Consider the following 56,937-nt stretch of genomic DNA (forward strand, 5'->3'; position numbering starts at 1 on the left):
ACACACGACGCTAACCCCGCATTGCATATAGGGCATACGCTGTTGCCCATGACGCAAGAAAGTGGAGAGCTGGACGGCCTCGTACGCAAACGCATCCGCGCTCTGCGGGTGGCGCAGGGCTGGTCCCTGGAGGAACTGGCCACCCGCGCCCGCCTCAGCCAGTCCTCACTGAGCCGCATCGAGAACGGCCAGCGCCGCCTCGCACTGGATCAGCTGGTCACTCTCGCCCGCGCCCTGGACACCACGTTGGATCAGCTCGTGGAGACCGCCGCTGACGACGTAGTCACCAGCCCGATGATCGACGGCACCCACGGCTTGATGCGCTGGCCCGTAAAGGGTGACCCCGGCATGAGCGTGGTGCGCCAGCGCATGACCGAACCACCGCCCGAGAACCCGGCGCGCATGCGTGCCCACCCGGGGCGCGAATGGCTCGTCGTCCTGTCCGGCACCGCGATCCTCATGCTCGGCCACCGCCGCTTCCGCATCGAGACCAACCAGGCCGCCGAGTTCCCCACGATGATGCCGCACGCGATCGGCGCCGAGGGCGGGCCCTGCGAGATCCTGGGCATCTTCGACCGCGACGCCCGCCGCGGCCACCAGCGCGAGGGCAGCGACTGTGACGCTCAGGGCACTTGCGAATGACGGTGCGGGCCGCGCGACGGCCTCCGCAGCGGTGAGATCTTGCGCGTCGGGCAGTACACCCGACCATCGTCTTGCGTAAACGGAAGGCCCCGTGCCACAGACGCATAACCGTCCTGGCGTGAAGGCATGACCCAAGGGCACCCTGCGCTTGCCGAAAAACCCATCCGTCCTGGTGGGAGGCAATGAGCAGGGATGTTCCGACTTCGATGGCAATCGCTTGAGCCCACGCTCTCGCGCGGCTGTCGATCGTCGCGGGATGGTGGTCGGCCGTGCTGTTGCGACTGGGCTGCCTGGCTGTGGCCCACGTGTTCGCCATGCTTGGCCCGTTGCCGATGGGCGACCGCGACGAGGACGCGGAGATCCTGGCGCTGCGCCACCAGCTGATGGTGCTGGAGCGGCAACTCGGCAAGGAGAGGGTGCGTTGCGCTCCTGACGACCGGGCGTTCCTGGCGGCGCTGCTGCACCGGCTGCCACGGGACGTGCTGCGCACGATACGACTGGTGATCCGACCCGACACGGTATTGCGCTGGCACCGCAGCCTGGTCGCACATCGCCACGCGGCCGCCTCCCGGCCCAAGCACCCGGGAAGGCCGCGCACAGTGCGCTCCATCCGGGCCCTGGTGCTGCGCTTGGCAAGAGAAAACCCCGGTTGGGGCTACCGGAGGGTGCACGGTGAACTTCTCGTCCTGGGGGTGAAGGTCGCCGCGTCCACCGTCTGGCAGATCTTGAGAGAGGCCGGAATCGACCCGGCACCCGAGCGGGCCTGCAGCACCTGGGCCGACTTCCTGCGTTCCCAGGCCGATGCCCTGCCAGCCTGCGACTTCCTGGAAACAGTCACCTTGTCCGGGGCCCGGCTGTATGCCGAGAATGAACTCGGTCATGGAGCGGTGGGTGCAGATCTGCCGGTGCGAACTGCTGGACCGGACCTTGATCTGGAACCACCGGCACCTGCTCTATGCGCTGCGCAAGTTCGAGCGGTTTTACAACGCTCATCGGCCACATCAGGGCCTCGCGAACGCCCGGCCGCTGCACCCGTTACCCGTGCCGATCACCGATCCGGACCAGATCGCCAGCCTCGGCATACGAAGACGCGATCGCCTCGGCGGTATCCTCCACGCATACCGACATGCCGCAAGACCTGCCCGGATGAGATTTCCGGCAAGCGCAGTGTCGGCTCCTCGGCCAGCAGCCACACCTCGGGCAGTACACCGTCCCACTGGCCGTCTTCGGCGTCCGCGGCCTTCTGGGCCAGCCGACGGGAGCGCACCCCGGCCGGCCGCGCCCGCACCGCCCGGAAGCAGGAGGTCATCGGCTCGCGGGAGCCCTGGCGCCAGGTCACCTCGCCGAATGCCTTGGGCCCGGCGCCACGGCCGGCTCCGCCACCGGCACCGGCGCCGTCCGGTAGCGGCGGCGTCCGGCACCGGCGACGTCCGGTAGCGGGGCCGGGGCTCACGGCCGTTGCCGGACCAGACCGGGACCGTGGGCTGTGCGTCGTGCGGCTGGACGCTCACGCTCAGGTCACCACGGATGCCAACCACCCAGGTGATGTCCCGCTCGGCCAGTTCGTCAAGGGCATCCAGCGCAAGCCGCCACTTCTCCCGGTACCCTGCCTCCTGCGGCACCCCGGTCACACGGCGCAAGCTGATCCTGACCTACCCCAACGACGACGCCGTGCTGTTCGGCTACCAGCAGATCGTCGGCAAGGACGGGTGGAACTACCTGGCCCAGCTGGTCAAGCAGAGCCCCGAGCTGATCCGCGGGGTGCCCGGGTCCGCCGCCAGAGTGGCCAGCGTCGACCACCTCGCCTCCGTCGGCGGCGACGCCCGCCCGAACGGCACCCGGGTCTTCTCCAGCACCGAGCGCTTCGACTCCTGGGCCCAGGGCGGCGCCATCTTCAAGAAGGCCCCGCGCAAGGCCCGCGCCAAGCTCTTCCTGAGCCGGCGACTCCCAGACCACGCGGAAGAACGCCATCGCCACCTCGACCTGGTCCGACCGCAAGGACGTCGCCCCGCCCGCCAGCCTCGAGCCCCTGGCCTCGTCCCGGCGGACCCGCTCCGGCGGCCTGTCCACTCCGTACCCGAAGGCGCGCGGGCGAAGCTCATCCACGGCGTGGATGACCCGGATACGGGATTCGGATCGCGCGGAGGATGGCGGCAGGGCCCCCCGACCGCTCATAGTCGTCCCTACCCGCACGCTGCTGTCCGGAGCAGCCGCCGACGTGCGGCCGTCCTCAGCATGCCGTGCGCCGTAGGCGCCCTCGAAAGGCATGCCCGCTCCCTTACGCCGCCCCCTGGAGTCGCCATGCCCGGTTCCGTGTCCCCGTCCCCCGCGGCGGTGGGTGACGCCGCTGCGTCACCCGTCGCCGAATCGGGCCCGACCCATCTGCTGCGTGTGATCCTGCTGATGGCAGGCAGCTGTCTGCCGATCCTGGGGGCGGTGCTGATCGCCCCCGTGCTGCCGAAGATGCAGGACTACTTCGCGTCGACACCGGGGGCCAAGGCGCTGGTTCCCCTCGCGCTGACCGTTCCGGCGCTGTCGCTGGCGCTGCTGGCCCCGTTCGCCGGGGTGATCGTCGACCGCCTTGGCCGCAAGCGCCTGCTGATCGTGGCGACCGTCCTGTATGCCCTGTTCGGCACGGCGCCGCTCTGGCTGAACTCCCTGGGCGCGATCATCGCCAGTCGCGCCCTGGTCGGCGTCGCCGAGGCCGCGATCATGACCTGCTGCACGACGCTGATCGGCGACTACTACTCCGGTCACCGGCGGGTGAAGTACCTCGCTCTGCAGACCATGTGCGCCTCCGCGTCGGCCACCGTCTTCTTCCTGGTCGGAGGCGCCGTCGGCACGTCGGGCTGGCGGGTGCCCTTCTGGATCTATGCCGTGAGTCTGGTGCTCGCCCCGCTGATGGCCACCGCTCTGTCCAACCCGGCGGCCCGCGCGGCCGCCGACGACGGCCTGGCCGAGACGGAAACGGCCGAGGCTGCGGCCCGCCGTCCGTTCCCCTGGCGGCAGTTGACGGGTATCTGTGCCCTCACCTTCTTCGGGGCGATGGTCTTCTACACGGTCCCGGTGGAGATGGCGTACCTGCTCGACGATCTCGGGGTGGAGAACTCCGGTGTGATCGGCATGGCCACCGCGATCGCCAGTGCCGCCACCGTGACCGGAGCGGTCACCTTCGCCCGGCTGAAGCGCTCCCCCGACCCGATACTGCCGACCGTTCTCGCGCTCTGTTCGGCCGGTTTCGGAGTGATGTTCCTCGCGGGCAACGCCCCGCTGCTGGTCGTGGGAGCGGTGATCAACTGTCTGGGTACGGGCATGCTGCTGCCCGCCCTCCTCACCAGTGCCATGTCCCGGCTGGCGTTCGAGGATCGCGGCCGGGGCACGGGGTTGTGGATGGCGGCCTTCTTCGGCGGTGAGTTCGTGTGCCCGCTGGTGCTGCTCGCCCTGGAGTCGGCGGTCGGCAGTCTCGCGGGGGCGGTGGGCGTGCTGGGGCTGGCTGCCGCAGTCGTCGCGGCAGGGCTGTGGGGCGCCCGGCGCAGCGCGGGCACCACGGATCCCCGGTCGCTGCCGGAGCAGTTGTCCTGAGGCCGCGGAAGCCGACGGGGCCGGGTACCGAAGGCGGTGCCCCGGCCCCGTCGCGCGTGTCGGCCTTGCCGTCGTACCGGACGACGATGAGGCCGACACGTGCCGAACCCACCCTGCCGTGAGATGGGGTTTTACCGGCCACCGACCACCGACCACCGGCTGCCGCCGGGCCCGGCTCAGAGCAGGCCCGGCGCCAGCTCCGTGCCCTGTACGGCGGGTACGGCCTCGGGGGCGCCGCGGCCTGTCAGTGTCGCACCCACCTCCGCGGCTTTCTGCCGCAGCCAGATGTGGGCCGCGTCCTGGGCGTGCACCGGGTGCCACCACATCGCCTCCTGTACCGGTACGGCATCGAAGGGACAGGGCAGGACGCGCACCGCGGCGGAGCGGGCCGCTTTGCGTGCCAGGCGCTCCTGGATCATCGCGACCCGGCGGGTGCCCTCGATCATGTGCGGGAGCAGTTGGAAGGTCTGGACGGAGACCTCAACGTGGGGGCTGATGCCGAGCATGCTCAGCTGGCGGGCGGCCGGGGTGTCGTAGGGGCGCTGGTAGACGGCCCAGGGCAGGCGGGCGAGCTGGTCCAGGGTGAGTTCGTGGCCGATCTCGGGGTGGTCGTCGGCGACCAGGCACAGCCATCGGTCCTGATGGAGGTCGACGGCTGGGAAGCCGACGATGACGCCGTGCGGCATCAGCAGTCCGTCCACGGTGCTCAGCAGGGCGGCGGTGTTCTCCTCGACGGAGGGTGCCGGGTGCTGGAAGGTGAGCCGGATGCCGGGTGCCTCGTTGTGCAGGACGCGGGCGAGCGCGGCGCCGAACACGGCCGCCCCGTAGTCGGAAGCGAGCAGGGTGAACTCACGGGTCTCCGCCGCCGGGTCGAAGTCGGCCTGGCTGGAGAAGACACGCTCCAGCAGGTCACACGCGGTCGCGCTGCGGTCCCGCAACGCGACGCCGAGCGGCGTCAGTTCGTAGGAATTTCCGGTGCGGGCGAGCAATTCGTCGTCGAAATGGCGGCGCAGCCGGGACAGCGCCGCGCTCATCGCGGGCTGGCTCAGCCCGACGCGCTCGCCGGCCCGGGTGACGTTGCGCTCCTCCAGCAGCGCGCGCAGGGCGAGGACCAGATTGAGGTCGAGTCGGGAAAGGTTCACCAGGCACCACCTACGCAAGCAAGAACTATCCACGCCGTGGATTCAATGCATCCACAGGATTGATTTCCGTGATTCAGTCGATCGGGGCCAGAGTAGACCGCACCCCAGCAGGAGGAAATCTGATGGCAACGCTCGCGCAACCTGCCGGCCCGTTCGCGCTCGGCACGGTCTCCGCTCCGGACGGGGAGCCGTTCCCCGGCCTCTTGGTCAAGGGTCGGATACTTGACCTGAGCAGAGCCCTGGACTGGGCGCCGTCCGGCGTGCGGGCCGTACTGGAGCGGTGGGAGGAGACCCTCCCCGTCCTGCGCGCCCTCGCGGACGACTACGCCCTCGACTGGCGACCGCTGGAGGGCCTGCGGGTGCACGCCCCGATCGAGCCGCGCCAGATCTTCCAGTCCGGTGCCAACTACCGGCAGCATGTGATCGACCTCGAGGTAGCACACCGCTCCCCAGACGACCCGCGCACCGTCGAGGAGGCACGCGCGGAGATCGCCGCGGTCATGGACCGCCGGGCCACCGAGGACCTGCCGTACGTGTTCATCGGCCTGCCCAGCACCATCGCGGGCCCGTACGACGACGTCGTGCTCCCTTCCTGGGCGAAGAAGCCGGACTGGGAGCTGGAGCTGGCGGCCGTGATCGCCAAGCCCGCCCACCGGGTCTCCGTCGAAGAGGCCCCGCAGTACGTCGCCGGCTACACGATCGCCAACGACCTCACCGATCGCGCCACCGTCTTCCGCCGGGACATGAAGGCCATCGGCACCGACTGGCTGCGCAGCAAGAACGCCCCCGGCTTCACCCCGCTCGGGCCCTGGATCGTCCCTGCCGAGTCCATCGCCGACCCGGGTGACCTGCGGGTCACACTGAAGCTGAACGGCGAGACCATGCAGGACGAGTCCACCAAGGACATGCTCTTCGGCATCGCTCGGCTGGTGTCGTACATCTCCCAGACCTCCCGGCTCCTGCCCGGCGACCTGGTGCTGACCGGCAGCCCGGCCGGCAACGGCATCCACTGGGGGCGGCTGCTGCGCGACGGCGACGTCATGGAGGGTTCGATCTCCGCTCTGGGTGTGCAGCGCACCCGCTGTGTGGAGGAGAAGCCGTGAGCCTGGACCGCCACGACCCGGAAGGCGCGATCGCCGAAGCCGCCACGGTGTACTCCAACTGGGGGCGCTGGGGCGAGGACGACGTGCTCGGCACGCTGAACTTCCTCGACGAGGCCAAGCGGCGCGAAGGCGCGGCGCTCGTGCGCCGGGGGGTCAGCTTCTCGCTCTCCCAGGCCTTCGACATGAACGGCCCGCAGAAGGGCTGGCGCCGGCGGACCAACCCCGTGCACACCATGCTCGACACCGGCACCGACGCCGCCCTCGGCAACCAGGGCTTCCCGCACGGCATCGGCGGCGCGGACGACGTGATCGCGATGCCGTTGCAGTGCTCCACCCAGTGGGACGGCCTCGGGCACATCTTCGACCACGGCAAGGCCTGGAACGGACGCGACGCGGAGAAGGTCGTCACCTCCGACGGCGACCTCGTCACCGGCATCGAGCACATGGCCCGGTACGTGGCCGGGCGCGGGGTGCTGCTCGACGTCGCCCGGGTCATCGGTGACGACGACGGTGAACCGGAACTGCCGGACGGTTTCGCGATCTCCGCGGAGCACCTGACCGGGACCGCGGAGGCCCACGGTGTGAGCGTCGGACGCGGCGACATCGTCCTCGTCCGCACCGGACACCTCACCCGCGCCCGACGCGACGGCTGGGGCGACTACGCGGGCGGGCCGGCTCCCGGCCTGTCGTTCACCAGCGCCGACTGGCTGCACGCTACCGAGATCGCCGCGATCGCCACCGACACCTGGGGGTTCGAGGTGCGGCCGAACGAGTTCGAGAACGCCTTTCAGCCACTGCACCAGATCGTCATTCCCAACATGGGCCTGCTGATCGGCGAGATGTGGGACCTCGACGCCCTCGCCGCGGACTGCGCGGCTGACGGCGTGTACGAGTTCTGGCTGACCGCCGCGCCCCTGCCCATCACCGGAGCCGTCGGCTCGCCGGTCAACCCCATCGCCGTCAAATAGCCTGCGCAGCTGCCGGATGTGCGCTTCCCCGGACGGCAGCGGCGCGTCCGGCCCACACCTCTCCACCCGCTCCACCTGGTGACCGTCACACACCTGGCCCGCACTCGCGGCGGGCGAGCCGCACCCTCGCCGCCCGAAAACGCGCGGCCCAACCCCGGGAGGTATCCCCGACATGGCCGACAGCCTGACCCGTTCCGTCCTCGTCGTCGGCGGAGGCACCTCCGGAAACGCCCTGACCGTCCTGTTGCGCCGGGCCGGGATCGCCGTCGATCTCGTCGAGGCGAGCCCCGACTGGAAGGCTTCCGCCGGCTCCGGCATCACCCTTCAGGGCAACGCCCTGCGCGTGCTGCGCGAGGTCGGAGTCCTCGAAGGCATCGAGAAAGCCGGATACGCCGCCGACGGCGTCGCCATCCTCGCCCCCGACGGCACCGTGCTGCACGCCCATGACGAACTCCGCACCGGGGGCGACGACCTGCCCGCCCACATGGGCATGCAGCGGCCCCAGCTCCAGCAGCTCCTCATCGGCCAGGTGCGGGCCTCGGGCGCCGGCATCCGTCTCGGCACCACGGTCACCGCCCTCCAGCAGGACGGCGAAGGCGTGGAGGTCGCCTTCTCGGACGGCACGAGCCGCCGCTACGACCTGGTGGCCGGCGCCGACGGGCTGGGCTCCGCCACCCGCTCCATGATCGGCATCACCGACAAGCCCGAACCCACCGGCATGGGCATCTGGCGCGCCCCCGCTCCCCGCCCGGCCGGTGTCCGCCGCACCGAGATGATCTACGGCGGCCGCTGTTTCATCGCCGGGTACTGCCCGACCAGCGAGGACACGGTCTACACCTACCTCGTCGAAAAGGCCCGCGACCGGGCCTCGCTGAACCCGGACGCGTACGCCGACGAGATGCGGAGGCTCAGCGAAGGCTACGGCGGCGCGTGGAAGGAGCTGCGCACCGCGTTCACCGACCCGAAGGCCGTCAACTACACCTGGTTCGACCGGCACCTGGTGGAGGGCCCGTGGCACCGCGGCCGGGTCGTGCTCGTCGGGGACGCCGCCCACGCCTGCCCGCCCACCCTCGCCCAGGGCGCCGCGATGGCCCTGGAGGACGTCCAGGTCCTCACCGAGTTGCTGACCGGTCGGGACGACTGGGACGACCGGCTCCTCACCGAGTACCACGCCCGGCGGCTGCCCCGCGTACGCATGGTCGTCGACGCCTCCGTGCGGCTCGGCCAGTGGCTGCTCGACGGCGTGCGCGACGCGGACGTACCCGGGCTGATGGGCCGCACCATGAACGCGCTGAAGGAACTCCCGTGACCGAGCCCCTGTCGACACCGACGATCGACGTCCATGCCCACCTCCTGCTCCCCGAGGTCGAGGAGGCCGTCGCCGGTCACCCCGGACTCGCCGAGGCCCGGAACCTCGACGCCCTCCGCAACGGCCCGGCGGCCCTCGCGGTGAACGGTCCCATGGTCGGCGAGCGGATGCCACGGCTGATGGACGTCGCCGTGCGTCTGGCGGCCATGGCTGCGGCCGGTGTGGACATGCAGGTGGTGAGCCCCTCACCGGGCCACTACCACTACTGGGCCGAGCACCAACTGGCCGAGAGAGTCTGCCGGCTGGCCAACGAGGGCACGGCCGCACACTGCGCCAAGGCCCCCGACCGACTGCACGGCCTCGGCCTGATCCCCCTCCAGCACCCCGACCTCGCGGTCGCTCTGCTCGACCACGCACTCGGCCAGGGACTGAGGGGCGTGGAGATCTCCTCGCATGCGCCGGGGCCGGGCGGCACACGGGAGGTGGAACTCTCCGACCCGCGGCTCGCCGCCTTCTGGGCGCGCGCGGAGGAGACCGGCGCCCTGGTCTTCCTGCACCCGTTCGGCTGCACACTCGACGAGCGCCTGGACCAGTGGTACCTGTCCAACACCGTCGGCCAGCCCACCGAGAACGCCGTCGCCCTCTCCCACCTGATCTTCTCCGGCCTGCTGGACCGCCATCCGGGCCTGAAGCTGATCGCGGCGCACGGCGGCGGCTACCTGCCCACCCACATCGGCCGCTCCGACCACGCCTGGCGCACCCGCCCCGACACCCGGGGCTGCGCCCGGGAACCGAGCAGCTACCTGAAGCAGCTGTACTTCGACTCCCTCGTCCACGACCCGCACGTGCTGCGGGAGCTGGTCCGCACCGTCGGCGCAGACCGGGTGCTGCTGGGCTCCGACTTCCCCTTCGACATGGGCACCGACGACCCGCTGGGCGCGCTGCGCGCCGCGGGCCTGCCCGACACCGACTTTGACGCCGTGCGCGGCGGAAACACCACCGCGCTGCTCAACCTCGCCTGAAAAGGACTCCCCCCATGGCCAACCGCCTGCTCACCCACCTGCGCCACGTCGACCTGGCCGTGCCCGACTACGACAAACAACTCGACTTCTACGCCGGCGTCTGGGGCCTGACCAAGGTCACCGAGGACTCCGGCATCTCCTTCCTCGCCGCCGAGGGCAGCCCCGAGCAGTACGTCGTGCGGCTGCGGAAGGCTGACGAGAAGCGCCTCGACCTGGTCTCCTACGGGGCTGGCAGCCCGGTCGACGTCGACACCCTCGCCGAGCAACTCCTGGCCGCAGGAGTCCAGTTGATCTCCCCGCCGGGCAAGGTGGACACACCCGGTGGCGGCTACGGCTTCCGCTTCTTCGACATCGACGGCCGCACCATCGAGGTCTCCGCCGCCGTCGAGGCCCGCCGCCACCGCCGGATCGAGGAGAAGGAGTCGATCCCGGTCCGCCTGTCACACGTGGTCCTCAACTCCCCGGACCTCAACAGGACCCGTGAGTGGTACGAGACCCACCTCGGCTTCCGCCTCTCCGACACCCTCAGCTCGCCGCACATGGGCGAGGTCATGCACTTCATGCGGATCAGCAACCAGCACCACTCCATGGCCATCGCGCAGGGCCCGCACACCGCCCTGCACCATGTCTCCTTCGAGATGCGCGGCCTGGACGAGTACATGCGCGGTTCCGGCCGCGTGATGCGGGCCGGTTTCCGCAAGATCTGGGGCCCGGGCCGGCACATGGCGGGCGACAACACCTTCACATACTTCCTGGACCCGCACGGCAACACGATCGAGTACACCACCGAGCTGGAGGAGCTGGACGAAGACACCTGGCACCCCCACGTCTACGACTTCTCAAAGCCCGAGGTCACCGACCAGTGGGGCACCGCGAATCCCATGAACGAGCTGATCGCCAAGGAGTCGTTCAACGACGTCGACCGCGGCGTGTTCGTCGCCCCGCCGGTCTGACCGTCCGACCGGCAAGGCCCCCCATCACCCCCGCGGGCGCGGCAGTCCCCTGGTCATGCCCTGACTGCCCGCCGCGTCCCCGGGCCTCCGTGTCCGCCCGCCCCACGCCGACTGGACCCCTCCCATGCGTTTCGCCACGTACGAGTACCGCAACCAACACCATGTGGCCGTCGTCGCCGAGGACGGCACGCTCCGCTCCCTGCCCGGTGTTCACTCTCTGACCGGACTGCTCACCGAGGGCGGCGGCCTGCCGCAACTACTCGACGCGGGCACCGAGATGGTCGACGCCGTGGCCGGTCCCCACGTCTCCGACGTGCGCCTGCTGCCGCCGCTCCAGCCGCCCACCGTGCGAGACTTCGTCACATTCGAGGAACACGTCGAGGGTGTACGGCGGTCCGTGGACGGCGCCGCCGGTGTGCCGGAGCAGTGGTACAAGGCCCCGACCTTCTACTTCACCAACCCCTACGCCATGTACGGGCCACACGACAACATCCCCGTGCCCATGGGGTCGAGCGTGCTCGACTTCGAACTGGAGGTCGCCGCCGTGATCGGCAAGGAGGGCCGCGACCTCACCCCCGAGCAGGCCCGCGACCACATCGTCGGCTACACCGTCTTCAACGACTGGTCGGCCCGCGACCTGCAGTCCGCCGAGATGAAGGTCGGCCTCGGCCCCTGCAAGGGCAAGGACACCGCCACCACGCTGGGCCCGTACCTGGTCACCGCCGACGAACTGGAGAAGTACCGCGACACGGACGGCTTCCTGCGCCTGGCACTGACCGCCGAGATCAACGGCGAGGTCGTCGGCAGGGACCTGCTGTCCAACATGGGCTGGACCTTCGAGGAGATGGTCGCCTACGCCTCGCGCGGCACCGTCGTCCGTCCCGGCGACGTCCTCGGGTCCGGGACCTGCGGCAACGGCGGCTGCCTCGCCGAGCTGTGGGGCGTACGAGGCAGGCAGGACCCAACGCCGCTGAAGCCTGGCGACATGGTCACGCTCACCGTGGAGGGCATCGGCACGGTCTCCAACACCGTGGTCACCGGCGCCGATTCCGTGCCGGTTCCGTCCGCTCGGCGCCGTACCCGGGAGCGGCCGTGACCGACCCGCGCCCCTGGGGGCACCTCCCGGCCGGACGCTGGGGGAGACTCCTCGGCAAGGTGGTGGTCGTCACTGGCGCGGCCGGCGGCCAGGGCGCCGCGGAGGCCGAGGCACTGACCCGTGAGGGCGCCCGGGTGATCGCCACCGACGTGGCGGAGGCACCCGACTGCCGCCGCCTCGACGTCACCAGCGAGAAGGACTGGGCGGAACTCACCACCGAACTGCGCGAGGCATACGGACAGGTGCACGGCTTGGTCAACAACGCGGGCATCACCTGGCGCGCCCGGATCGACGACGTACGCCCCGATGACATGGCCCGCGTCCACGCGGTCAACGTCACCGGGCCGCTCTTGGGCATCCAGCACCTGGTGCCGCTGATGCGCGCGGGGGCGTCGATCGTGAACGTAGGTTCCTCGGCGGCCCTGACCGCCCACTACCCGGTCGCGTACACAGCGAGCAAGTGGGCGCTGCGCGGCCTGTCGAGGACCGCTGCCATGGAACTGGGGCCCCGAGGCATCCGCGTGAACACCATCCATCCCGGTTTCATCGAGACCGCGATGACCGCCTCCGCCGCTCCCGCGTTCCGCGAGGCGAACGTCCGCGAGGCACCGCTCGGCCGCACAGGAACCGTCGACGACCTCACCCCCCTCGTCACCTTCCTCCTCTCCGACGACGCGTCCTTCATCACCGGAGCCGAGATCCCCGTCGACGGCGGCCTCACCGCACACGGCGGCGCCAAGCCGATCTCGGACGCCCTGCGCCCGGACGCCTGAACCAACAACAACGCACGACAGAAGGGCCCTCCCTCCATGGACAAGGTCTGCGCGAGCGCCGCGGAGGCGGTCGCAGACATCCCCGACGGCGCGTCCCTGGCCGTCGGCGGCTTCGGCCTCAGCGGCATCCCCGACGTTCTCATCCAGGCCCTCCACGCCCAGGGTGCGACAGGCCTGAGCGTCGTGTCGAACAACTGCGGAGTGGACGGACGCGGGCTGGGAGTCCTGCTGGCCGATGGCCGGATCACCCGTGTCACGGGCAGTTATGTGGGCGAGAACAAGGAGTTCGCCCGCCAGTACCTGTCGGGCGAACTGGAGGTGGAACTGGTGCCGCAGGGCACGCTGGCCGAACGGCTACGCGCCGGAGGAGCGGGGATCCCCGCCTTCTACACCCCCGCGGGGGTGGGCACCCAGGTCGCCCGCGGCGGACTGCCCTGGCGCTACGCCGCCGACGGCACGGTCGCCGTGGCCTCCCCGCCCAGGGAGACCCGCGACTTCGCCGACCGCACGTACGTCCTCGAGCACGGCATCACCACCGACTTCGCTCTCGTACGGGCCTGGCGCGGCGACCGCCACGGGAACCTGGTCTTCCGCAAATCCGCCGCCAATTTCAACCCGCTGGCCGCGATGGCCGGCCGGATCACCGTCGCCGAGGTGGCGGAACTCATGGAGCCGGGTGAGCTGCGCCCGGACGAGATCCACCTGCCGGGCGTCTTCGTCCAGCGGGTGGTGGAGCTCACCGGTGACCAGGCCGCCGACAAGCAGATCGAGAAGAGGACCGTACGCGCATGAACACCTCCATCGCCACGCAACTGGGCTGGTCCCGGCACCAGATGGCCGCGCGGGCAGCCGCCGAACTCACCGACGGCTCCTACGTCAACCTCGGCATCGGCCTGCCCACCCTCATCCCCGGCCACCTTCCCCCGGACGTCCATGTGGTCCTGCACTCCGAGAACGGCATCCTGGGCACCGGCCCGTACCCGACCGAGGACGAGGTCGACCCCGACCTGATCAACGCGGGCAAGGAAACCGTCACCGTCCTGCCCGGCGCCTCCTTCTTCGACTCCGCGCTCTCCTTCGGCATGATCCGCGGCGCCCACATCGACACCGCCGTCCTCGGTGCCATGCAGGTCTCCGCCGCCGGCGACCTAGCCAACTGGATGATCCCCGGCAAGATGGTCAAGGGCATGGGCGGCGCGATGGACCTGGTCCACGGCGCCCGCCGCGTTGTCGTCCTGATGGAACACACCGCCAAGGACGGCAGCCCCAAGATCGTCCGGGAGTGCACCCTCCCGCTCACCGGCGAACGGTGCGTCCACCGCATCATCACCGACCTCGGCGTCCTCGACGTCACACCCGAGGGCCTCGCTCTCGTGGAATGCGCGCCGGATGTCACCGCCGAGTACATCGCCGACTGCACCGACGCGCCTCTGATCCGGAAGCCATGAACCATAGACGCGTTGGGCGGGCAGGGACCACGGTCCCTGCCCGCCCAACGTTCTGTGGCCTGTTCTCACCGCCCAGACCGCAGTGGGCAAGGCGGTCCGGCTCAGCCGCAGCCGGCTGCGTGCCGCGTAGCGTCGGCGTCTTGCTCCCGGACGTTGCGTTGGACGGTCGCGCCGTAGCCCGCCGGATAGGGGTCAGCGGCCTCGATCCGATACACGTCGCAGTCGATGAGATCGCGGATCTTGCGGGCCATGACCTCGGTGTTGCTGACCTTCAGCGTGGTGCGATCACCGTAGTAGCAGTTCTCGCCGGGCCGCGAAAAGTACGCGAGCAGCGCCCTGCCCCGCGCTGCCCCGCGCTGTGCCGCTCGCCGCCGGGTTCGGCGACGTCTGCCGCCGGTCAGAGTCTTGCTGATCGTCCGCGGCTGCGGGCGGACGCGGGTCAGGCGTCCAGGCGGCGCTTGGCGAGCCAGGTGACGATCTCGGGGTCGTGGTGGTCGAAGAACAGAGAGCTGCCGGTGTCGAGGGTGGCGATCTGGGCCATCTGCTCGTCGGTGAGCTGGAAGCCGAAGACGTCGATGTTCTCCGCCATGCGCTCGGCGCGCACGGACTTGGGGATGGCGATGACGCCGCGCTGGGTGAGCCAGCGCAGCACGACCTGCGCGACCGATTTTCCGTACTCCTTGCCGATCTCGGCCAGCAGCGGGTTGGTGAACAGGTCGTTCTTGCCTTCGGCGAAGCCGCCCCAGGACTGTATCTGCACGCCGTGCTCGCGCATGAGGTCCTGGTAGTCGGCGCGCTGGAAGAAGGGGTGGGTCTCGATCTGGTTGACCGCCGGGGTGATCTCGTTGTTGACGATCAGGTCGATCAGCCGGTCGGGGTAGAAGTTGGCGACGCCGATTGCCTTGGCCGAGCCCTCGCGGTTGAGCGCCTCCATGGCGCGCCACTGACTGTAGACGTCGCCGAAGGGCTGGTGCATCAGGTACAGGTCGAGGTAATCCAGGCCCAGCTTGGTCAGCGACGTCTCGAACGCGCGCTTGGTGTTGTCCTCGGCGGGGGCGTCCTGGACCCACAGCTTGGTGGTGACGAACAGGTCCTCGCGGGCGATGCCGCTGGACTTGATGGCGCGGCCGACGGCTTCTTCATTGCCGTAGGCGGCGGCGGTGTCCAGTAGGCGGTAGCCGGCGGCCAGTGCCTCGGAGACAGCGCGTTCGGTGTCCTCGGCGGGGATCTGGTAGACGCCGAAGCCGAGGAGCGGCATCTCGACGCCGTTGTTGAGGGTGACGATCTGCATGAGCGGAGTGTCCTTCGCTGTGCGGGTGGGAGGGGAGGTCAGGGGCGGATGAGGGCCTTGAGGACCTGGCGGTCGGCCATGGCCCGGTAGGCGTCCGGTGTCCGGTCGAGGGAGAAGTTCTCGTCGAAGACACGACCGGGGGTGATGGTGCCGTCCAGGACCTCGGGCAGCAGCTGCTCGATGTAGGCGCGTGCGGGGCTGGCGCCGCCGGTCAGGGTGATATTGCGCATAAACGCGGCCGGGCCGATCGGACCCTCCTGGTACTGCGGGACGCCCAGACGGCTGATGGTGCCGCCATCCAGGACGGCACCGAGCGCGGTGTCCAGGGCCGGACGGGTGCCCACGGCCTCGATCACCTTGTCCACGCCGCCGGTCAGCTCGCGGATGCGGGCGATACCCTCCTCGCCGCGCTCGGCGACCACGTCAGTAGCACCGAACTCGCGGCCCAGGCCGGTGCGCGCCTCGTGGCGGCCGGCGAGCACGATCCGCTCGGCACCCAGCCGCTTGGCGGCGATCACCGCACACAGGCCGACCGCGCCGTCGCCGACGACGAGCACCGCGTCCCCGCGGCCGACGCCGGCGGTGACCGCGCCGTGGTGGCCGGTGGTCATCACGTCCGACAGCGCCAGCAGAGACGGGAGCAGCGCGGAGTCGGCGGCCACCGGCAACTTGACCAGGGTGCCGGTCGCGTACGGGACGCGGACGGCTTCGCCCTGTCCGCCGTCGACGCCGTCGAAGCCGTACCGGCCGCCGTTGCGGCACGAGATGTGCAGGCCCTTGGCGCAGTAGTCGCAGGTGTTGTCGCTGTAGGTGAACGGGGCGACGACCACGTCCCCCGCCCTCAGGCTGGTCACGTCCTGGCCGGTCTCCTCGACGACACCGAGGAACTCGTGCCCCATGGGGCGGCCGGTGTTGGTGGCGGGCATCGACTGGTAGGGCCACAGGTCGCTGCCGCACACGCACGCGGCCAGCGTGCGCACCACGGCGTCGGTCGGCTGGACGATCTTCGGGTTGGGCCGGTCCTCGACGCGGACGTCACCGGCTCCGTACATCACTGCTGCACGCATGAAAGGTGTTACTCCAAACGAGAGGCGGGGTGGCGCCACAACAAGCGCGGCGTGCCGGGGGCAGGATCAGCGTTCGAGCATCTGCGCCTGGGCCTCGGTGTGGGTGTCGCCGGCGGCGGCCGGCAGGCTGCTGAGCTTGTGAAGCTGCTCGCTGGTCAGCGTGACGGCGTCGGCGGCTGTGTTCTCCTCGACCCGGCTGACGCGCTTGGTGCCGGGGATCGGGGCGATGTCGTCGCCCTGGGCGAGCAGCCAGGCCAGCGCGACCTGTGCGGGCGTGGCGCCGACCTCGGCGGCCAGTGCCTTGACCTCGTCGGCGAGCGCGAGGTTGCGCTGGAAGTTCTCGCCGGTGAAGCGGGGGTTGTCGCGCCGGAAGTCGTCCTCGTCGAACTGGTCGGTGGAGCGGACGGTGCCGGTCAGGAAGCCGCGGCCCAGCGGGGAGAAGGGCACGAGGCCGATGTTCAGCTCCCGCAGGACGGGCAGGACGCGCTCCTCGATGCCGCGGGTCCACAGGGAGTACTCCGACTGCACCGCGGTGACCGGCTGGACGGCGTGGGCGCGGCGGATCGTGTCCGGACCGGCCTCGGAGAGGCCGAAGGCGCGGACCTTGCCCTCGGTGATCAGCTCTTTGACGGCGCCGGCGGTCTCCTCGATCGGCGTGTTCGGGTCCACCCGGTGCTGGTAGTACAGGTCGATGTGGTCGGTGCCCAGCCGCTTCAGGGAGCCCTCGACCGCAGTGCGGATGTTGGCCGGGCTGGAGTCCAGGTTCCACGCGCCGTCGCCGCCGTGCGAGATCAAGCCGAACTTGGTGGCCAGCACCACCTGGTCCCGGCGCCCCTTCAGCGCCCGGCCCAGCAGCTCCTCGTTGGTGTAGGGGCCGTAGATCTCGGCGGTGTCGATGAGCGTGACGCCCAGTTCCAGCGCCCGGTGCACGGTCCTGATCGACTCCGCGTCGTCGGTGCCTGAGCCGGTGTAGCCGTGGGACATGCCCATCGCACCCAGGCCGATCCGGGAAACCTCCAGGTCACGCAGTTTGATATACCGCATCTCGCCCTCTTCCGATCCATGGTGTTGCCCGGTCTCTCGCTCTCGCCCGGCCCGGCAGGTCGTGCCGGTTGGAGCCCGGGCGGCGGCGAGGGACCGGCGTCTTCCTCATTCACCTTCGCCCGGATTGCTCTGGTGTGGCAGGGCGGGCTCTTCGGGGGTAATGACAGGGCCCCCTTCCTGCCTGCGGGGCGGGTGCCCGACGGGTGAGACTGGAGTCATGGCATCCGAGAGCGCGACCAGCGAGGGCGCCGAGCTGGGCCGCTACCTGCGCGCCCGCCGCACCCAGACCAGCCCCGAACACGTCGGCCTCACCGTCGGCGCCGGTATCCGCCGTACCCCCGGGTTGCGCCGCGAGGAACTGGCCACCCTCGCCGGCATCAGCATCGACTACTACGTGCGCCTGGAGCGCGGCAAGGAGACCCGTCCCAGCCCCGCCGTCCTCGACTCGCTCGCCCGTGCCCTGCACATGGACGACCAAGAGCACCAGCATCTGCGTGAGCTCGCCGCCCGCGCCGCCCGCTACGCCCCGGAGCCGCCGCCCGCGCCCAGCCGCACCGTGCGCCCGCATCTCAAGCTGCTGCTGGAGTCACTGCGCCCGAACCCGGCGTACGTCATCAGCCGAAGCATGGACATGCTCGCCTGGAACCCCGGCGGCCTCGCCCTCTACGCGGGCCTGGACGACTGGCCGGCCATCCACCGCAACCTGGCCCGCTACCTCTTCCTGCACCCGGCGGCCCGTGACCTGTTCGCCGACTGGGACCGGCAGATCACGGCGTGCGTCGCCCGCCTGCGGGCCATCGCCGGCACCGCACCCGACGCACCCGACCTCACCAACCTCGTCGGCGAGCTGCTTCTGAAAAGTCCCGAGTTCGCGGGCCTGTGGGAACGCTACGAGGTGACCGGCCGCAAACCCGCCCACAAGACGTTCCAGCACCCCCAGGTCGGCACGGTCACCCTCACCTCGCAGTCACTGCACGTCGAAGGCACCCCCGGCCAACGCATCGGCGTCTATACCGCCGAACTCGGAACCCCTGATCACGATGCCCTACTTCTGCTCAACATGACCGCGCCTGCCTCGCCCGGCGTCAGCTCTACACAGCGAAACGCAGTACGCCGACAGAGCTGAGCACCTCACGCTGACTCCCTCCTGAACCGGCATACCTGGGAGACGCCGGTCGATGCCGGCGCTTGGCGCGTGCGGGAACGATCTGGGGGTGCGGCTTTCGCCTTTCGCCGAATGTTCAGGTCCGGCACGCCCGTGCATGGGACTGGCTGCTGTTCCGGGGCCGCGTTGGTCTCCTTGGGCCGGTGGTTCTGGGTGCGCAGGTAGTCGCGTTCGGCGCGGACGCGCGGGCCCACGCGGTCTCGGGCCCCTTTGGGGCTCGGTTATTCATCGCTGCTGGTCAAACGCCCCACTCGGCGTGCAGAGAGCTGCGACCATGGTGGGATGATCGTGTCGCTTCTGTACCAGGTGACTCGACGCCCTCCCGTTCGCCGTCCCGGCGGTGCTTCTGCGGCGTGACATCTCGAAGGAGGCCGAACTTCTCGTCCTGCGCCATGAAAACGCAGTGCTACGACGCCAACTGCAAGGGCAGTACGGTACGAACCCGCGGACCGCCCACCGTCAGGACCGCCCCGCGGTCCCCCGCGGATGAACGCGCACTGCGAGAGAGTCATCGGGACGCTGCGGCGTGAACTCCTCGATCACGTCGCCCTGCGCGAGTACGAGGCCTTCTACAACGAACCCCGCCCGCACCGGGCGCTGAAAGACGCCGCCCCATGCCGCCCACTCCCCACACCCATCACCCAACAAGCCCAACTCACCCACCTGGAAGTCCACAGACGAGACCGGCTCGGCGGAACGCTCCACCAGTACCAGCACGCTTCCTAATGCTGTTGTCAAGCGGCTGTAGTCACCGGAGGTGTGACTTGGTAGCACCGTCGGTCACGGATGAGGGCCCAGATGACGTTGATGCGTCGGCGGGCGAGGGCGAGCACAGCCTGGACGTGCTTCTTGCCCTCGGCGCGTTTGCGATCGTAGAACTTCCGCGAGTTGGGGTCGCAGCGGACGCTGACCAGCGCGGAGGTGTAGAAGACACGCTGGAGTCTTCGGTGGTAGGTGATCGGCCGGTGGAGGTTGCCGCTGACCTTGCCCGAGTCCCGAGGGGCGGGGGCGACGCCGGCGAAGGCGGCCAGGGCGTCCGGGGAGTCGAACTCGTCCAGGTCGCCGCCGACCGCGGCGAGGAATTCGGCACCGAGGGTCGCCCCAATGCCGGGGACGCTCAGGATGATGTGGGCGAGCTCGTGCTCGCGAAACCGGCCCTCGATGAGCTTGTCCATCTCGACGATCTGCTCGTTGAGGGCCATCACCTCCTCGGCCAGGGTGTGGACCAGCTTCGCGACGGTCTTCTCCCCGGGGACAGCGGTGTGCTGGCGCTCGGCGGCCTCGACGGCCGCTTCGGCCAGGGATCTCGCGTTGCGGACCTTGCGGTTGGCCAGCCATGTGGTCAGCCGGGTGACCCCAATCCGGCGGATCGCGGCTGGGGTCTGGTAACCCGTCAGCAGCTTGAGCGGGCCGGTGTTCGTCACGTCCAGAGCCCGTTCCAGGGCCGGGAACATGCTCAGCAGGGTGCCGCGCAGGCGGTTGACCACGCGGGTGCGGTCCTCGACCAGGTCGGACCGGCGTCCGGTCAGCAGCTTGAGTTCGACGGCGGCCTCGTCGCCGGGGCGGATGGGCCGCAGGTCGCGGCGCATCCTGGCCTGGTCGGCGATGACGTAGGCGTCGCGGGCGTCGGTCTTGCCCTCACCGCGGTAGCCGTCGCAGGCCCGGTTCACCAGGCGGCCGGGCATGTAGAGGACTTCCTGGCCGTGGCTGACCAGCAAGGCCAGCAACAGCGCGGGCTCCCCGCCGGTCATGTCGATGGCCCAGGTGACCTCGCAGCCGTCGGCCAGGTCCAGGACGTCGCCGATCAGCTTCAGCAACTCGGGCTCGTCGTTGGCAACCCGCCGCGACAGCAGCGTCTTGCCGTCGGTGTCCAGGGCGAGCCCGTGATGGTGGCCCTTGCCGCTGTCGATCCCCGCCCATATCCGGCTCATCATGCTCCTGGCGTGCGTGTTCGTTCTGTTCGTACCACGGACGACCTCGCCGGCATTGCTCTACTCAGCGACTTGTTCGCACTTCCTAATCGGCGGCCGAGTCGTCGTGGGGTGCCGGGCGGCGAAGCTTGCTCAGCCACGAGACGGCAGCCGCCTGATAGCCACACCCAGCACCCCTGGGTGACCCAACCCTACGAATGGCTCGATCAACCCGATCAAGAAGGTAGAGCCGCCTGAGCTGCGCAGATGATTTATCGACACCCGCAATGCTCCCGCACGCCGATCCGAGGGTCCCTCCAGGCCCTGGAGCGCTCCGGACTGGTGCAGATCCGTCCCAAACGCGGCGGTGCTCGGCCAGAACGCCGCCCGCGACCACGTGCTCGTCCAGGTCAAGGAGTTCAGCCACCTGATGCGGACGTGGCGGCAGGTGACGGAGCCGACGCACAGCGCCAGGTGAACCGGCCGCCTCGTCATCGTGATGCCGCCGCCGAGCCCGGTCAGTACCGGCACACGGGACCCGAAGATCAGCTGCCGTTCGGGCTCACAGAGCCCACCGTGGACCAGCCGATCAGGGCGCCGCGCAGTGCGGCCACGAGGCGGGTGGCGGCCTCGTCCTCGGTGCGTCCGCTCTTGATGAGGTCGAGGATGTCCCGGGGGTCGAACAGCGCGTTCCACAGGTAGAGGGCTTCGTCGCCGAGGTCTCCGAGGCCGAGTTCGTCGGCGGTCTGGCGCAGTGGCTCGGCGAGCGCTTCGGCCTGCGGGGTGAGGTAGCCGGTTCCTTCGCGCAGCCGCTCCAGGTAGCCGCGGTGCGAGCGCATCTGCGCCATCGCGCCGCCGTGTTCGAGGACGAGAGACACCCAGTACCGCGACACCGCCTCGAGTTTCGCCATGCCCCGGGTGGTCTGTCGGGCGCTGAAGTCCCGCAGCTCGGAGCCGACTTGGCGGCGGAAGGCGTGCAGGACCTCCTCGACCGAGGAGAAGTGGCGGTAGGCCGTCGCGGTGGAGACCTCTGCTTGTTTGGCGATCTCGGCGAGGCTGACGGGCGTCGGCGAGTTCGCGAACAGCCGCGCGGCTGCCTCGATGAGGTGCCTGCGGTTGCGCTCGGTGTCACTGCGCATGGGGCGACTCCTCGTTGGGTATGGGACGGCGTTCATCGCAGCGCCGAGAGGCCGTCGGCCAGTCGACGGACGCCCTCGGTGATGGACTGCGCGCTGGCAGCGTACGACAGTCGCAGGTGCCCCTCGCCCTGGGCGCCGAACTCACTGCCGGGCCGGACGGCGACGCCATGCGCGCGCAGTGCCGCGACGATCTCCACGGAGGGCAGATCGAGGTCGTAGCGCGGGAACTGGTAGAAGGCTCCTTCCGGTGCGCTGAGGGTGAGGCCGGGGATCGTGACCAGTTCCCTGCGCATGATCTCGCCGCGCTGCTCGTACGCGGCGCGCATCCGGGCGACGTCTTCGTCGCAGTTGTTCACCGCGGCGAGCGCGGCGTCCTGGATGAAGGTGTTGACGGAGCCGTTGAAGGTGTTGTGGATGCGCGCGGACGCCTGGATGAGCGGTGCCGGCCCCCAGAGGTAGCCGACGCGCCAGCCGGTCATCGCATAGCTCTTGGAGAAGGTCTGGCAGTAGACGGTCCGCTCGCGCAGGCCGTCGATGGAGATCGCCGAGGTGAAGGGGCGTCCGGTGTAGTCGAGGTCGGCGTATGCCTCGTCGGAGATGACGAGGGTGGGCGTGGCATCGAGCAGGTCGGCGAGCGCGGCGAGTTCCTCGCGACTGTGCACGATGCCGGTCGGGTTGACGGGGTTGCAGAAGACGAAGAGCTTGGCGCCGGTGAGGGCGTCGGCGAGCCGGTCGAGGTCCCAGTGCAGGTCCGGCGCGAGCGGCACGGGGACGACGGTGCCTCCGGCCATGGCGACCAAGTCGCCGTAGAGGGAGTAGGTGGGGTCGGGGACGACCACCTTGTCGCCGGGGTTGACGATGCCGAGGATCGAGGCGGCGAGCCCGGCGGTGCCGCCCTGGGTGATGAGGATGTCGGCGGCGGACACCGGCGCCCCGGCGGTGGCGGCGAGCTTCGCGGCGAGCGCCTCGCGCAGGGTCGGTTCGCCCAGCAGCGGTGAGTAATGGGTACGTCCGGCGCGCAGCGAGGCGTGGGCCGCCTCGGTCACCTGCTGGGGTGTGTCGAAGTCGGGTTCGCCCATCGCGAGGGAGACGAGGTCGCCCCGGGACTGCGGCTGCTGTGTCCGGCGGGAGGCAGCCGTGATGCGGGCGACGGCGTCGGCGGTGTCGTACAGGGGCGGCTGCGTGGTGATGGTGGGTGGCATGCGTTCCTCCTGGTTGCGGGGTGGTCAGGCCTGCGGTGCGGCGCCGGCGGGCGCGCCCGCCCAGCGGCTGATCTCAAGGTCGGCGGAGGTGTCGCGCTGCCGGGTGGGGGCGACGACGATCTCCTGGAGGACGACGCGCTGGGGAAGGGCGACGGCCAGGCGGATGGCCTCGGCGACGTCCTCGGGTTGCACCATGTCGGCGCGCTCCTCCGGCGCCGGGGGCCGGGCGCGGTTGTCGAGGATGGGGGTGTCCGCCTCGCCCGGCAGCACAGTGATGGCCCGCAGCCCCTGGTTGCGGAAGGTGTTGTGCAGGAAGGTCATGAAGTTGCGGACGCCGGCCTTGGCCGCGCCGTACGCGGCGCCGCCGAGCAGGTTGGGGTTGACCGCGGCGAGCGAGGAGACGGTGACGATGGTCCCGGTGCCGCGGTCGAGCATGTCGGGAAGCACGGCCTGGGTGAGCTGGAAGACCGCGGTGAGGTTGACGTCGAGGACTTGGCGCCACTCATCATGTGGGAGCCACTGCGGGTTGAGCACCGATGAGGCGCTGCCCGCGTTGTTGACCAGGACGTCGACCGGGCCGAGTTCGGCTCGCACGCGGTCGAGGACGCGTGTCACGTCGTCCGCGCGGGTGATGTCCGCGGCGAGGGCGAGGGCGGTCCCTCCCTCGGCGCGGATCGTGGCGGCGACGGTGTCGAGCGTCTGCTGTCTGCGGCCGAGCAGTACGACGGCGGCGCCGTCCCGGGCGAGCAGCCGTGCGGTCTCCCGTCCCATCCCGCTGCCGGCTCCTGTGATGAGCGCTGTCGTGCCGGGCGGTGTTGCCACCGTTCCTCCTCCATGACCGATGTGAGATTCACGCACCAAATGAGAATAGATTCTCAATTCATGTGATGCAAGGGTTCCGTGAAGCCCAGAGCGCCGAACGCCTCGGCAGCCGCGTACCCGAGCGCACGGACCTCGGCTTCACGGCGCGCGAAGCGACGGAGCGACGTCTCGCGGTCGATCCAGCGGAACCGGAGCCGGCGACCCGGTCCGGCCTGTCCGAGCAGCGGCAGGGATGCCCGTGAGGCGACACCGACGATGGGATAGCCCGCGGTCAGGCTCCGGTAGCGGCCGAGGACGATCAGCTCGTCGGCGTGCGGGATCTGCAGCGCTCCGATGGGCACGCCGTGGGACACGATCTCGGTGTCCGTGTCCGGGTGCAGCACCGGTCCGTCGAGCCGTAGCCCGACGTGGTTGGAGCGCGGGGTGACGACGTAGGTCGCCTCCTCGATCACCTCGCGGATGCCGGGGATCGCCTGAACGCCGTGAGCGGCGACGGCATCGACGACCCAGGGACCGTCATCGAAACGCGGGACGGGGACGGGCAGCCGGAACAGCGGTGGCTCGAACAGCCGGTGCGGAAACCCCCGGAACTCCGTCTCCAGCAGTACACGAGAACCCGGGGTGACGGCCTGCCCGAATCCCATCCGGGCGTCCGGGGCGGCGCTGCCCAGAAGGGTCGGCATGCTCAGCGTTCCGTTCACGGCCAGATAGGTGCGCGTCCCCTGGTTCATGTCCCCGCGCACCCGGACCTCATGGCCCGCCGGCACGACCAGCGGCGACCACCCGTCGGCGGGGGAACCCGCGACGGTGACCTGGGCGGGTGCGCCGGTCACGGCGAGCAGGACGTCGGCGTCGGGCACGAGGGCCAGCTCACCTCCGAGGTTCTCGATCAGGGCCGCGCCCCGGGGGTTGCCCACGAGGAGATTCGCGACGGCCGCCGAGTGCTGGTCGGCCGCGCCGCCGGTGGGCACCCCGCGCCGTTCCGTATCGCGGCGGCCGAGGTCCTGGAACGTGGTGATCCATCCGGCGCTGGTGATGTCGAGCGCCACGGTCTTCATACGGCCTCCTCCGTCGGCAGCAGGAAGCCGGCGTCCAGCGCCGACGCCTCGTCCCGCGTGACGGGGACGAAGCGCACGATGTCGCCGGTGCCGAACGAGACGGGGTCCGGGCGGGAGATGTCGACGATGGTGTGTGGGGTACGCCCGATCACCCGCCAGCCGGTCGGGCCGGGGAACGGCTGGATGATCGCGTTGGTCTCGGCGATCATGATTGCTCCGGGGGCGACATCCGTCCGTGGTTCGGCACGCCGGCGCACCGGTCTTGGCACCTTGAGCCCGTCCATCATCGGGGCCATGGCCGCACCGAGCAGGGCGATCGTGAAGGTGGACTCCGCGATCGCCCCGACCACCTCGGCGGGGGCCATGCCCAGTTCTTCGGCGACGGACGCCATATCGGGGCCGCTGTCGTCGTCGAAGACGACGGGGATGGCGAACGTCCGCACCGCCCGCCGTCGGGCCGGGCCGTCCGCGGGCGACGGCGCCCACCGCGCCACCAGACGAGCCGCGTACTCCACGTGCTCGAGAGCGGTCTGCACCGGGTCGAACTCGATGAGCAGGGATTCGAGACCGGAGACGACGTCGAGCACGCCGTGCGGGCGGTGCGCCAGGAACCGGTCGCGGAAGGCGACGATCCCGGCCCTTCGGATGGCCTGGTCGGCGTGGGGGATGGTCACCATCACCGCCGAGTCCCCGAAGGGCTCGACGGTGATGGCGCCGTACTGTGCTGTGGTCATCTCCTGGTGCACTCGGTCCTCAGCCGGCGGCGAGCGCGACCTGCGCCTTCTCCGCCAGGACCTCGCGCAGGCCGGCGACGCGGATGTCCGCGGCGTCGAGCGCGGTGCGCAGCGCGGTGCCATTCGCGAGGACGGTCGGGTGGTCGCCGTGCAGGAGCAGGACATCGGCGTCGTGGCCGAGCGGGACCACGTTGCCGTTGACCGAGCGGACGGTGCCCTCCCGTACGACCTGCGCGGAGCGCTCGCCGATCAGCTCGGGGTCGTAGATCAGGCCGCCCTCATGGGATCGCGGGACGGGCATGCCGTCGTCGCCGTAGCCCCGGTCGGCCAGGAACACATAGCCGACCTCCAGACCGCGCTTGCGCGCCTCCTCGGCGAGCAGACCGCGCTGGCAGATCACGATGTAGTCGGTGTTGTACGCGGCGATCGCGTCGGTGATGGCCCGGGCGTGCTTGGCATCGGTCTGCGCGATCGACCCCATGCGGCCGTGCGGGGCGACGTGGCTGATGGTGCCGCCGTGCACCCGCGCGAAGGCGTCGAGCGCGCCGAGCTGGTAGAGGACGTCGGTGCGGATCTCCTCCTCGGTCGCCTCGATGAGCCGGCGGCCGAAGCCGACCAGGTCGGGGTAGCCGGGGTGGGCCCCCAGTTCGATACCGCGCTCGACGCAGTCGGCGACGGTCCGGTCCATGATGCGCGGGTCACCGGCGTGGAAGCCGCAGGCGATGTTCGACGAGGTGACGAGGGTGAGCAGAGCGCCGTCGTCGCCGATCGTGTAGTTGCCGAAGCTCTCGCCGAGGTCGGCGACGACGGCTACGGAGTTGATTCCCATGGTGTCTCTCCCGGTGTGGGGGTGGATGGTTCAGCTGGCTGCGAGGGGTTCGCCCTTGGTCTCGCGCAGGAAGGCGACCGTGACCAGGGTGATCAGGGCGGTGATGATGGAGGCGAAAGCCGGGATGAGGTTGGAACCGGTCGACTTGATCAGCTCGGTCATCACCAGCGGCGCACTGCCGCCGAAGATGACCGTCGAGACGCTGAACCCGATGCTGTAAGCGGAGTAGCGCACACTGGTCGGGAACATCTCGGCGAGCATGGTGTGCACGACGGCGGCGTGCCCGGAGAAGGCGATCGCAAGGACGATGGTGCCGATACAGGCCAGCCCGAACTCCCCGGTCGTGATGAGCTTGAACATCGGGTACGAGACGGCCGCCATGGCGATGGCGGAGCCTGCGAGCACGGGCTTGCGGCCGATCCGGTCCGACAGCCGCGCCATGAGCGGAATGCAGATCGCGATGGCGACCAGGCTGAACGAGGTGACCGTGAGCGCCCTCAGCATCGAGAAGTTGTGCGCGCCGAGCGAGGTCTTCAGATAGGTCGGCATGTAGACGAACAGCAGGTAGTAGCCGGGGCCGTTGAGCGCGGGCAGGAAGATCGTGAGGACGATCGCCTTCAGGTGGCGCCGGGAGGTGAAGGCGTCCCTCAGCGGATTGCGCGCGACGGTCTTCTGCTCGCGCAACGCCTTGAAGTGCGGGGTCTCCTCCAGCTGGCGGCGGATGTAGAAGCCGACGTAGCCCAGCGGGACGGCAAGCAGGAACGGAACCCGCCACGCCCAGGAAGTCATCGAGGCGTCGCCGAGGGTCGTGATGAGGACGGCGGAGAAGGCGCTGCCGAACATCAGGGCGACGAAGGAGCCGACGGCGATGAAGCTCATCATGTAGTTGCGGCGGGCAGCGGGCGCGTATTCACCGACGAAGGACATGGCGCCGGCCACCTCACCGCCCGCGGAGAAGCCCTGCAGCACCCGGAGGAGTACGAGAAGGGCGGGCGCCGCGACACCGATGACGCCATGGGACGGTATGAGGCCGATGGCCGCGGTCGCGGCGGAGATCAGCACCAGAAGGGTGGCGAGAAGACCCTTGCGGCCGAGTTTGTCCCCGAGGTAACCGCAGATCACGCTGCCGAACGGGCGGGCGATGAAGCTGATCAGGAAGCCGACGTTGGTGAGGAAGAGATTTCCGGCGTCGGCCTCGCCCATGATGTTGATCGCGAGATAGGTGACGAGCAGGCCGTAGATCCCGTAGTCGTACCACTCGACGAAGGAACCCACGGCACCCGCGATGGTGGCCTTGCGGACGACCTTGCCGTTGGCGGAGACGACGTCGACCGCTGCCGCGCCGGGCGTCTCCGATGATGCCTCGTGACGGTCTGCCGGAATGTCGAGCCGATCTGACGTTGCCATACGCGTTCACTTTCGGTGTCGCGGACTCCGGGGACGGTGTCCTGAGGATCATGCGCTGAACGTGACCGCTGCCGACGATCGCGCCTGCGCCGAGGTGCACCCATGCGTGGTGGGTCCCAAGGGGCAGGCGGTGATGGCGTCTCAGGGGAGTTGTGCGGCTTTGGTGCTGTGGCCGGGAGGAGACGTCACGGTAGAAGGCCGTAGAACAGCGCCAGAGCCAAGTTGCGACTTGAATCGCGAATGAGAATAGGTTCGCATTCCAGGGTGGTCAAGGACGCACGTTGGCCTCAAGTCAACCTCCGACTCCCTTCACGGTTCCGCCTTGGACTGTGGCCGCGCGGCGGCACACCGGGCGTCGGCGCGACCTCGCCGTCACCTCTTGCGCTGGGCTCCGGATGGATGGACACTGACTCACACCAAAACGCGAAAACTTTCGCACTTTCTGGATGGGAAGGCGCGGGACCACCCGCGTACCCGGCCGCCTCACCCAGGGGCTCCGGCAGTCCACGTGCCGTCGGCCCCAGTCCGCTCCGCCTCTTGCTCCCCACACCCACACCACCCGAAGGAACCCGCGATGACCCAGGACAATGTGCGCGTGAACCCCGCGTGGAAACGCGTCGACGAGCATGTGCTCGCGCGGTTCCGCACCCACTCCGTGGCCAACCTCGGCGACGCCCTCGACCGGCTGAACATCGTCGACGGAGGTATCGCCCCCATCTGGAGCGGGGCCAAGGCTGTCGGCACGGCACTCCCGGTCCTCACCGTCGCGGGCGACAACAAGGCCGTGATCGCGGCGCTCGAACACATCCGCCCCGGCGACCTCCTCGTCATCAACGCCTTCGGCTACAACGGCCGCGCCGTCATCGGCGACAACCTCGCCCAGCGATTCGCCGTACACGGTGCGGTCGGCGCGGTCGTCGACGGATATGTACGCGACGCCGCGATCATCGAACAACTCCGCGTCCCGGTCTTCGCCCGCGGGCTGACTCCCGCCGGACCCTTCAAGAACGGCCCGGGCACCATCGGAGAACCCGTCGCCATCGGCGGCGTCGTGGTGAACCCGGGCGACATCGTCGCCGCCGACGGGGACGGCGTCATCGTCATCCCGCCGCACCGCGCCGACGAAGCGCTGAGGGCCGTGGAGGAGATCGTCGCCCGCGAGGCCGCGCTCGACGCCGAGGTCGAGGCGCTGCGCGCCAAGGCCTCGCGATGACCGGCCGGGACCAGGTGGCGGGCCGCCTGCGCGTGGCCGTCGCCGCACCGCTGTCCGAGGAGAACCGCGCGCACATCCAGAAACTGGAACCGCGCATCGACCTCGTCGTCGACCCCTCCCTCCTCCCTCCGATGCGCTGGCCCGCCGACTTCGCCGGCGACCCGAACTGGCAGCGCACCCCCTACCAGCAGCGCGTCTACGAGGCCGCGATCGACTCGGCCGACGCCCTGTACGGCATCCCCGACGTGAACCCGGCCGCCCTGGCGCGCGCCGTCCGGGCCAACCCCCGCCTGCGCTGGGTGCACACCATGGCCGCGGGCGGAGGCAACCAGGTCAAGGCCGCCGAGCTGAACGCCGAAGAACTCCACCGGGTCCTCTTCACCACCTCGGCCGGAGTGCACGGACGCCCACTCGCCGAGTTCGCCGTCTTCGGCGTGCTCGCGGGAGCCAAGGACCTGCCCCGCCTGAACCGCCAGCAGCGCGAACACGAATGGAGCGGCCGCTGGACGATGGGGCAGGTGAACCAACAGACCGTTCTCGTACTCGGGCTCGGCGGGATCGGCCGCGCCGTCGCCGCGGCCCTCCACGCACTGGGCGCGAAGGTCATCGGCACCAGCAGAAGGGACGTCGCTGTCGCCGGGGTCTCCGCCGTAGTACACCCCTCCCGTATCACCGAGGTAGCCCCCACCGTGGACGCCGTCGTGAACACGCTCCCCGGTACCGAGGCCACGGAACACCTCATCGGCAAACGGTTCTTGAACGCCCTCCGGCCCGGCGCCTGCCTCGTCAACGTCGGCCGCGGCAGCGTCGTCGACGAGACCGCCCTCATCGACGCGCTCGCCTCCGGCCGGGTCGGCTTCGCCGCGCTGGACGTCTTCGAGTCGGAGCCGCTGCCGGCCGACAGCCCGCTGTGGGACCACGACCGCGTGCTGGTGAGCCCGCACACCGCCGCGCTCGACACGGCAGAGGACCGCCTCATCGCCGAACTCTTCGCCGCCAACGCCACCCGGCTCCTCGACGGACACGGCCTGGTCAACCGCGTGAACACCGTCGAGTTCTACTGACCAGGGCGAGGGCCACGCACACACACCCCACATCACCGCCGCCCCGGCCACAGCGTCAGAATGACACCCGGCGCACCCACCGATCGAAAGAGGTCCAGATGAACACCAGCGCAACGGCCAACATCGGCGTCGTCGGGCTGGCCGTGATGGGATCGAACCTGGCGCGCAACCTCGCCTCCCGCGAAGGCAACACGGTCGCCGTCCACAACCGCACCCACGCCCGCACGGAGGAACTCCTCACCGAGCATCCCGAGGCGGGATTCATCGCCGGCGAGTCGATCGACGACTTCGTCGCGTCGCTGGCCAGGCCACGCACCGCGATCATCATGGTGCAGGCCGGGGCGGGCACGGACGCCGTCATCGACCAACTCGTCGAGCGCTTCGAGCCCGGCGACATCATCGTCGACGGCGGCAACGCGAACTTCCACGACACCATCGCCCGCGAGAAGAGGCTCGCCCCCACCGGCATCCACTTCGTCGGTGTCGGCATCTCCGGTGGCGAGGAAGGCGCCCTCAAGGGCCCCTCGATCATGCCGGGCGGCTCGGAAGAGTCCTACCGGACCCTCGGGCCGATTCTCGCGTCCATCGCCGCGGTCGCCGAGGGCGAGCCCTGCGTCACACACGTCGGCACCGACGGCGCCGGCCACTTCGTCAAGATGATCCACAATGGCATCGAGTACGCCGATATGCAGCTGATCGGCGAGGCGTACGACCTGCTGCGAACGGTCGGCGGTCTCCAGCCGCACGCCGTCGCCGACATCTTCGCCGAATGGAACAAGGGGCCGCTCGAGTCCTATCTCATCGAGATCACCGCCGAGGTCCTGCGCCAGGTGGACCCCGGCACCGGCAAGCCGTTCGTGGACATCGTGCTGGACCAGGCGGGTTCCAAGGGCACCGGCGTGTGGACCGTGCAGAACGCCCTCGACCTCGGCGTCCCCGTAGGCGGCATCGCCGAGGCGGTGTTCGCCCGTGCCGTCTCCGCCAAGCCGGCGCAGCGCGCGGCAGTGCGGCAGCTGGTCACCCGCCCGGAGGTACAGAAGGTCGATTCCGCCGCCTTCGCGGAGGACCTCGCCAAGGCCCTCTACGCCTCGAAGGTCGTCGCCTACGCGCAGGGTTTCGACGCCATCATCGCCGGCGCGCAGAAGTACGGCTGGAACGTTCACAAGGACCAGATCGCCAAGATCTGGCGTGGCGGCTGCATCATCCGTGCGCGTTTCCTCAACCGCATCGCCGAGGCGTACACCGAGAACCCGGACATCACCACGCTCCTCGAGGCGCCCTACTTCGCACGGGCCGTTGTCGAGGGGGAGGCCGCCTGGCGTCGTATCGTCGCCACCGCCGCCCTCTCCGGCGTACCGGTTCCGGGCTTCGGCTCCGCGCTCAGCTACTACGATTCGCTGGCCGCCGACCGGCTCCCCGCCGCGCTCATCCAAGGCCAGCGCGACTTCTTCGGCGCCCACACCTACCGACGGATCGACAAGGAGGGCACCTTCCACACGCTCTGGTCCGGCGACCGTACCGAGGTCGAGGTCGAGGGCTCCGCCCACTGATTCCGCCCTGCGCGGACATACGAAGCGTTCGGCCGTGCAGGTCGAAGTGGAGGAGGGGCGGGTCTCGACGGCGGCCCCTCCCCCACCACCGCGTCGAAGTTGGACCTCACCAGCGATCAGATCGAAGCCTCGTCGGCCGGCGAAGGCACGGCGCACGGGCGGAGGACCATGAGCGAGCCTTCCAAGGTGGACCGCACGCTGCTCGCCGTCCTGACCCGACTGATCCCCCAAGCCCTGCCCGAACACCGGATCGTCTCACCGCGCACCCTGCTGCCCTGGCACCAGCGTCTGGTGAAGCAGAAGTGGACACAGCCGCCGTCTACCGGGCGACCGCCCCCACCGGAGGAAATCCGCAACCCGATCATCCGGCTCGGCGCCGAGACCCCCCGATGGGGGTTCCGCCGCGTGCACGGCGAACTGCGCCGCCTCGGGCACAAAGTCAGCCCCGCCACCGTCCGTCGGGTACTGCGTGCCACCGGTCTCGGTCCCGCCCCGCGCCGCCAGCCGGCGCGCGGCGAGTGGGCCGCCTTCCTCAAAGCCCAGGCCAACGGCCTGCCCGCCACCGATCTCTTCCATGTCGACACCATCAGCCTGCAGCGGCTCTACGCGCTGTTCGTCATGGAGGTGCGCACCCGCACCGTCCACATCCTCGGCGTCACCGCCCACCCCACCGCCGCATGGGCCACTCAGCAGGCCCGACAGTTCCCTGTGGCAACTCGGCGATCGGGCCGCGGAATTCACTCACCTCATCCGCCACCGGGACACGAAGTTCACCGCCACCTTCGACACCGTGTTCACCGGCGAGGACAGCACCGTGGCCAAGATCCCTCCACACAGCCCCAACTGCAACCCACACGCAGAACGCTTCATCCACTCAGCACGGGAAGAATGCACCGCCCGAGTCCTGCTCTTCGACCGTGGCCACGCCGAGAAGATCCTCCACGACTACACACACCACTTCAACACTCACCGACCCCACCAAGGCCGTGACCAACTCGCGCCCACCGACAATCCGAACGCCATCCCCCCTGCCCGCAGCCCGGATCAAACACCGACAAGCCATCGCAGGCCTCATCAACGAGTACCACCGAGCCAGCTGACGATAGGAGATTCCCAGCTCACAACCCGTGAAGCCATTCTGAAGCGCTACGGGGGTGAGAAATGCTGGGCGAGCGTCGCCCGGAACCGAGGTGCCCGCCCCTCAGGGACGCCAGCGCGACGACGGGGGCGCCTCAGTTCCGGGCTTATGACGCCGCGATGCCGGACTACGGCCGGCGAACGGCCTCGGCCGCGGAGGTGATGACGTCGGCGACCGTATCGGGACGCGTGATCAGCGACAGGTGACCCGCTTCTACCTCGGTGATGTGCGCGTTCGCGCGCTGGGCCATGGCCCGCTGCTCGTCCGGGACGATGACATGGTCGGTGGTGCCAACGACGGCCCAGGACGGGATGGACTCCCACGCGGGGGCGCCGGATGGCTCCGAACCCGCGCTGACCGCGAAGGGCCGCTGGCACGCCGCGAGAAGCCTCGCCTGCGCGGTGGGTACACCGCTCGCGAAACAGTCCTGGAAGCCCTTGTACGTTCCGTTCGCAGCCCACTTGAGATAGGCGTCGACGTCGCCCGCCGGCCCTCCCGGGTAGGGCACCAGGTTGAGGAACGTCGACGGTTCAGCCGTGACGCAGGAACCGGGCTTGGCCCCGTTGATCTGGAACACGGTCTCGCCCTCGGCGGGGATGTACGCGTCGTCGTAGACGAGCGCCTTCACGTTATCGCTCTTCGCCGCCGCGTTGGTGATGACCATGCCGCCGTAGGAGTGGCCGACCAGGACCACGGGGCCGGGGATGGTCCGCACGAACGATGCGAGGGTCTCGGCGTCCTGGGAGACCCCACGCAGCGGGTTCGGCGGAGCGTAGACGGTGTAACCGGCGCGCTGCAGGCGGCCGATGACCGCGTTCCAGCTCGAAGCGTCGGCCCATGCGCCGTGCACCAGCACGATCGTCGGCTTCTCGCCGCTGTTCTTCTCGGCGGTCGCCGCGGTCGACGGCGCCGCGGTCACCTGGGAGGTCGAGGCGAACACGGCGACGGCAGCCGCCAGGGCACAGGACGCGGCGAGTGCGCGCGCTCTTTTCGTACGGGGTAGAGGAATGGCTCTCATGCGCTTTTCCTTGAATGTGAAGGGGCGTTGAGGAGGTGGTAGCCGGTCAGGCGCCGGTGCTCCGGACGGCTTCGCGGATCAGATCCGCGACCTTCTTGGGGTGCGCGAGCATGACCAGGTGCGAGGAGTCGACCTCGACGGTGGTCATGCCGGCACGCTGGTAGCCGAAGCGCTCGACGTCCGGGTTGATGGTGTGGTCCGAGGACGACACCAGGCCCCACGACGGCTTGGTCTTCCACGCCGCGGCCGGGGCCGCCTCGGCGAAGGCCGCACCGGCCAGCGGACGCTGGGAGATGGCGAGCACCTTGGCCAGGTCGGGGTCCACATCGGCGGCGAAGATGGCGGGGAACTTGTCGATCTCGACCGTCACATCGGTGCCGGGCTCGGTCGAGCCCTCGACCGGGAACGGCGAGAAGACAAGGGCCGAGGCCAGGTCGGAGTCGGGGAACCGGCCCTGCAGCTCGCCCAGGCTCTCCCCCTCTTCCAGGGCGTACCCGGCCAGGTAGACCAGGGCCTGGACATTGTCCTCGACGCCCGCGACGGTGATGACGGCACCGCCATAGGAGTGCCCCACCAGGATGACGGGACCGGGAATCCGACGGACGATCGAGGCGATGTAGGCGGCGTCGCCGAGCAGGCTGCGGTTGGGCACGGCCGGGGCGAGCACGTTCAGCCCGTCGCCCAGCAGTTCGGGGATGACGCGCGCGAAGCTGGACGCGTCGGCGAAGGCACCGTGCACGAGGACGACGGTGGGTGCGGAATCGGTCATGGTGAATCCTCCAGGGAGAAATGCGTGACTGGGATGGGGGGTACGCGGGCGTCCTACTGGCACCGGAGCAGGTACTTGTGCTGTCCCGACAGGACGAGTTCGCCGCGCTGGTTGTGGATGGTGGCTGCCGTGACCACGATGCCGGTGCTGCCCTTGGGCTCCAGTCCGGTGATGGTCAGGGCGGGGTACAGGGTGTCCCCGGAGTGCACCTCCGCCAGGAAGGTGCAGGACAGTTCGAGGAAGCTGATGAACACCTCGCCGATGAAGTGCGGGAACAAGGTGGCCCCGGGAGCGGTGAAGGCCAGCACCTGAAGACCGTGCACCACCGGCGCGGAGTGTCCGTGTTTGCGGGCCCATTCGGCGTCGTAGTGCACCGGATGGTTGTCGGCGGAGACCGTCTGGAACGCCGCGGCATGGGCATCCGTCAGGGTCCGGCTGGGAGCCCGGAAGACCTCACCGATGCGCAGGTCCTCGAATGTCCTGGCAGGGACGACGAGGAACGCGTCAGGGTCAAAGTCGGTCGGCTCTGCCGGGTTCGGCATCTCCATCAGATGGCCTTTCTAGTTGTCGCGCTTGACGTGAGCGGCTTGGAGGTTGGGGTCCGCGTCGGTGAAGTAGGCACCGTTGGCGATGTAGGCCGTGCCGCCCCGTATCGCGAGCGAGGTCGGGTTCTCCAGCCCGTCGGCGGCGGTCATCACGATGGAGTGGCTGCCGTCGGGCTTGACCAGGGCGATCTCGTTGTTCTTGTTGATCGCCGCGAGCAGGGTGTCACCGGCGCCGGTGAAGTCGATGTCGTCGATGTTGACCAGCCCGGTGGCCTGGGTCTCGACGGGCCCGGCGCCGCCGTGGCACGTGATGGGGACGCGCAGCACGGTGCCCTTGTCCAGGTTGGACACCCAGGCGGCACCGTTGTGAATCTTTATGCCGTTGGCTCCCAGGAATCCGGCGGGCGCCAGCTCGGGTGCGGTGGACCACCGGGTGGGCGTGCCACCTGTGGTCGGCACCCGCCAGACCGTGCCCAGGACGGAGTCGGTGATGTACAGCAGGCCGCTCCGCCCGTCGAGGGCCAGGCCGTTGGGCAGGCTGTCGGCCGGGAGCGCGGCGATGCGCTGCGGAGTGCCGCCCGGGCGAAGGCGCCATACGCCGGTGAGATCGCTGGAGCCGGTGGCATACAGGAAGTACAGGGTCCCGTCCTGGGTGCGGACGATGCCACCCAGGAACGGCGCGGTCAGGACGGGGGTGGTGGCCCCGGCCGGGGGCGCCGGAAGGGTGGCCAGGATGTGGACTTGGCCATCGGGGGTGATGCGGGCGACCTGGCGGGAGAAGGCGAAGGTGACGTCCGCGCTGCCGTCGGGCTCCAGGGTGATGTTCTCCGGTCGCTGCCCGTCGGTGATGTTCAGATGGGCCACGAAGCGTACGTCCGACACCGGTCCGGAGGCGGCGATCGCCACGCCGGTGACGGTGACGGTGAGCGTCGCCGCCACGGCCGTGGCCAGCAGGCCGGTCCGTGTTCTTGACTTGATCATGGGCATGATGATGTTCCTTTCCGACGTGAAGGTTCGACGTACGCGCTCAGCCGACGAACCGCTGGCGCAGTTCGCCGATGCCCTCGATGGAGCTGACCAGTTCGTCGCCCGGAGCGAGCCAGCGCTGCGGCGAGCGCCCGAGGCCGACGCCGGCCGGGGTACCGGTGAAGATGACGTCGCCGGGAAGCAGCGGGAGCACCGCGGACAGCTTGGCGATGAGGGCGGGCACGGAGAAGATGAGCTGCCGGGTACGGCCGCGCTGGACCTCCTCGCCGTTGATGGCGCAGGTCAGCTCCAGGTCGTCAGGGTCGTCGAACTCGTCCGGAGTCACCAGCCAGGGACCCATGGGAGCGAAGCCCGGAAAGGACTTGCCGAGACTGAACTGGGGGGCCGGGCCGGCCATTTGGATTACACGCTCGGAGATGTCCTGGCCCACCGTCAGTCCGGCGACATGACTCCAGGCGTCGGCTTCGGACACCCGGTACGCCCTGCGGCCGACGACCACGACAAGTTCCACTTCCCAGTCGGTGTGACCACCCTTGGGCAGGATCACCTGAGTCACCGGTCCGGTGATGCTGGTCGCGTACTTGGTGAAGACCGGCGGCATGCCCTCGGGGGTGGTGAAGCCGGCCTCTGTGACGTGCTCGCGATAGTTCAGACCGATGGCGAACACCTGGCGGGGAGCAGGTGTCGGTGCGCCGAGTGCCACCGGATCGAAGGGGACCGCGCCGGTGAGATCGGCCTGGGCGGCCCAGTCACGGAACTCCGCCCAGCGGTCGTAGACGGCCTGCGGGTCGGAGGAGAACAGACCAGCGCCGGCCTTCTGGACATCAACCGCCCCGTCGGCGGTGATCAGAACCAGTCGGCTGGCGAGATTGGCGATGCGCACGGCACGCTCCTGGTGCGATGGGTGGCGTATGGGGGCCGAACGTCGTCGGGTCAGCGCTCGTACGGCGGGCGGGTGGCGCGTTCCAGGGCCAGCAGCGCCGAGTGGTACGGGCGGCCGGTGACGTGCTCCATGCCGATCTCACAGGTGCGGTTGGCCGACAGATGCGCGTCGAACTCACGCGCGGTGACCTCCGCGGCCTCGTGCCTGGTGGCCGCCTCGGTCAGCTCTTTGTGCAGCAGTCCACGGTCGCCGGCGAAGCCGCAGCACTCCGCGTGGACGGGCACACTGACCTCCTGTGCGACGAACTGCGCGACCGCGCGCAGCTCTTCGACATCCCCCAGGTGTCGCATCGAACAGGTCGGGTGGATCACCACGCTGCCGATCCGGTCGGTCACCTTCAGATGAGGCAGCAGCTCGGTGGCGGCCCACACGACCGAGTCCACGACGGTGAGCGCCTGGTGCCTTCGCCGGTTCTCGGGCTTCAGATACGGTTCGACCTCCCGCCCGATGCCAAGGGCGCAGGACGATGCGTCCACGACGAGCGGCAGCCGTCCGCCGTCGGTCCACTCCCAGGCCCGCTCGACGATACGGTTCGCCATGAGGGTGTTGCCGGCGTCGTACCCCTTGGAGTGCCAGATGGTCGCGCAGCAGGAACCGGCCATGTCCGGCGGGATCCAAACCGGCCGTCCGGCACGGCGGGAGACCTCGACGATCGCCTCGGGCAGCGACGGCCCGTCGCTGCCATGCGGCCCCGCGAAGATCCGGTTGACGCAGGCCACGTAGTAGACGGCGACGGCGGTCCGGCGGTCCGTTTCGGGCATCCGCGTACTCGCGGGGGACGGCATGCCGGGAAGCCATTCGGGCACCAGGTCCGGCGAGACGGCCTTCCGCACTGCCGAGGTGACACTCCCCAGGACCCGGTCGCTGACGTGGTCCGCGACGCCGAGGGCGGTTCGCACCGAGGCTTCCACCAGGGAGAACCGCCGCGCTACACGGGCCGCGTTCCGCTCCTCGCGGGCCGTGTGCCGCTGGTGGCGGAACCGCTTCATCATGGCACCGGTATCGATGCCGACCGGACAGGCGATCTGGCAGGTCGAATCGCCGGCACAGGTGTCGACCGCGTCATAGCCGTAGGACTCCAACAGGCTGTCCATGACGGCCGATCCGAGGGGCTGACGCATCATCTCGCGCCGCAGCACGATTCGCTGACGTGGTGTGGTGGTGAGGTCCCGGCTCGGGCAGACGGGCTCGCAGAAGCCGCACTCGATACAGGAATCCGCGATGGCCTCGATGGTCGGTATGGTCTTCAGCCCTTGCAGATGCGCCTCGGGGTCACGGTTGAGCACCACCCCGGGAGCCAGCACCCCGGCGGGATCGAGCAGCTGCTTGACCTGCCACATCAACTCGGTGGCGCGCCTTCCCCACTCGGCTTCGAGGAACGGCGTCATGTTCCGGCCGGTGGCGTGCTCCGCCTTGAGCGAGCCGTCGAAGCGGTCCACCACCATGGCGCAGAACTCGCTCATGAAGGCCGCGTAGCGCCGGACTTCATCGGGGCGGGCGGCGTCGAAAGCCAGCAGGAAGTGCAGATTGCCATGGGCCGCGTGACCCGCTACGGCGGCCTCGTAACCGTGTCCGCGCTGTAGTTCGGACAGCGCTTGGCATGCCTCGGCGAGCCGCGAGGGCGGCACGGCGAAGTCCTCCGTGATCAGTGTCGACCCGGCCGGCCGGGCCTTGCCCACCGCCGTCATGAAGGCCTCGCGGGCGTGCCAGTACGTTCTGACCGTGGCCGGGTCCTCCACGAAGCGGTTGGTGACGGACGCCACCGGGGCCACCAGTGTCAGCTTCGCCAGGACGTCGGCGGCGGCCTGCCGGTTGGCCTGGTGCGCCGACTCGTCCGCGGCACGGAACTCCACCAGCAGCGCGGCGGTCTGAGGGGGTATCTCGGCCCAGTCGGCGGGAACCCCGTCGACGCTTGCGCAGGCGCGGAGGGTGTTGCCGTCCATCAGCTCGACCGCCCGCGCCCCGGCGGCGTTGAACAGCGGTACCGCGGCCGCCGCGTCCGTGAGACGGGGGAAGAACAGCAACGCGGTGTGGGTGAGACGGTCCAGGGAGACCGTCCGGAACACCGTCTCGGCGATGAAGCCCAGCGTGCCCTGGGAACCGACCATCAGCCCGCGCAGAATCTCCACCGGGGTCGAACCGTCCAGGAAGGCGTCGAGACGGTAGCCGTTGGTGTTCTTCAGCTCGTACTTCGCGCGGATCCGGGCGGTCAGCACGCCGTCGCTCTCGATCTCGGCCTTCAGAGCCAGCAGCCCCTCGCACAGCTCAGGCTCGGCCTTCCGGAGTGCGTCGTCGGCGTCCGGCGCCGCGGTGTCCACCACCGTGCCCGACGGCAGGACGAGCGTCAGAGAGGACAGCAGACGGTAGGAGTTACGGGTGACTCCGGCGGTCATGCCCGAGGCGTTGTTGGCGACGACCCCTCCGACGGTGCACGCACTGGCACTCGCCGGGTCGGGGCCCATCAGCCGGCCGTGCCGGGCGAGCGCGACATTGACGCGCCCCACGGTCGTGCCGGGCCCGATCCTCGCCTCGGCGCCACCGCTGAGCACCTCGACGCCGGTCCAGTGGCGGCGCACGTCGACCAGGATGTCCTTGCCCTGAGCCTGCCCGTTCAGTGAGGTTCCGGCCGCCCGGAAGACGATCTCCCGCCGGTGCTCATGGGCATACCGCAGCACCGCGGCCACGTCCCCCACGCTCTCGGCGATCACCACCACCCTGGGCACGAAGCGATAGGGGCTGGCATCGGAGGCGTACTTCACCAGGTCGGACACCGAGTGCAGCACCTTGCGCTCACCCAGCAGACGGACCAGATCGTTCCGCAGGGCGTCCGGCGTTCCGGACGCCCGGTCGTCCGCCACCCGGTCGGCGGCCGGGCCGTTGGTGGTGAGCGGTCGCAACTTTCCCGGTTCCGGATCGAGCAGTGCCATATGAAAACTCCGTCGCAATTCGGGATGGGCGGCCGGTCGCGCTCCGCGCTCGCCAATGGAGTTTAGGCACAGAGAAGCACCCGGTCGGAGGTCTGTGCACTGCGGGAACATGCATAGTGCGTTCTCAGAAAAGTGCACTCGAAGGAAATCCATACCATTCCCTACGGTGCACCGAATGGCATGTGAATGGAATGTCCACTCCACAAGTGAGAGCCCATGAGCACAGAATTGACCGGCATCACCCACCACACCGCCGAACTCAACGGAATCAAGCAGCACTGGGTGAGCGCCGGGCAGGGGCCGCCGGTCTACCTGCTGCACGGCTTCCCCGAGACCTGGTACGGCTGGCGGAAACAGATACCGGTGCTCGCCGAGCGGTTCACCGTGATCGCCCCGGATCTTCGCGGCTACGGCGACACGGAGAAGCCCGCCTCCGGCTATGACAAGCGGACCATGGCCAACGATGTGATCGCGTTGCTGGACCACCTCGGCCACCAGCGCATCGCCCTGGTCGGCCACGACCGCGGCGCACGCGTCGGCACCCGGTTCGCCAAGGACCACCGAGACCGGATCGACCGGTTCGTGGCCATGGACAACATCCCCACCCGGATCATCGCCGAGACCTACGACGTGCACCTCGCCCGGCAGGGCTACTGGTTCTTCACCTTCCTCGGCGTACCCGACCTTCCCGAAGCGTTGATCGCCGGCCGGGAGGAGATCTGGCTCACCCACTTCTACCGGAGTTGGTCGTACAACCCCGACATGCTGACCCCCGAGGAGATCGCGGTCTATGTGCGTGCCTATCAGCAGCCCGGTGCGGTACGGGGCTCCTGCATGGACTACCGGGCCGCACCCCAGGACATCGACCAGGACAGGGAGGACGCCGATCAGCTCATAGACTGCCCGGTGCTGACCATCTGGGGGGAGGACTTCAGCGCCGTGGGGCAGGCCTACGACGTCCTGGACGTCTGGAAAGGGCTGGCGCGGAACGTCCGTGGCGTGCCCATCCCCCAGTGCGGACACCTCTGTCAGGAGGAACGTCCCGACGTCGTCAACGCGGAAATCCTCGACTTCCTCGCCGACTGGGACGGTTGAGCCGAACGGCCCGCTCGAACGCGAGCGGGCCCGAAGGCGGCCCGACTGCCGACGGTCCACCGCGGGTCCATGCCGAGATCCGCATCAACGTCATACCCGAATTCCGTCCGGCCGGCTGCGGGATGTGCGATATCGGCCCCAGGTCGAATGCCGCCTCGCCGACCGCGTCCTCCAGGGCGGACTCCTCGCGTTCGACTTGAGCACGGCGGTGATGCTCGGTCATTCGCTCCACGATGTGCCGGATACGGGGGGGTGACCGTTGTCTGCGTTCGGCTCATGCGCGTTCGCTCGGCAATCCCCCGTACAGGGCAAAAGCTGGTATCAGCGGTGCGGCACCAAGCTATGCGGGTTTCCCCGTCGCGGATTTACCGGCGGCGCACGGATTCTTTGTCCCTCGGCGTTCAGGACGGCCGTACAGGACGGCCGTACAGTCCGGGCGTACAGTCCGGGCGGCGCGCTGGGTCGGAACGTCAGTAGGTCTCGGAGTCGGGGACCACATGCATCGCGGCCTCCTCCGCCGACGCGCCGGCGCCGTCCAGCCCCCAGTCGGATGCGAACAGGTCGGACTCGGTGTTCTCATGGCTTCCCTCGTCCGGTGCGACAAGGCGTCCGGCGCGCTCGTCGCCGACCTCGTCGTCGATGAGCTCACCGTCCGTGCCCCAGGTGTCACCGATACCGTCACCCTCCGGGACGCCGATGTCCGGCAGTTCCTCGGCGAGACGCTCGTCCAGGCTCTCCCCTCGCTGCTGCTCAGACGCCGTGACGCCGGTGTGCTCCACGGCCCAGGGCCTTTCCGGGGGTGAGTACCCCTCGTCGAGGGCTTCGTTGCCGGCCCGGTAGTCCAGGGTGTCGGAAGCGTCCAGCAAGCCGACGTCGTCCTGCACCTCCGATCCGTCCGGCTGGTAGACCTCGTCACCCATCATCTCGTCGGTCAACTGTTCTCCATGGGAATCCGAGGGATGGAGCCGCCACCCCTCACCGTTCACTTGCGCTCTTGATGACCACTGCCGCAGATCAGCGGTGGCCGCCCGCGTGCACTTCGGCCACGTAACCGCCCGGGAACCGCACCACGGCGTTGGAGCGGCCCTTGGAGGCATACGGCCCCCACAGCACCTCCGCGCCCGCCGCCTCGGCCTTGTGCAGCGTCACCGCGAGGTCCTTCACCGCGTAGCCGGTGGTCTCCCGCCCGAACGGGTAGGGAAGGTGGCCGTCGGTGACGCTGACGACTGTATTGCCGAACGGGGAGCGGAGGGCGATACGGCGATACGCCTCCTCGGGCAGACCGATGTCGGCGCCGTCCGCCGCACGCTGGTCGGAGACGATCCGTCCCCCGGTGAACCGCAGGTAGGAGCTCAGGAATTCATCCGCCGAGTCGCGCGTCAAGTAGACCCGGTTGTCCGGCACGGTTTCCAGGGGCGGGTAGGACGGGGCCTTGGTGTGCCAGTACAACTGGGCGTTGATGCCACCAGGGAACTGGACGATCGCGTCCCGCCCGATGGGGTCGTCGAAGGGCGCGACGACAAGGTGTGCCCCGCTCTCCCGGGCCAGCCGGACGCCCCTGTCGAAGTCACTCATGAGCCAGCCCGTCCGCTCGGCTCCGAACGGGTAGGGCACAGGGGTCTGGAAGTCGAACACGGACAGGGTGCCGACGGGCGAGAAAACCAGCTCCGACTCGGTCTTGCTGGGTGTCGGGGTGACGGTCGTGACGACCTTGGCCGTGTGAGTCCCGCCGAAGGTCGCCTCCCAACTGGCGACGAACGCGTCCACCGCGCCAGGGGTGACATAGACGTGTGTGGTGTCGTACTGCGGACCGACCGCCGTGGTCGAGATCGTCGCGGCGGCTGCCTCGTCCTGAGCCGAGGACGGGGCCCCGAACCCCATCACGCTCAGCGCCACCATTAACGCGGGCAGCATCCATGCCATCGCTTTGCGCTTCATTCCCCTCCCTTTCCGTCGAGGTCGTGTGAACCAAAAGGTGGGCCTCGCACCGCGTGGCTTTCCTCGCTCTTCAGGCTAGGAATGCGCGGCGTTCCGAGTTGCCCGACGATGCAGGGCCTTCGGTCCCTCAGTGCACTGCCGGCAGCCCACGGAGCGCGGTGCGGGGGCCGCGGGGGTCTCAATGGCGGCGCTGCGCCACTGCACCGGCGACATGCCGTACGTCTCGCGGAAGGTCCGGCTGAAGTGGGAGGGGCTGATGAAGCCCCAACGGGCTGCCACCGCGGCGATCGACCTGTGCGCCGCGCCAGGCCCGGCAAGTTCCCGGCGTGCCGCCTCGAGCCGTCGTGTCCGCACCCAGGCGTTGACGGTGGTGCCGTGCAGTTGGAAGAGCCGGTGCAGGTAGCGCACGGAAATCCCGTGCTGATCGGCGATGTCCTGCGGGGCGAGTCCGGGTTCCCCCAGCCGGGCCTGGACGGACGCCGTGATCCGCTCCCACAGCGCCGGCGCGGGGTGCCTGCCGACCTGTTCCAGGGCCACGGTGGCCAGGATCTCCGCGGCGACGCGGGCAAGTTGTTCCCGGCGGGTCGTGGTGGTCCTGGCGACCTCGTCGACGAGCCCGCAGAGCAGAGGCAGCAGCAGGGCAGCCGCTCCCTCCCCGGCTTCGTCCACCACTGTGGCCGTGAGGGCGGACAGCTGTCCTTCCTCCAGGCGCAGCAGCGCCCGGGGCATCATGAGGATCCGGGCCCGCTGCCGCCGCGGCAGCACGATCCGAAACGGGCGCCGCGCATCATGGAACGCCAGGCGACCCGGCAGGAGTTCGGCGGTGCGGCCGTCCTGCAGCAGGAGCGCGGTACCGTCCAGTTGCTGGCGCACCAGGATGTGGGTGCGGTGGTCGGCGGTCACCGACCGGGCACTGCGCAGGATCGTTCCCGGGCCGAACTCCTCCGTGGCGATCTGGAGGGCCCCCAGCCGCTCGGCGGTCAGCTCGCCCGCCCAGGGGCGGTCAGGCTCCACGTCCACCTTGAGGCCCACGAAGACCTGCGAGAGCGTGCGCTCCCAGGCGGCGACTCGGTCGCCGGGGGCGAGGTCCCGGGTGGAGAAGACCACCCCCTGGCCAGGGGTGGTCAGCGATTCTGTCAGCACGGCGCATCTCCCCCCGCATGCCCTGCGCGCTGTCGGTCGACCCAGTCCGTGGGGGACATGCCGAAGGAGCCGCGGAAGGCCTTGCTGAACCGGGTGGAACTGGTGAAACCCCAGTGCCGCGCGACCTGGGCCACGCTGACGGATCCGGGTGCCTGCGCGGCGAGTTCCCTGCGGCATTCGTCCAGACGCAGCTCGCGGATCCACTGGCACAAGGTGCTGTCCTCGGCCTCGAACAACCGGTGCAGATAGCGGACGGAAATGCCGTGGGCACGGGCGATGACCTGCGGGGTGAGGCCGGCGTCCGACAGGTGCCAGCGAACGAAGGTCTTGATCCGGTGCAGCAGGACACGGTCGGCTCCCGGAAGTTCGGCGGGATCCTCGCCCACTTGCTCCGCCGCCGTGGCCGCCACCAGGCCGATGACGTCCTCGGCCAGTCGCTCGGCCACCGGCGTCGCGTATGTTTCGGAGGTGTCGGCCAGCCGCTCCAGCAACGGCGCGAGCAGGGCAGGGAGACCGCCGTTCGGGCGCAGTACCCGTGCGGTGAGCCGCTGCAGGTCGGCCTCCGACCGCTGGAGCAAGCTCCGCGGGATCGCGAAGACCTTCAGTCGGAAGCGTTCCGGGAAGGTGGTGCGGAAGGGGCGAATGGTCTCGCAGAACCCGATGTCGCCGGCCCGCAGCGCAGCGGTGCGGCCATCCTGTTCGATCTGAGCCCGGCCGGCGCTCTGGAGGGCCACGAAGACGTCCCGCCCGTCTCCACGAGCGATGAAGCGCGGCGCCCGGTGGACCCGGCCCGGGTCGCACTCCACCGTGGTGATCTGCAGGTCCCCGAGCTGGTCGATGCGCATGGCCGCGTCATAAGTGCCGCCTTCAGTGGCGATATCCATTCCCACCAGTGTCGCGAGCACGGCGTCGTGCCAAAAGTCCAGGCTCTCGCGCGGTGGAACCGAACGGGTGGTCAGCACCTGGGCTCGCGACCTCGCGGAGAGGGCCTGGTGCCGGCGGCTCTCTTCCAAGGATCCGGTGACGGTCGGCATGCTGTGAGCATGCTGTGACGGCTTCCGAACACGCATCAGTCGGTCGACTGGTCCCCGGCCCGTTCCACACGTCTCAGCCCAAACGGGCACGCAGGAAGGCGCAACCAGTCACGAGAGCTGCCCGAGTGGACGCGCTGTCCTGCAGGGCGTGCAGCACCACGAAATCGTGGATGGTCCCGAGGAACCGCACAGCGGACGCCTCGACACCGGCCGCAGACAGGTTCCGCGCGTATTGCTCTCCCTCATCACGGGCCACGTCGGCCTCGGCCGTGACGATCAGCGTCGGCGGCAGCCCCACCAGATCCTCCGTCCGCGCACACAGCGGTGACGCGGTGGGCTCGGCCCGCTGGGCCGGATCGGCGACGTACCGCGCCCAGTACGAGCGCAGCGCCCGACGGGTGAGCAGGTATCCGGTGGCGAACTGCCGTTGCGAGAGGCTGTCGCAGCGGTAGTCGGTGAGCGGGTAGTAGAGCAGTTGTGCGCTGATCCGCGGCCCCCGTCGGGACTTCGCCAGCATGGTCACGGCGGCGGCCAGGGTGGCCCCGGCGCAGTCGCCCGCCACGGCCAGCCGGTGCGGGTCCAGACCGAGTTCGTCGGCCCGGGAGACCGCCCAGGTCATCAGGGCGTAGCACTCCTCCAGCGGCACCGGATAGCGGGCCTCGGGGGTACGGCTGTACTCCGGGACGAGGGCGCACACGCCTGCGCCGATGACGAGCTCGGTGATGAGGCGGGCATGGGTCTGCGCGTCGCCGAGCGTCCACCGGCCGCCGTGCACGTACAGGAGGGTGGGGAGCGGACCGGACGCACCTGCCGGACGGATGGTCCAGAATCCGAGTAGCCCCGACGGGCCGACGGACGCCACGCGGTAGACCGCGTCCACACCGAAGTCCTCGAACCGGTCCACCTGGGATTCCCGCAGCGCCTGCCGCCCCGCTTCGGGGCCGAGGTCGTCGAGGGACGGTGGCGTGGCAGAGGCGGTGACGAGACTCTGCACCACGGGGTCGAGGAGGACCACGGTGTGGGGGTCACCGCCCGGCCGGTCCCCGAAGGCTCCTGGCATCACGCACTCTCCTCTGGCTGGGCTGCACCGCTCGACGGTAGGTCCGTAAGGGGCCGGTCGGCGCGCGCCTCACGTCTCCTGAAGGAGATCACGCAGTTGTTGGCGGCGGCTGATACCGAGCTTGGGGTAGACGTTGTACAGGTGCGACCCCACGGTACGCGGCGAGAGGAAGAGCCGTTCACCGATCTCACGATTCGAAAGGCCGCGTGCGGCCATCCGGACGATTTGGCGCTGCTGTGCCGTCAACTGCTCCAGCGCGCCCGGGGCGTCGGGGGTGGGTGCCGCCCCGCTGGCGCGCAGCTCGCGGGCGGCGGCTGCGGCGAAGGCCGCTGCGCCGAGGCGTTCGGCGGTTTCCAGCACGGTGGTCAGCTGCTGACGCGCCTCGAGTGTCCGGCGGCAGCGGCGCAGCCAGATGCCGTAGTTGAGGCGAGCGTGGGCGCGTTCCCACGGCCAACGGTCCGCCTCGTGGTTGACCAGGGCGAGGTGGAAGTGCTGCTCGGCGTCGTAGTCCGGGCCGACCAGGGCGGTGGCATGGTGCAGGAGCAGCGTCATCCTGGTGCTCGGGCGCTCCCCCTGCTCCGCCCGGACGCGCTCCAGAATCGGCAGGACCTCGTCCGATCGGCCGGTCCGTTGGGCTGCGACCGCGAGTTCGGCGATGCTCCGGGACGACAGGAAGGGGTGCAGCGGCGATCCGTCGGCCGTGAACAACTCGCGCAGGTGCCGCCAGCCCCCGTCCGCGTCCCCCAGCGCCAGGGAGGCGAGTCCTCTGGCGCGCAGCAGGCGTGCGTGCGTGGCGCGGTTCTCGTCCAGGCTGACCGCGTACCAGATCGAAGGGGTGAGCCAGGGCTCCGTCGGGACGGCTCCGCGCAGCGCCTGCAGGGTGAGGGCCTGCGCTTCCACATCCGCCTGGAGGCGCGGCAGGCGCAGCACCGCGGCCTCGGCCGTGGCCTCCCGGATCAGGGTCTCGGCCTCGGTGAACCGCCCGGTGTTCACGAGGGTGTCCAGGAGAGCGAGGAGCGACCAGGCACGGATACCGAAGGCGCGGGCGGTACGCAGGTGAGTATCGGCTTTGCGGAGCTGTCCCAGGCACACGTCCGCCTCGTCGGCGTGGTAGGCCACCGAGGCGAGCGCCATCCGGCAGGCCAGGGCGTCCGGGGTGTCCGGCAGCGCGGTGTGCGGGCGACCGAGGCTCGGCAGCAGGCGGGCGGCGGCCTGCGGCCGGATCACCACGGTGACGAACGCATCCAGTGCCTGCTGTGCCTCCGGCGTGTCCAGGCGGCCCAGCGGTCCGGTCACGAGAGCCCGGCGCTGCTCGGCGCGGTCGGCGGCTCGGGCCCGGTCGATCAGCGTGGACAGGGCCGCCTTGTGCTCGGGCAGACCGGACTGGACAGCGATGCCCGCGGCCAGGCTCGCCAATGCGAGCGCGACAGGCCGGCCGACTGCCGAGAAGTGCTCCGAGACGTTCGCCAGGACGTCGAAGGCCTCCTGCTGGAAGGACTCCTGGGACAGGGCCGAGGCCAGGGCAGCGGCCGCGAGGCAGGCGAGTTCCGGATCCGTGGAGTCCTGGACGAACCGGCCGTGCAGGTCACGCACCCAGCCGGGGTCTCCCACCATATGCGCTGCCACCAGGGCCTCGGTCAGACGGCGAGCGCGTTCCCGCCGCTGCGGGCTGAGTCGGGCCGCCTGCTCCAGGGCGCGCGCCGCGCCAACGGCGTCCCCGCGCCTCCAGGCGCAGTCCTCGACCACGGCGGCCACGGATTCGCTGGTTCCCACGGTGGCGGCGGCCAGGTGACGGGCCCTGACCTCCGGCTGCGTGGCGGCCCCGGCGAGGTCCAGATGCGCCTGGTGCCGCTCGCCCGCCGGATGCCGCAGGAACGCGGCCGACCGCGCCAGGGGATGCCTGAAGACGAGGCGGTCCTCGACCAGCGAGACCAGACCGGACGCCTCCGCCGGTGCCCACACCGCCAGGTCGTCGGTGTCCAGGGCGGTCATGAGGGCGGCGACGGACGCGCCGGGCCCGGCGGCCGCTGCGTAGAGCAGAGCCCGTCCTGTCTCCGGGGGAAGCATTGCGAGTCGGGTCCCGAAGACCTGCGCCGTGGGCAGGCGCCGCGCCATTGCGACGCCGGGAAGTCCCACCGGGGCGGGTGCGGGCGCACCGCGGCTCAGTTCCACCAGAGCCAGGGGATTTCCCTCGGCTTCCTCCAGGATCTCCAGCCTGCGCCCGCCCGTGGGCGCTGCGGGCTGTCGGTCCAGCAGCGCCGCGGCCGCCGGGGCGCTCAGTGGGCCCAGATGCAGGCTTTCCATGCCGGGCGGCGGGCTGGGCAGGGGTGCGTCACCACGTGCGGCGAGCAGGATCGTCACCGGGCGGCCGGTCAGGAGCCTGGTCCCTGCCCAGAGCGCGTCGAGGAACGCCCGGTCGCAGGTGTGGGTGTCGTCCACGGACACCAGTACCGGACGGGACGTGGCGAGTCGGTCCAGGAACGCCAGCACGGCGGCCTGGACCTCGGCGTCGTCCGGCCCGCTGTCTTTGAGGGCGGGGTTCAGGGCGGCGCTCAGCACCCGGCCATGGGGGGCGGGCAGCGCGGGCAACTCGTTCAGGACCGGCGCCAGCAGTTGCTGGAGGCAGGCACGAACATACCGCCGATCCGCAGCCCAGCCCTGCGCCGACAGCACGAGCATGCCGTTGCCGGTGGCCAGTTCCCGGGCGTGGCGGAGCAACGTCGTACGCCCGATCCCCTCCTCCCCGAGGAACAGCAGCGCTGGGGGGCTGCCGGGCTGCCGCGTCAAGCACTGCAGGATCCGCTCGATCTCGCTGTCCCGGCCGAGGGGGCGCTGTGTCGCCGTACGGCGGGGTCGGCATCCGGCGGCTTCCTCGGCGACCGCGGACCGAGGTGGATGGACCGTCATGCAATACCCCTGACCTGCTCGGCTGCCCATGCCTGTAGGCGTTTCCCTGGCCACGGCCATAATCAGAGGAGACGACGTCGCGACGCTTCTGTCATATGACCAGTCGTGCGGTCGGGTGGCACTATTCCCAGCGTCATGATCACCGGCTGGAGGAGTACGACCATGATGCGGGCTGGTAGCGAGCATCTTGCCGATCCCGGCATCCTGGGCAGGGCTGTCGAGCTGTCCCGCCTCGAAGACCTGCTCGGTGCGGTGGACGGCACCGGCCCGCAGGTGCTGGTGCTGACCGGAGAGCCGGGGGCGGGCAAGAGCACCCTCGTCGACTGGACGGCCGAGCAGGGCCGGGCCCGCGGCCTGCGGATCCTGCGCGTGCGCGGCAGCGAGGGCGAAACCGGACTGAGCCTCTCGGGTATCCACCAGCTCGTACATCCGCTGCTGCCCGGTGACGCGCTACCCGCCCAGCAGCGGGAGGCCCTGGACCGCGCCTTCGGGATGGCGGTGGCGCCGGACGAGGTGGCTCTCGACCAGCTGTCGTTGTGCATCAGCGTGCTCGCCCTCATCGGCGACGCCGCCGCCCGCCAGCCGCTGCTCCTGCTGGTGGACGACGCTCAGTGGCTCGACCTCGGTTCGGTGGACGTGCTGGGTTTCCTCGCCCGGCGTCTGGAGGGCAAGCCGGTGACAATACTGCTCGCCGCCCGTGAGGAGGCCGTGCCGGCCCGCTTCGACCGGGACTTCCCGCATATGACCGTCGGCCCGCTGAGCCGGGCGGCGGCAGGGCTGCTGCTGGACGCCCAGCCGAACCCGCCCCGTGGCTGGGCCCGCGCCCAGATCCTCCAGCAGGCCGCCGGCAACCCGCTGGCCCTGATCGAGCTGCCCCGGGCCTTCGCCCAGGGCCGGACCGGCACGAGTCAGGACGGCGGTGCCGCCCTTCCGCTCACCGCGCGCCTGGAGAACCTGTTCGCCGCCGACCTCCCCGGCCTGCCCGAGCCCACGCGTGAGGCGCTGCTTCTGGTCGCCGCCGCGGGATCGGCGCAACTGGCCGACCTCCTGCGCGCCGCCCCGTCGCTGGACATCGTCCAGGCGCTGGCCCCCGCGGAGCGCGTCGGCCTGGTGCGGATCGAGGACGGCCAGGTGCTGCTCCGCCATCCGCTGGTCCGCTCGGCCGTCTACCAGGCGGCTTCCTTCTCCGAGCGTCGGCAGGCCCATCTCGCCCTGGCTTCCGCCCTCGCCGCAGAACCGGACCGCCGCGCCTGTCACCTGGCCGCCGCGGCGACGGGTCAGGACGCCGAGGTCGCGGACGCCATGGCGGAGAGTGCCGAACGCGCCGGCGCCCGGGGGGGGTACGCGGCGGCCGCGGCGGCGCTGGAGCGCGCCGCGGAACTGACCCCGGCAGCTGAGCTGCGCGCCCGGCGCCTGCTGGCGGCCGCACAGGCGGCCATGTTCGCCGGCCACCCGCAGTGGGTCGGCGAGATCAGTGCACGCGTAGGCGACCTGACCGAGGATCCGCGGCTGCGTGCCGAGGCCTCCCTCCTTGGCGGATGGGCCCTGGGAGTCACGCTCCGCCACGAGGAGGCGCTGGCGCTGCTGCTCGGCGTCGCCGAGGCCGGTGCCGCCTCGGCTCCGGAGCTGGCGCTCGGCACACTGAGCACCGCTGCGACGTCCGTCTACAACTCCGGAGCGCCGTTCTACCGTACGGAACTGCGGCGGATCAGCGCGCTGATCGACGAAGCCGGTAATCCCGCCGCCCTCGCCTGGTCTCAGGCGGTCATCGATCCGCATCACCAACGGGCGAGGCTGATCCAGCTGCTGAAGAACGGGCTGGCCGCCATGTCACAGGAGTCGCTGGCGGATCTCACGGCGCTCGGCGGTGCGACGTGGATCCTGGACGAGACCGAGGAGGCCGTGCGCATTCTCGGGCGGACCATGGACGTCCTACGGCGCGCCGGCAGCGCGGGCACCAACGCAACCGTCACTCAGGCGCTCGCCCTCGCCCTGTTCGAGAGCGGTTCATGGACGGCGGCCCAGGCCGCGGCGGACGAGGCGTTCTGGATGGCGACGGAGGCGGGCGCCGACAACGTGACCGTGGGCTCCCGCATCCTCCAGGCCACACTGCGCGCGCTGCGGGGCGAGCACACGGCCGCACGGGCGCAGGCCATGGAGGCCGTGCGGGGCGTGGACCTGCGCAAATCCCTGAGCCTTCAGGTACGGCACCGGCACGCCATGGGAATGGCCGCGTTCGTCGCGGGAGCGCATGCCGATGCCTACGAGCAGCTGCGCGCGGTGTTCACGCGTGACTTCCGGCCCGCTCCCATCCACTACCACGCCTCCGTCTACTACCTGGGCGACCTGGCCGCCGCGGCGGTCCGCTCCGGGCGGGCGGACGATGCGCGCACGGTGGTCGACGCCGTCGAGCACCGCCTCGGACCCGACAGGTCCCCCCGGCTGGCCGCCGTCCTCCACCGGGCCGCCGCCCTGCTGAGCGACACCGAGGAAGCCGAGGGCCACTTCCGTGCCGCCCTCGCCGACCCCGCCGTCGACTGCTGGCCTTTCGAGAAGGCACTCACGCAACTCGACTTCGGGGAGTGGCTGCGCCGACGGCGCCGCAACGCCGAGGCACGCCCCCACCTCGGCGCGGCACTGGAGTGCTTCCAACGGCTCGATGCCCAGCCCTGGGCCGATCGCACAGCCGCAGAGCTGCGGGCGGCAGGAGCCCCGGGGGAAGCGGCGACGGCCGCGAGTCCAGCGAGCGAGCTCACCACGCAGGAACGGCAGATCGCCGAACTGGCCGCGCAGGGCCTGACCAACCGCGACATCGCGGCCCGGCTCTACCTGTCCCCCCGGACGGTCGGCTACCACCTGCACAAGATCTTCCCCAAGCTCGGCATCCGCTCCAGGGCCCAGCTCCGCGACGCCCTCTCGCAGGATCCATCCCAGTGACCCGCGGCGTTGCGCCGACCTGACCCGAAGCCGGCCGGAACTGAACCGGGCGGGCCCGTGCGAGCAGGACTCCGACAGATCCGGTTTCCACGACCTGAGGCACTCGACCGCGACCTGCTCCTGGAACAGGGCGTCGAACTCGTCGTCATCAAGGAACGCCTCGGCCACGCCCACAGGGACGTGAACCGGCTGGAGTTCTGCGCAGAGACCTTGCGCTGCGCGCTCGAGGCCCTGGCGGTCGCCGCCGGTGACTGGTTGCGCGCGGCCCGGATCGCGGATGTGTCCTGGCAGAAGCGCTACGGACAGCGCGCGGACTCCTACCGGCTGCCGAAAGGCGATGTGGAGCGCGGGGCGTTCGCGGTGCAGGTCGGATCGGACGGCTTCGCCCTGCTGGAGGCGGTCCATCGGCCTGATGCGCCGGACTGGCTGCGGCAGCTGCCGGCCGTGCAGGTCCTGCGGCGGCAAGGGCGAACACCACGCCACCGCCGTGACACCGGCCGGGAAGAAGGCGTTCGCCAAGCGCCTGCCCAACACCGAACCCAAGCTCCGCGAGCTCTTCGCGAAACTCCAGGCCAAGCACGGAACGGTGCTGGTCGTGGTGGATCAGCCGGCCTCGATCGGGGCCCTGCCGCTGGCCGTCGCCCGCGACATGGGCTGCCCGGTCGCCTACCTGCCCGGCCTGACAATGCGGCGGATCGCCGACCTCTACCCCGGCGAGGCCAAGACGGACACGAAGGACGCATTCATCATCGCCGACGCCGCCCGCGCAATGCCCCACACGCTGCGGGCCATCGACGGCGAAGACGCAGGGCCGACATGCTGTTCGCGATGCTCCGTGACGGGACCTTCTACGAACCGCAGCCGTCGGCCTCAGTCACCTGACCTGCGGGTCCGCGAGGAGAACGACTCGATCGGCCTTGACGTCGAAGCCGAGCGCTGGGTGGCCGTAGTCACAAGCGCCAACCAGCAGCTGCCGAAACTTTCCCGGCTCGAGCACGCAGCATGATCGAAACAAACGGTACATAATGTTCCGGATCAGGTTCAGGGCGACGCCGGCACGAATGCCTTGGCGTTGGAAAGGTGCTGATCGAGGAGTTGGGTCGCCTCTTCGACCTTGGCCTTCCTGATCAGCTCCGCGATCTTCCGGTGCACTTGCAGCATCTCCGGCAGGTCGTCGCTCGAACGGTCCACGGACGAGATGGCCAGCTGCAGCTCCGCGAGGAGCGACCTGGCGACCTCCGTGAGCCGTGGACTGCCGAGGAGTCCGACGATGGCCACATGGAACTGCATATGGGTCCGGGAGATCTCGACCGCCCTCCCTTCCCTGACGGCCGCCTCGTACTCCTCAAGCCTGCCACTCAGGGTCGTGAGATCCCTGCGACTGGCATTCACCACCGCACGCACCCCGGACAGCTCCAGGATGCGCCGGGCTCGGAAGATGTCCTCCACCTCGGCCTCGCTGAGCTGCCGGACCAGGACCCCCTTGTTGGGCTCGCGGACGGCCAGCCCCTCACCGATCAGAAGCTGCAGCGCCTCCCGCACGGTGCTCCGTGACACGTTGAGGCTCTCCACGAGCCCGCCTTCACGCAGGGCCGTGCCGGGCTTCAAGCGTCCGTCGAACATCTGCTCCCGCAGCGCCCCCGCCACCTGCTCGACAACGCTGGAGCGGTCGAGGTTGATCGATTCCATGGACTTAATCTAGCGCAGAATATTGTCCGAATGTCGGACGATCCATTGACGCCCAGGGGCACATCTCGCCAACATTGTCCGACGATCCGACATGATCCTGGTGGCGGGCGTGCGAACGAAAAGGTGTTCTGTGACCAGTACGACGACCAAGCTGTGGGGCGGTCGCTTCCGTGAGGCCTCTGATCCGGCTCTCGCCAAGCTCTCCCGCTCGGAGCCCGGCTACTTCGACATGGCTCCCTACGACCTCGCCGGCTCCCGGGCGCACGCACGCGAGCTGCGGCGTGCGGGGATTCTGGACGAGACCGAGCTCGCCGCGGTCCTCACCGCCATCGACCGGCTTGACGCGGACTACCGCGCAGGCGCGGTCGTACCCTCGCCGGATGACGAGGACGTGCACACGTTCCTCGAAAGGGTACTCACGGAACGCCTCGGGCCGCTGGGCGGCAAGCTGAGGGCCGGCCGCTCCCGGAACGACCAGGCGGCCAACGACCTGCGCCTGTATCTGCGGGACAAGGCGCGCACGGTCGTCCAGGCCACCGTCGACCTCATCGAGGCACTGCTCGGGCAGGCGGCCGAGCACACGCACACTCCCGCGCCGGGCTTCACCCACCTGCAGCCCGCCCAGCCCGTCGTCTTCGGGCACCAACTCCTCGCCCACGCACACGCGCTGGACCGGGACGCGGATCGTCTACGGGACTGGGACCGGCGCGCGGCGCAGTCGCCCCTCGGGGCGGCCGCGCTGGCCGGATCCGCCGTGGCCCGGCATCCGGAGCTCGCCGCCACGGAGCTGGGCTACGACCGTGTGTGCCGCAACTCGCTCGACGCGGTGGCCGCCCGGGACCACGTCGCCGAGTTCGCGTTCGCCGCCTCGATGCTCGCCGTCGACGTCTCGCGGCTCGCGGAGGAGGTCTGTCTGTGGGCCTCGCGGCAGTTCCGCTGGGTGGAGCTGGACGACCGGTTTGCCACGGGGTCGTCAATCATGCCTCAGAAGAAGAACCCGGACATCGCCGAACTGGCTCGTGGCAAGGCCGGCCGGCTGCTGGGCAATCTGACGGGTCTGCTGGGTGCGTTGAAGGGCCTGCCGCTCGCCTACAACCGTGATCTCGCCGAAGACAAGCGCGCGGCCATGGACGGCGTCGACACGCTGCTGACCGTGCTGCCCGCCATGTCGGGCCTGATCCGCACGCTCACGGTGAACACCGCCGAGATGCGTGCCCAGGCCACCGCGGGCTTCACGCTGGCCACCGAGATGGCCGACTGGCTCGCGCTGCGCGGCGTGCCCTTCCAGGACGCCCATGAGATCACCGGAGCCGTGGTACGGCGCTGCGAGGATCTAGGCGTCGACCTCCCCGACGTCGGTGACGAGGAGCTCGCGGCCGTCGATCCCCGGCTCACCCCCGAGGTGCGCTCGGTCCTGACCGTCGAGGCAGCCCTGGCCGCACGTTCGAGCCGCGGCGGAACCTCCCCCGCGCGAGTCGTCGAGCAGATCGACGAGTTCGCCGAGCGGATCCGCGCGCACCGAGACTGGGCCGCCGTGTACGACGGTCCGCGCGCCTGACCTCGCCCTCTCCCCCAGCCACTCCCCCGCCCCCGTCCCCGGTCCAGCCTCCGGACCGCGCCGTGAGGAGCTTCGTATGCCCGGCACATCCGCCGCCAAGGCCGCCAGCAGCACCGATCCACCCCTCGTCGCCGAGGAGTTGCTCACCGAGTCCCGCAAGCATCCCGGGCGCTGGGCCGGCGCCGTCGCCGTTCTCTTGGTCGCCGCCTTCCTGATCGACTCGTTCGCCGGGGCGCAGATCGACTGGGGCGTCGTACGCCATTATCTCGGCGCCGGATTCCTCATCCAGGGTCTGGGGATGACCCTCCTGCTCACCCTGGTCGCCATGCTGCTGGGCGTCGTCCTCGGGGTGCTCATCGCGGTCATGCGGCTGTCGAAGAACCCGATCACCAGCGGCGTCGCCTGGTTCTACGTGTGGGTGTTCCGCGGCACACCGGTGTATCTCCAGTTGCTGTTGTGGTTCAACCTGGCCCTGGTCTTTCCGATGGTGTCGATACCCGGCATCTACAGCGCCCGGACCGTCGAGGTCATGACGCCGTTCGTAGCCGCCGCCCTGGGCCTGGGCATCAACCAGGGCGCGTACACCTCCGAGGTCGTCCGGGCCGGCATCCTCTCCGTGGACGAGGGGCAGGTGGAGGCCGCGTACGCCATCGGGATGGGCCGTCTCAGGACCATGTACCGGGTCGTTCTGCCGCAGGCCATGCGGGTCATCGTGCCGCCGATCGGCAACGAGACCATCGGCATGCTCAAGACCACGTCGCTGGCCTCCGCGGTGGGCGTGACGGAGATCCTCCTGGAGGCCCAGCACGCCTACTACGTCAACAACCGGATCATGGAGCTGCTGATCGTCTGCGCCGTCTGGTATCTGGCGGCGGTCTCGGTCCTGAGCGTGGCCCAGTTCTACGTCGAACGGCACTTCGCCAAGGGCTCCTCGCGCCCGCTGCCCCCGACCCCCCTGCAGCGGCTGCGCGCCGCCACCGGACGAAAGCCAGTGCTGCGATGACCACTTCGACGACCGCTTCAACGACCACTTCGACGACCTCCTCTCCTCTCGTGCGCGCCGAAGCAGTCCACAAGTACTTCGGCGACCACCATGTGCTGCGGGGCATCGACCTCGACGTCGCACGCGGTGAGGTGCTATGCCTGCTCGGCCCCTCGGGCTCGGGCAAGAGCACCTTCCTGCGCTGCATCAACCATCTGGAGACGATCCACTCCGGCCGGATCTGGCTGGGCGACGAGACCATCGGTTATCGCCAGCAGGGTGCCAGGCTCGTCGAACGGCCCGAGCGTGAGATCGTCCGCCAGCGCCGCGCCATGGGCATGGTCTTCCAGCGGTTCAACCTCTTCCCGCACCGCACCGCCCTGCAGAACGTCATCGAGGGTCCGGTGCAGGTCAACCGCGAGAACCCGAAATCCGCCAAGGAACGAGGCACCCGGCTCCTGGAGCGCGTGGGCCTCGGCGACAAGCTCGATGCCTACCCCCGCCAGCTCTCCGGCGGACAGCAGCAGCGCGTAGCCATCGCCCGTGCCCTGGCGATGGAACCCCAGCTGATGCTCTTCGACGAGCCCACCTCCGCGCTCGACCCCGAACTCGTCGGAGAGGTCCTCACCGTGATGAAGGACCTGGCCGACAGCGGGCTCACCATGATCGTCGTCACCCACGAGATCGGCTTCGCCCGCGAAGTCGCCGACCGCGTCGCCTTCATGGACGGCGGC

The 56,937-nt window shown here is 69.9% G+C and carries 47 protein-coding genes and 5 pseudogenes (1 of these 52 cut by a window edge); 25 read left to right on the plus strand and 27 right to left on the minus strand.

Features of this window, described 5'->3' with window-relative positions:
* The first annotated feature begins 48 nt into the window (after positions 1-48).
* Entirely contained in the window at positions 49-642 is a 594-nt protein-coding gene (locus tag ACH4U7_RS22870) for a helix-turn-helix domain-containing protein (protein ID WP_398529694.1), read from the plus strand.
* Between the two features lie 269 nt (positions 643-911).
* A pseudogene (locus tag ACH4U7_RS22875) lies at positions 912-1,776 on the plus strand (helix-turn-helix domain-containing protein); the annotation flags it as partial.
* A 37-nt stretch (positions 1,777-1,813) separates the two neighbouring features.
* On the opposite strand, the pseudogene ACH4U7_RS22880 reads toward ACH4U7_RS22875, so the two are convergent.
* Positions 1,814-2,279 (minus strand): annotated as a pseudogene (locus ACH4U7_RS22880) (IS701 family transposase); the annotation flags it as partial.
* Between the two features lie 664 nt (positions 2,280-2,943).
* On the opposite strand from ACH4U7_RS22880, the gene ACH4U7_RS22885 reads away from it, so the two are divergent.
* The gene (locus ACH4U7_RS22885) at positions 2,944-4,224 is read left to right on the plus strand and encodes an MFS transporter (protein WP_398529817.1); all 1,281 of its coding nucleotides are present in this window, start codon (positions 2,944-2,946) and stop codon (positions 4,222-4,224) included.
* A 176-nt stretch (positions 4,225-4,400) separates the two neighbouring features.
* Here the strand turns inward: ACH4U7_RS22885 and ACH4U7_RS22890 are convergent, their stop codons facing one another.
* Entirely contained in the window at positions 4,401-5,366 is a 966-nt protein-coding gene (locus tag ACH4U7_RS22890) for a LysR family transcriptional regulator (protein WP_398529695.1), read from the minus strand.
* A gap of 122 nt (positions 5,367-5,488) precedes the next feature.
* On the opposite strand from ACH4U7_RS22890, the gene ACH4U7_RS22895 reads away from it, so the two are divergent.
* The 9 genes from ACH4U7_RS22895 to ACH4U7_RS22935 all read left to right on the plus strand — a co-directional run bounded on the left by ACH4U7_RS22895 (position 5,489) and on the right by ACH4U7_RS22935 (position 14,038).
* Positions 5,489-6,469, plus strand: a complete 981-nt coding sequence (locus tag ACH4U7_RS22895) for a fumarylacetoacetate hydrolase family protein (RefSeq protein ID WP_398529696.1) — start codon at positions 5,489-5,491, stop codon at positions 6,467-6,469.
* Positions 6,466-7,437, plus strand: a complete 972-nt coding sequence (locus tag ACH4U7_RS22900) for a cyclase family protein (protein WP_398529697.1) — start codon at positions 6,466-6,468, stop codon at positions 7,435-7,437. The genes ACH4U7_RS22895 and ACH4U7_RS22900 overlap by 4 nt, the downstream gene beginning before the upstream one ends.
* Positions 7,438-7,609: 172 nt before the next feature.
* Positions 7,610-8,746: an FAD-dependent oxidoreductase gene (locus tag ACH4U7_RS22905; RefSeq protein WP_398529698.1), complete on the plus strand. Its 1,137-nt coding sequence runs from the start codon at positions 7,610-7,612 to the stop codon at positions 8,744-8,746.
* Positions 8,743-9,768 (plus strand): amidohydrolase family protein, encoded by a 1,026-nt coding sequence (locus ACH4U7_RS22910; protein ID WP_398529699.1) that lies wholly within the window; start codon positions 8,743-8,745, stop codon positions 9,766-9,768. Before ACH4U7_RS22905 ends, ACH4U7_RS22910 begins: the two co-directional genes overlap by 4 nt.
* A 14-nt stretch (positions 9,769-9,782) precedes the next feature.
* The gene (locus tag ACH4U7_RS22915) at positions 9,783-10,721 is read left to right on the plus strand and encodes a VOC family protein (RefSeq protein ID WP_398529700.1); all 939 of its coding nucleotides are present in this window, start codon (positions 9,783-9,785) and stop codon (positions 10,719-10,721) included.
* A gap of 124 nt (positions 10,722-10,845) precedes the next feature.
* Entirely contained in the window at positions 10,846-11,817 is a 972-nt protein-coding gene (locus ACH4U7_RS22920; protein ID WP_398529701.1) for a fumarylacetoacetate hydrolase family protein, read from the plus strand.
* Positions 11,814-12,590 (plus strand): SDR family oxidoreductase, encoded by a 777-nt coding sequence (locus ACH4U7_RS22925; RefSeq protein ID WP_398529702.1) that lies wholly within the window; start codon positions 11,814-11,816, stop codon positions 12,588-12,590. Before ACH4U7_RS22920 ends, ACH4U7_RS22925 begins: the two co-directional genes overlap by 4 nt.
* 36 nt (positions 12,591-12,626) lie before the next feature.
* Positions 12,627-13,382: a CoA transferase subunit A gene (locus ACH4U7_RS22930; RefSeq protein WP_398529703.1), complete on the plus strand. Its 756-nt coding sequence runs from the start codon at positions 12,627-12,629 to the stop codon at positions 13,380-13,382.
* A complete protein-coding gene (locus tag ACH4U7_RS22935) occupies positions 13,379-14,038 on the plus strand; it encodes a CoA transferase subunit B (protein WP_398529704.1) in 660 nt (219 codons plus the stop codon). Before ACH4U7_RS22930 ends, ACH4U7_RS22935 begins: the two co-directional genes overlap by 4 nt.
* A 101-nt stretch (positions 14,039-14,139) precedes the next feature.
* Here ACH4U7_RS22935 and ACH4U7_RS22940 read toward each other — a convergent pair whose 3' ends face one another.
* From ACH4U7_RS22940 to ACH4U7_RS22955, 4 genes are all read right to left on the minus strand, one after another.
* Positions 14,140-14,289, minus strand: a complete 150-nt coding sequence (locus ACH4U7_RS22940; protein ID WP_398529705.1) for a hypothetical protein — start codon at positions 14,287-14,289, stop codon at positions 14,140-14,142.
* Between the two features lie 188 nt (positions 14,290-14,477).
* A complete protein-coding gene (locus tag ACH4U7_RS22945; RefSeq protein WP_398529706.1) occupies positions 14,478-15,329 on the minus strand; it encodes an aldo/keto reductase in 852 nt (283 codons plus the stop codon).
* A 38-nt stretch (positions 15,330-15,367) separates the two neighbouring features.
* Positions 15,368-16,396, minus strand: a complete 1,029-nt coding sequence (locus tag ACH4U7_RS22950; protein WP_398529707.1) for a zinc-binding dehydrogenase — start codon at positions 16,394-16,396, stop codon at positions 15,368-15,370.
* 66 nt (positions 16,397-16,462) lie between these two features.
* Positions 16,463-17,440, minus strand: coding sequence for an aldo/keto reductase (locus ACH4U7_RS22955; protein ID WP_398529708.1), 978 nt, complete (start codon positions 17,438-17,440; stop codon positions 16,463-16,465).
* A gap of 217 nt (positions 17,441-17,657) precedes the next feature.
* Between ACH4U7_RS22955 and ACH4U7_RS22960 the strand changes: the two genes are divergently transcribed.
* Together ACH4U7_RS22960 and ACH4U7_RS22965 are read left to right on the plus strand one after the other, a co-directional pair.
* Positions 17,658-18,566 carry a helix-turn-helix transcriptional regulator gene (locus ACH4U7_RS22960; protein WP_398529709.1) on the plus strand — a complete coding sequence of 303 codons (909 nt, stop codon included), beginning with the start codon at positions 17,658-17,660 and terminating at the stop codon, positions 18,564-18,566.
* A gap of 522 nt (positions 18,567-19,088) precedes the next feature.
* Positions 19,089-19,331 (plus strand): annotated as a pseudogene (locus ACH4U7_RS22965) (integrase); the annotation flags it as partial.
* Positions 19,332-19,339: 8 nt separating this feature from the next.
* On the opposite strand, the gene ACH4U7_RS22970 reads toward ACH4U7_RS22965, so the two are convergent.
* From ACH4U7_RS22970 to ACH4U7_RS23005, 8 genes are all read right to left on the minus strand, one after another.
* Positions 19,340-20,536: an IS110 family transposase gene (locus ACH4U7_RS22970; RefSeq protein ID WP_398529818.1), complete on the minus strand. Its 1,197-nt coding sequence runs from the start codon at positions 20,534-20,536 to the stop codon at positions 19,340-19,342.
* A 524-nt stretch (positions 20,537-21,060) separates the two neighbouring features.
* A complete protein-coding gene (locus tag ACH4U7_RS22975; RefSeq protein WP_398529710.1) occupies positions 21,061-21,654 on the minus strand; it encodes a TetR/AcrR family transcriptional regulator in 594 nt (197 codons plus the stop codon).
* A 32-nt stretch (positions 21,655-21,686) separates the two neighbouring features.
* Entirely contained in the window at positions 21,687-22,856 is a 1,170-nt protein-coding gene (locus tag ACH4U7_RS22980) for a pyridoxal phosphate-dependent aminotransferase (protein WP_398529711.1), read from the minus strand.
* A 24-nt stretch (positions 22,857-22,880) separates the two neighbouring features.
* A complete protein-coding gene (locus tag ACH4U7_RS22985; RefSeq protein ID WP_398529712.1) occupies positions 22,881-23,678 on the minus strand; it encodes an SDR family oxidoreductase in 798 nt (265 codons plus the stop codon).
* A gap of 53 nt (positions 23,679-23,731) precedes the next feature.
* Positions 23,732-24,736 carry a biotin-dependent carboxyltransferase family protein gene (locus ACH4U7_RS22990; RefSeq protein ID WP_398529713.1) on the minus strand — a complete coding sequence of 335 codons (1,005 nt, stop codon included), beginning with the start codon at positions 24,734-24,736 and terminating at the stop codon, positions 23,732-23,734.
* Positions 24,733-25,470 carry an allophanate hydrolase subunit 1 gene (locus ACH4U7_RS22995; protein WP_398529714.1) on the minus strand — a complete coding sequence of 246 codons (738 nt, stop codon included), beginning with the start codon at positions 25,468-25,470 and terminating at the stop codon, positions 24,733-24,735. Before ACH4U7_RS22995 ends, ACH4U7_RS22990 begins: the two co-directional genes overlap by 4 nt.
* A 19-nt stretch (positions 25,471-25,489) precedes the next feature.
* Positions 25,490-26,299, minus strand: a complete 810-nt coding sequence (locus ACH4U7_RS23000) for a LamB/YcsF family protein (RefSeq protein ID WP_398529715.1) — start codon at positions 26,297-26,299, stop codon at positions 25,490-25,492.
* Between the two features lie 30 nt (positions 26,300-26,329).
* Positions 26,330-27,706: an MFS transporter gene (locus tag ACH4U7_RS23005; RefSeq protein WP_398529716.1), complete on the minus strand. Its 1,377-nt coding sequence runs from the start codon at positions 27,704-27,706 to the stop codon at positions 26,330-26,332.
* Positions 27,707-28,280: 574 nt separating this feature from the next.
* On the opposite strand from ACH4U7_RS23005, the gene ACH4U7_RS23010 reads away from it, so the two are divergent.
* The 5 genes and pseudogenes from ACH4U7_RS23010 to ACH4U7_RS23030 all read left to right on the plus strand — a co-directional run bounded on the left by ACH4U7_RS23010 (position 28,281) and on the right by ACH4U7_RS23030 (position 32,833).
* Positions 28,281-28,919, plus strand: a complete 639-nt coding sequence (locus tag ACH4U7_RS23010) for an RraA family protein (RefSeq protein ID WP_398529717.1) — start codon at positions 28,281-28,283, stop codon at positions 28,917-28,919.
* Positions 28,916-29,983, plus strand: coding sequence for a D-2-hydroxyacid dehydrogenase (locus ACH4U7_RS23015; RefSeq protein WP_398529718.1), 1,068 nt, complete (start codon positions 28,916-28,918; stop codon positions 29,981-29,983). Before ACH4U7_RS23010 ends, ACH4U7_RS23015 begins: the two co-directional genes overlap by 4 nt.
* Positions 29,984-30,081: 98 nt before the next feature.
* On the plus strand, positions 30,082-31,533 hold the full coding sequence (gene gndA / locus ACH4U7_RS23020; RefSeq protein ID WP_398529719.1) for an NADP-dependent phosphogluconate dehydrogenase: 1,452 nt from the start codon (positions 30,082-30,084) through the stop codon (positions 31,531-31,533).
* A gap of 168 nt (positions 31,534-31,701) precedes the next feature.
* Positions 31,702-31,974, plus strand: a pseudogene (locus tag ACH4U7_RS23025) (transposase); the annotation flags it as partial.
* A gap of 133 nt (positions 31,975-32,107) precedes the next feature.
* Entirely contained in the window at positions 32,108-32,833 is a 726-nt protein-coding gene (locus tag ACH4U7_RS23030; RefSeq protein WP_398529819.1) for an integrase core domain-containing protein, read from the plus strand.
* Here the strand turns inward: ACH4U7_RS23030 and ACH4U7_RS23035 are convergent.
* Genes ACH4U7_RS23035 through ACH4U7_RS23060 form a run of 6 tightly spaced genes read right to left on the minus strand, consistent with a single transcriptional unit; the run spans position 32,799 to position 39,860 of the window.
* Complete coding sequence (locus ACH4U7_RS23035; RefSeq protein ID WP_398529720.1) at positions 32,799-33,689, minus strand: alpha/beta fold hydrolase; 891 nt, start codon at positions 33,687-33,689, stop codon at positions 32,799-32,801. The genes ACH4U7_RS23030 and ACH4U7_RS23035 overlap by 35 nt on opposite strands.
* A gap of 46 nt (positions 33,690-33,735) precedes the next feature.
* Positions 33,736-34,458 carry an alpha/beta fold hydrolase gene (locus ACH4U7_RS23040; protein ID WP_398529721.1) on the minus strand — a complete coding sequence of 241 codons (723 nt, stop codon included), beginning with the start codon at positions 34,456-34,458 and terminating at the stop codon, positions 33,736-33,738.
* A 53-nt stretch (positions 34,459-34,511) separates the two neighbouring features.
* Positions 34,512-35,000 (minus strand): MaoC family dehydratase, encoded by a 489-nt coding sequence (locus tag ACH4U7_RS23045; protein WP_398529722.1) that lies wholly within the window; start codon positions 34,998-35,000, stop codon positions 34,512-34,514.
* An 18-nt stretch (positions 35,001-35,018) separates the two neighbouring features.
* The gene (locus ACH4U7_RS23050) at positions 35,019-35,984 is read right to left on the minus strand and encodes a hypothetical protein (protein ID WP_398529820.1); all 966 of its coding nucleotides are present in this window, start codon (positions 35,982-35,984) and stop codon (positions 35,019-35,021) included.
* Positions 35,985-36,030: 46 nt separating this feature from the next.
* The gene (locus ACH4U7_RS23055; RefSeq protein ID WP_398529723.1) at positions 36,031-36,873 is read right to left on the minus strand and encodes a fumarylacetoacetate hydrolase family protein; all 843 of its coding nucleotides are present in this window, start codon (positions 36,871-36,873) and stop codon (positions 36,031-36,033) included.
* Positions 36,874-36,923: 50 nt separating this feature from the next.
* Positions 36,924-39,860, minus strand: coding sequence for an FAD-binding and (Fe-S)-binding domain-containing protein (locus ACH4U7_RS23060; protein WP_398529724.1), 2,937 nt, complete (start codon positions 39,858-39,860; stop codon positions 36,924-36,926).
* Between the two features lie 216 nt (positions 39,861-40,076).
* Here ACH4U7_RS23060 and ACH4U7_RS23065 point away from each other — a divergent pair, with 216 nt between their 5' ends.
* On the plus strand, positions 40,077-40,955 hold the full coding sequence (locus tag ACH4U7_RS23065; RefSeq protein ID WP_398529725.1) for an alpha/beta fold hydrolase: 879 nt from the start codon (positions 40,077-40,079) through the stop codon (positions 40,953-40,955).
* Between the two features lie 470 nt (positions 40,956-41,425).
* Here the strand turns inward: ACH4U7_RS23065 and ACH4U7_RS23070 are convergent, their stop codons facing one another.
* The 6 genes from ACH4U7_RS23070 to ACH4U7_RS23095 form a co-directional block, all read right to left on the minus strand.
* The gene (locus ACH4U7_RS23070) at positions 41,426-41,878 is read right to left on the minus strand and encodes a DUF5709 domain-containing protein (RefSeq protein WP_398529821.1); all 453 of its coding nucleotides are present in this window, start codon (positions 41,876-41,878) and stop codon (positions 41,426-41,428) included.
* Between the two features lie 91 nt (positions 41,879-41,969).
* Positions 41,970-42,893, minus strand: a complete 924-nt coding sequence (locus tag ACH4U7_RS23075; protein ID WP_398529726.1) for a glyoxalase — start codon at positions 42,891-42,893, stop codon at positions 41,970-41,972.
* A gap of 75 nt (positions 42,894-42,968) precedes the next feature.
* Positions 42,969-44,036, minus strand: coding sequence for a helix-turn-helix domain-containing protein (locus ACH4U7_RS23080; RefSeq protein ID WP_398529727.1), 1,068 nt, complete (start codon positions 44,034-44,036; stop codon positions 42,969-42,971).
* Positions 44,030-45,070 (minus strand): helix-turn-helix domain-containing protein, encoded by a 1,041-nt coding sequence (locus tag ACH4U7_RS23085; protein ID WP_398529728.1) that lies wholly within the window; start codon positions 45,068-45,070, stop codon positions 44,030-44,032. Before ACH4U7_RS23085 ends, ACH4U7_RS23080 begins: the two co-directional genes overlap by 7 nt.
* 73 nt (positions 45,071-45,143) lie before the next feature.
* Positions 45,144-46,130, minus strand: a complete 987-nt coding sequence (locus ACH4U7_RS23090; RefSeq protein WP_398529729.1) for an alpha/beta hydrolase — start codon at positions 46,128-46,130, stop codon at positions 45,144-45,146.
* A gap of 69 nt (positions 46,131-46,199) precedes the next feature.
* A complete protein-coding gene (locus ACH4U7_RS23095; protein ID WP_398529730.1) occupies positions 46,200-49,037 on the minus strand; it encodes an AAA family ATPase in 2,838 nt (945 codons plus the stop codon).
* A 162-nt stretch (positions 49,038-49,199) separates the two neighbouring features.
* Between ACH4U7_RS23095 and ACH4U7_RS23100 the strand changes: the two genes are divergently transcribed.
* Both ACH4U7_RS23100 and ACH4U7_RS23105 read left to right on the plus strand, forming a co-directional pair.
* Positions 49,200-51,974 (plus strand): AAA family ATPase, encoded by a 2,775-nt coding sequence (locus ACH4U7_RS23100; RefSeq protein ID WP_398529731.1) that lies wholly within the window; start codon positions 49,200-49,202, stop codon positions 51,972-51,974.
* A 412-nt stretch (positions 51,975-52,386) separates the two neighbouring features.
* Positions 52,387-52,779: pseudogene (locus tag ACH4U7_RS23105) on the plus strand (IS110 family transposase); the annotation flags it as partial.
* 236 nt (positions 52,780-53,015) lie between these two features.
* On the opposite strand, the gene ACH4U7_RS23110 reads toward ACH4U7_RS23105, so the two are convergent.
* Entirely contained in the window at positions 53,016-53,663 is a 648-nt protein-coding gene (locus ACH4U7_RS23110) for a GntR family transcriptional regulator (protein WP_398529732.1), read from the minus strand.
* 91 nt (positions 53,664-53,754) lie between these two features.
* On the opposite strand from ACH4U7_RS23110, the gene argH reads away from it, so the two are divergent.
* The 3 genes from argH to ACH4U7_RS23125 form a co-directional block, all read left to right on the plus strand.
* On the plus strand, positions 53,755-55,221 hold the full coding sequence (argH, locus tag ACH4U7_RS23115) for an argininosuccinate lyase (RefSeq protein ID WP_398529733.1): 1,467 nt from the start codon (positions 53,755-53,757) through the stop codon (positions 55,219-55,221).
* Positions 55,222-55,297: 76 nt separating this feature from the next.
* Positions 55,298-56,224, plus strand: coding sequence for an amino acid ABC transporter permease (locus tag ACH4U7_RS23120; protein WP_398529734.1), 927 nt, complete (start codon positions 55,298-55,300; stop codon positions 56,222-56,224).
* Positions 56,221-56,937, plus strand: partial view of an amino acid ABC transporter ATP-binding protein gene (locus ACH4U7_RS23125; protein WP_398529735.1) — the 5' portion only. 87 nt of this gene lie beyond the right edge of the window; the window shows 717 of its 804 coding nt (coding positions 1-717); the start codon lies at positions 56,221-56,223; the stop codon falls past the right edge of the window. The genes ACH4U7_RS23120 and ACH4U7_RS23125 overlap by 4 nt, the downstream gene beginning before the upstream one ends.

Origin of the sequence: Streptomyces sp. NPDC020845 (genome assembly GCF_044334165.1) — a bacterium.
In the GTDB taxonomy this organism is placed as follows: domain Bacteria; phylum Actinomycetota; class Actinomycetes; order Streptomycetales; family Streptomycetaceae; genus Streptomyces.

Coding starts and splice junctions, on each gene's coding strand:
- ACH4U7_RS22870 (WP_398529694.1), top strand. CDS start 49: ATGACGCAAGAAAGTGGAGAGCTGGACGGCCTCGTACGCAAACGCATC.
- ACH4U7_RS22885 (WP_398529817.1), top strand. CDS start 2,944: ATGCCCGGTTCCGTGTCCCCGTCCCCCGCGGCGGTGGGTGACGCCGCT.
- ACH4U7_RS22895 (WP_398529696.1), top strand. CDS start 5,489: ATGGCAACGCTCGCGCAACCTGCCGGCCCGTTCGCGCTCGGCACGGTC.
- ACH4U7_RS22905 (WP_398529698.1), top strand. CDS start 7,610: ATGGCCGACAGCCTGACCCGTTCCGTCCTCGTCGTCGGCGGAGGCACC.
- ACH4U7_RS22915 (WP_398529700.1), top strand. CDS start 9,783: ATGGCCAACCGCCTGCTCACCCACCTGCGCCACGTCGACCTGGCCGTG.
- ACH4U7_RS22920 (WP_398529701.1), top strand. CDS start 10,846: ATGCGTTTCGCCACGTACGAGTACCGCAACCAACACCATGTGGCCGTC.
- ACH4U7_RS22930 (WP_398529703.1), top strand. CDS start 12,627: ATGGACAAGGTCTGCGCGAGCGCCGCGGAGGCGGTCGCAGACATCCCC.
- ACH4U7_RS22935 (WP_398529704.1), top strand. CDS start 13,379: ATGAACACCTCCATCGCCACGCAACTGGGCTGGTCCCGGCACCAGATG.
- ACH4U7_RS22940 (WP_398529705.1), bottom strand. CDS start 14,289: ATGGCCCGCAAGATCCGCGATCTCATCGACTGCGACGTGTATCGGATC.
- ACH4U7_RS22945 (WP_398529706.1), bottom strand. CDS start 15,329: ATGCAGATCGTCACCCTCAACAACGGCGTCGAGATGCCGCTCCTCGGC.
- ACH4U7_RS22950 (WP_398529707.1), bottom strand. CDS start 16,396: ATGCGTGCAGCAGTGATGTACGGAGCCGGTGACGTCCGCGTCGAGGAC.
- ACH4U7_RS22955 (WP_398529708.1), bottom strand. CDS start 17,440: ATGCGGTATATCAAACTGCGTGACCTGGAGGTTTCCCGGATCGGCCTG.
- ACH4U7_RS22960 (WP_398529709.1), top strand. CDS start 17,658: ATGGCATCCGAGAGCGCGACCAGCGAGGGCGCCGAGCTGGGCCGCTAC.
- ACH4U7_RS22970 (WP_398529818.1), bottom strand. CDS start 20,536: ATGAGCCGGATATGGGCGGGGATCGACAGCGGCAAGGGCCACCATCAC.
- ACH4U7_RS22975 (WP_398529710.1), bottom strand. CDS start 21,654: ATGCGCAGTGACACCGAGCGCAACCGCAGGCACCTCATCGAGGCAGCC.
- ACH4U7_RS22980 (WP_398529711.1), bottom strand. CDS start 22,856: ATGCCACCCACCATCACCACGCAGCCGCCCCTGTACGACACCGCCGAC.
- ACH4U7_RS22990 (WP_398529713.1), bottom strand. CDS start 24,736: ATGAAGACCGTGGCGCTCGACATCACCAGCGCCGGATGGATCACCACG.
- ACH4U7_RS22995 (WP_398529714.1), bottom strand. CDS start 25,470: ATGACCACAGCACAGTACGGCGCCATCACCGTCGAGCCCTTCGGGGAC.
- ACH4U7_RS23000 (WP_398529715.1), bottom strand. CDS start 26,299: ATGGGAATCAACTCCGTAGCCGTCGTCGCCGACCTCGGCGAGAGCTTC.
- ACH4U7_RS23005 (WP_398529716.1), bottom strand. CDS start 27,706: ATGGCAACGTCAGATCGGCTCGACATTCCGGCAGACCGTCACGAGGCA.
- ACH4U7_RS23010 (WP_398529717.1), top strand. CDS start 28,281: ATGACCCAGGACAATGTGCGCGTGAACCCCGCGTGGAAACGCGTCGAC.
- ACH4U7_RS23015 (WP_398529718.1), top strand. CDS start 28,916: ATGACCGGCCGGGACCAGGTGGCGGGCCGCCTGCGCGTGGCCGTCGCC.
- gndA (WP_398529719.1), top strand. CDS start 30,082: ATGAACACCAGCGCAACGGCCAACATCGGCGTCGTCGGGCTGGCCGTG.
- ACH4U7_RS23030 (WP_398529819.1), top strand. CDS start 32,108: ATGTCGACACCATCAGCCTGCAGCGGCTCTACGCGCTGTTCGTCATGG.
- ACH4U7_RS23035 (WP_398529720.1), bottom strand. CDS start 33,689: ATGAGAGCCATTCCTCTACCCCGTACGAAAAGAGCGCGCGCACTCGCC.
- ACH4U7_RS23040 (WP_398529721.1), bottom strand. CDS start 34,458: ATGACCGATTCCGCACCCACCGTCGTCCTCGTGCACGGTGCCTTCGCC.
- ACH4U7_RS23045 (WP_398529722.1), bottom strand. CDS start 35,000: ATGCCGAACCCGGCAGAGCCGACCGACTTTGACCCTGACGCGTTCCTC.
- ACH4U7_RS23050 (WP_398529820.1), bottom strand. CDS start 35,984: ATGATCAAGTCAAGAACACGGACCGGCCTGCTGGCCACGGCCGTGGCG.
- ACH4U7_RS23060 (WP_398529724.1), bottom strand. CDS start 39,860: ATGGCACTGCTCGATCCGGAACCGGGAAAGTTGCGACCGCTCACCACC.
- ACH4U7_RS23065 (WP_398529725.1), top strand. CDS start 40,077: ATGAGCACAGAATTGACCGGCATCACCCACCACACCGCCGAACTCAAC.
- ACH4U7_RS23070 (WP_398529821.1), bottom strand. CDS start 41,878: ATGATGGGTGACGAGGTCTACCAGCCGGACGGATCGGAGGTGCAGGAC.
- ACH4U7_RS23075 (WP_398529726.1), bottom strand. CDS start 42,893: ATGAAGCGCAAAGCGATGGCATGGATGCTGCCCGCGTTAATGGTGGCG.
- ACH4U7_RS23085 (WP_398529728.1), bottom strand. CDS start 45,070: ATGCCGACCGTCACCGGATCCTTGGAAGAGAGCCGCCGGCACCAGGCC.
- ACH4U7_RS23090 (WP_398529729.1), bottom strand. CDS start 46,130: ATGCCAGGAGCCTTCGGGGACCGGCCGGGCGGTGACCCCCACACCGTG.
- ACH4U7_RS23095 (WP_398529730.1), bottom strand. CDS start 49,037: ATGACGGTCCATCCACCTCGGTCCGCGGTCGCCGAGGAAGCCGCCGGA.
- ACH4U7_RS23100 (WP_398529731.1), top strand. CDS start 49,200: ATGATGCGGGCTGGTAGCGAGCATCTTGCCGATCCCGGCATCCTGGGC.
- ACH4U7_RS23110 (WP_398529732.1), bottom strand. CDS start 53,663: ATGGAATCGATCAACCTCGACCGCTCCAGCGTTGTCGAGCAGGTGGCG.
- argH (WP_398529733.1), top strand. CDS start 53,755: ATGATCCTGGTGGCGGGCGTGCGAACGAAAAGGTGTTCTGTGACCAGT.
- ACH4U7_RS23120 (WP_398529734.1), top strand. CDS start 55,298: ATGCCCGGCACATCCGCCGCCAAGGCCGCCAGCAGCACCGATCCACCC.